The following is a 55598-nucleotide window of genomic DNA, read 5'->3' as shown; positions in this document are numbered from 1 at the left end:
GTCTTTGCCACCGTCTTCACCATCATGGCGCTGATCGGCATGGTTTACGCGCTGCATCTGCCGCGGGCAGGTCAGCATGTGGCGGCCTTCGTCTATGTCGGCAGTGCGCTCGGTGTGGTGTTTGCCGGTCACTATCTGACCCTCTACCTCTTCTGGGAGGGCATGGCGTTCGCCTCTGCCTATCTGGTCTTTGCGCAAGGGGGCGAACGCGCGATCCGTGCGGCCTTCCGCTATCTGATGGTGCACGTCACGGGCGGCGTCGCTCTGCTTGGTGGCATCGTGCTCCACGGGTTCGCCGCCGGTTCGTTGCTCTTCGGTCCGATCGCCGGAGGCGGTGCCGCGGGAGCAATGGATATTGGCGGCTATCTGATCCTTGCGGGCTTTTTGTTGAATGCCGCGGTGCCGCCGCTGAACGCCTGGCTGACGGACGCCTATCCCGAAGCGACCGTTACAGGGGCGGTGTTCATGAGCGCCTTCACCACCAAGACGGCCGTCTACGTGCTGGCGCGCGCATTCCCGGGGACCGAGCTTCTCGTCTGGCTCGGTGCTGCGATGGCACTCTACGGCGTCATCTACGCGGTGTTGGAAAACGATTGTCGGCGGCTTCTCGCCTATCACATCGTCAGCCAGGTGGGTTACATGGTGGCGGGCATCGGGATCGGCACTGAAATGGCGGTAAATGGAGCCACCAGCCATGCCTTCGCACACATCCTTTACAAGGCGCTTCTCTTCATGGGGGCAGGGGCGGTGATTGAGGTCACCGGACGGCGGAAACTGACCGAGCTCGGCGGGCTCTACAAAACCATGCCGCTGACGGTGGCGCTCTATATGGTTGGCGCCTTCGCGATCTCAGCCTTTCCGTTCTTCTCGGGTTTCGTCACCAAGTCGATGGTGATCGCCGCCGCCGGTCAGGATCACAGGGCACTCGTGGTTCTGGTACTCACGATGGCATCGGCAGGCACGTTCCTGCACACGGGCCTCAAGCTACCGTACTACATGTTTTTCGGGCCTGATCGAAAGCTGGAGGCGCGCGAGCCGCCCAGTAACATGCTGGTTGCGATGGGTATGGCGGCAGTGCTCTGCATCGCGATTGGCGTGTTCCCGGGACCGCTCTATGCGCTCCTTCCCTATCCGGTCGCCTTCGAGCCCTATACGGGCGCGCATGTCACCGAGAGCCTCGGTCTGCTGATGTTTACCGCACTGGGCTTCGTGCTCTTCCTGAAAGCGCTCGATCCGGAAAATACCATCAGCATCGATACGGACTGGTTCTACCGCAAGGGGGCGCGAGCCTTCCTGTGGCTCGCCGAGAAACCGCTGGCGCGATACGAAAAGGCAGTGAGCAATGTGTCCGACACTCTGGTCCTGCCGCTCCTGCACGGGACGGCGCGCGCCGGACTGCGGGTGGATCTAAACGGCGTCGATGCGGCGGTGAACGGGCTTGCCCGCGCCATCCTTGCTGGCGGTGGCGCGTTGCGGCGGTTGCAGACCGGCATGGTCACCCACTACGCGCTGGCGATGATCGCCGGCGTGATCGCGGCGATCACTGTTTTTGCCGTCGTGTGGCAGTAGGGGGTGTGATGGCGTTCCCGCTGCTCAGCCTGATCGTCTTCATACCTGCCGCCGGGGCGGCGGTCGTGATGCTTCTGCGCAGCGATGAGGCGGTGCGGTGGGCAGCGCTCGGCTTCACCTTGCTCGACGTGGCGCTCGCCATTGCAATGCTTTCCGGTTTTAATACCGGGAGCCCAGAGATGCAGTTCGTCGAGAAGCACCCGTGGGTGCCGGCGCTTGGCATAACCTTTGCGCTCGGCGTCGACGGGATCAGCGCGCTCTTCGTGTTCCTGACCGCGCTTTTGGGCTCTGTCTCGGTGCTCGCCTCATGGATCGCCATCGACCGCAAAGTGAAGCAGTTCATGGTCTGCCTGCTCGCCATGCAGACCCTGATGTTGGGTGTATTCACGGCGCTCGACCTGTTTCTGTTCTATGTCTGCTGGGAGGCGATGCTGATCCCGATGTATCTGATCATCGGGGTCTGGGGCGGCGATGGCCGGGTCTATGCGGCGTTCAAGTTCTTCCTCTACACCCTGGCGGGCAGCCTCCTGTTCCTGATCGGCGTCATCGTTCTTTACTTCGAAGGTGGCAGGACGTTCGACATCCTCGCCTTGATGGCACTCGACCTGCCGTTCGACATTCAATCCTGGCTGTTTTTTGCCTTCCTCGTCGCATTCGCGGTCAAGGTGCCGATGGTCCCGCTCCATACCTGGCTGCCGGACGCCCATGTGCAGGCTCCGACGGCCGGCAGCATCATCCTTGCCGGTGTACTCCTGAAGATGGGGGCCTATGGGTTCCTGAGGTTCTCGCTGCCGATGCTGCCGGAGGCTTCAGTCTATTATTCGACCTTGATGATGGCGCTCTCGGCACTCGCGATCGTTTATGGCGGGCTGCTTGCCTTGGCGCAGGACGACTTGAAGAAGCTGGTGGCCTATTCCAGCATCAGCCATATGGGCTTCGTGACGCTTGGGATTTTCGCCCTCAACCCGCTCGGGCTTCAAGGCAGCATCCTGCAGATGTTCAATCACGGCGTGACGACCGGCGCGCTCTTTCTGTTCGTCGGCCTGATCTACGAGCGCACCCACACCCGCAGCATCGCCGACTATGGCGGCTTGATGAAGGTGGCTCCCGTTTACACCGGATTTCTGGCGCTGTTCGTGCTGTCGTCGATGGCGTTGCCGGGAACGAACGCGTTCGTGGGCGAGTTGCTGGTGCTGTCGGGCGGGTTTGCGGCCAACCTCACCCTTGGCGCAGTCGCCGTATCGGGCGCATTGCTGAGCGCGGCCTATCTGCTTGGCATGTACCGGAAGGTGGCGCTCGGTCCGGCAACCGTCGGCGCGCGGTTCAAGGTTCGTGACGTCAATGGCCGCGAACTGGTGGCGATCCTGCCGCTTGCCGTCTTCGTGCTTTGGGTCGGGTTCTACCCCAAGCCCTTTCTCGCCATCATCGACAGCTCGGTCACGCATCTTTTGCAGCAGGTCCACGACAGGGGGAACGGCCCATGACCGCCGCAACGCTCCTTGCGTCGATCCTTGTAAGCCTGCCCGAAATCATCGTGATTGTCGGGTCATGCATCCTGTTGATTGGCGGACAACTCTTGCCGAAGGGAAAGGGCGCTCTTCTTGTGTGGGCGTCGGTCGCGGTCGTGCTGCTTGCCGCCCTGGCGACATTCACGCTGTCAGGAGAGGCGCAGCCGGCCTATGCGGGCATGTTCGTCGCCGACCCCTTCTCCATCTTCTTCAAATCGCTGTTCTACCTGTCGATCCTGCTCACGTTCCTGCTCTCGCGAAACTATGCCGATATCGAAGGGATCGGCGGCAGCGAATACTATGTCCTGCTGCTGCTTGCGCTTGCCGGCATGATGATCATGGCGTCTGCGACCGATCTCCTGTCGATCTATGTCGGCCTCGAACTGATGGTGCTGTGCACCTACGTGCTGACCGGCTTCCTTCGGCGTGAACAACGCTCAAACGAGGCGGCGCTCAAATACGTCATCCTCGGCGCCATCTCGACCGGGATTTTCCTTTATGGTGTTTCGCTGGTCTATGGCCTTACCGGCACGACGCAACTGGATCGGATGGCGACGGCAGTCAGCAATGATCCGCTCGATCCGGGTTTGCTTCTGGCGGTCGTGTTCATCGTCGCGGGGCTGGTCTTCAAGATTGGCGCGGTGCCGTTCCATATGTGGGTGCCGGATGTCTACGAAGGTGCCCCGACGACGATTACCGCCTTCATGTCCGTCGGGCCCAAGGCGGCAGGCTTCGCGGTGATCCTCAGGGTGTTCCTCAACCCGTTGGTCGCAAGTTCCAACGTCTGGATCATATTGGCCGTTGTCGCGGTGGTGACGATGGCGCTCGGAAGTTTCGTGGCGCTGGTGCAGGATAACTTCAAGCGCCTGCTCGCCTATTCCAGTATCGCCCATGCCGGCTTTGCCATTTTGGGCATTGTGGCCGGCGGTGCGGACGGGATCGCCAGCGTGATGCTCTACCTTCTGATTTACACTTTCATGAACCTTGGCATCTTCGGCGCGGTCATCATGATGCGCAACGGCAATTTCTCGGGCGAAGTCATTGAGGACTATTCCGGCTTCGCCAAGCTGCATCCGGGGCTGGCGCTGTTGATGTTGCTCTATCTGTTTTCGCTGGCGGGCATTCCACCGACAGCAGGCTTCTTTGCCAAGTTCTACGTGCTGATCGCGCTCGTCGAGCGTGGTTTCGTCCTTTTGGCCGTGATCGCGGTGCTCCTGAGCGCCGTCGCCGCCTATTTCTACATCCGCATCGTCATGGTGATGTTCATGCGCGAACCGGTGCGGGCGTTCGAGCCAGCCCTGACGCCCCTGGTCGGTGCCGCACTCGCCGTCACCGCCGCCGGCACGATTGGCATCGGCCTGTTTCCGGCGTGGTTTCTGAAGCTCGCCCAGCAGTCGGCCTTCGGCGGCTGAGCGATCGCATTTGCATTGGCCTATCCGACAGAATAAACTAGCAGTTTAGGAAAGGAATGCCCTTAGCCGCCTACTGGGCGGCCGCGTTACCGGCCCGAAAGAGCCGATCGCGGCTTGAGCAACGCCCCCGATGGTGACCGGGCTGCGCGATATGTCTGCAGCGGATTTCCTGCCGGTTCTTTTCATGATCGCCGGAATTGTTCTGGTGGTGGGGGCGACGCTTTTTGTTTCCTCGCTACTGCGGCCGTCCAATCCCTATCCCGAAAAGAACATGCCCTATGAATGCGGCATGGACCCGGCAGGCGAGGCAGCCGGGGGACGCTTCAGGGTGCAGTTCTTCATCCTTGCGATCCTCCTCGTCGTCTTCGATGTCGAGGCGATGTTTCTCTTCCCCTGGGCAGTCGTCCTCAAAGAGATTGGTCTCGTCGCTTATCTCGAAATGTTCGTCTTCATCGTGCTGCTTCTCGTGGGTTTTGCCTACGCCTGGCTGAAGGGAGCGCTGGAATGGGAGGAGTAGGAAACACGATCCAGGACAGTGTGCTGTTCACCACGGCCGAGAGCGTCATCAATTGGAGCCGAAGGTCGGCCCTGTGGCCCGAGACCTTCGGCATCGCCTGCTGTGCCATCGAAATGATCTCGGCGGGGTGCGCGCGCTACGACCTCGACCGGTTCGGCGTGGTGTTTCGCCCTTCGCCGCGGCAGTCCGACGTGATGATCATCGCCGGCACGGTGACCCGGAAGTTCGCGCCCGTCGTCCGGCGGCTTTACGATCAGATGCCGGAGCCGCGCTGGGTGATCGCCATGGGGACCTGCGCCATTTCGGGGGGTGTCTACAACACCTATGCCGTGGTGCAAGGGTCTGAAACCTTCGTGCCGGTCGATGTGCACGTGCCCGGCTGTCCGCCACGGCCTGAGGCGCTGATGCATGGCTTCCTGCTATTGCAAGAAAAGATCAAGAAGTCCCGCGCGCTTGCCGGAACGCCTCTCGATCGGGTGGCGGCGTCATGAGTGTCGAACCGTCTCTCAATCGCGCTTTGATCCTGGAGCGCTTCGGGGCGACGATCGAGGATCTCGGCACTGCGCATGGCATTGATGTCTTTGTGGTTCCGCCCGAAAAGATCGTCGAATTCTGCCGGTTCCTGAAGGACCAACCCGAGTTCAGGTTCAACTTCCTTTCAGACATCTGCGGCGTTGACCATTATCCCGAAACGCCGCGCTTTGAGGCGGTGTACCATCTCTATTCGCTGCCCAACCGCTGGCGTGTCCGCATCAAGTGTCGACTTGGCGATCCGCCCGAGGTTCCCTCGGTCACCGGGGTCTGGCGCACGGCCAACTGGCATGAGCGCGAAGCCTGGGACATGTATGGCATCCGGTTCCAGGGGCATCCCGACTTGCGCCGGATCTATATGTGGGAGGGCTTTGAGGGCTTTCCCCAGCGCAAGGATTTCCCGCTTAAGGGGTACAAGGACAAGCTGAACCCGTTTGGCGCGGAAGGTCCGCCGCCGACCCAGCCCGACCTCGCCACCCGGAACATTCCATAGGAGGAAAGGTGCGGGCGGTTTCCTTTCGGACCGACCCGAAATCACATGAACCAGGGAGACCGATCGATACCGGAAAGTTGAGATGACCGAAGTCACCGAGCTCACGAGGCCGGAAGGAGAAGCGCTCAACAGCAAGGAAGTGCTTCTCAATCTCGGACCCCAACACCCCAGCACCCATGGGGTCCTCCGGCTCGTGCTCGAACTGGACGGCGAGTATGTCAAGCGGGTGGACCCCCATATCGGCTACCTGCATCGCGGCACGGAAAAACTGGCAGAAAGCTTTACCTATACGCAGATTTTCCCGCTGACCGACAGGCTCGACTACCTCTGCCCGCCCTCGAACAACCTGGCTTTCGCGCTCGCGGTGGAGAAGCTGCTCGGCATCGAGGCCCCGATCCGGGCGCAATATATCCGCGTGATGATGGCGGAACTCGCGCGCATCTCCGGTCATCTTTTGATCACCGGCGCACTGCCGATGGATCTCGGCGCCATGACCGCGCTGCTTTACGTCATGCGCGAGCGCGAAATGATCATGGATCTCCTGGAAATGGTCACCGGTGCGCGCATGCACACCTCCTTCTGCCGGGTCGGTGGCGTTCGCGAGGATCTGCCTGACGGGTTCTTCGCAAAGATCAGGGAGTTCTGCGACATCTTCCCAAACCGGATCCGCGACTATGAGCGGCTGCTCGAAGACAACCGGGTGTTCCTCAAACGCACCCAAGGGATCGGCGTCATCACCGCCGAAGACGCCATCGATCTCGGGCTCAGCGGTCCGAACCTGCGTGCTTCCGGCGTCGACTGGGACATCCGTCGTGACGAGCCCTACGAGATCTACGACCGGCTCGATTTCAATGTCATCACGCGCGACGAAGGCGATTGTTATGCGCGCTGGCGATGCCGGGTCGATGAGATGCGTGAAAGCATGCGGATCATCGAACAATGCATCGACCAGATGCCCGAGGGGCCGTTCCAGGTCGACATGCCGACGATTGCCTTCCCCGTCGACAAGGAGCGTGTGCATTGCTCGATGGAGGCCCTGATCCAGCATTTCGACCTGTCGGCGTATGGCTTCAGCGTGCCGAAGGGCGAGGTCTATTCGGCAATCGAAGCGCCTAAGGGGGAGCTCGGCTTCTACATCATCAGCGACGGATCGCCGAAACCGTTCCGCATGAAGGTCAGGGCACCCTCATTCGTCAACCTTCAAGGCGTCTTCGGCGTCACGAACGCCCGCTATCTGGCGGACATGATCGCCGTGCTCGGCAGCCTCGATCCTGTGATGGCGGAGGTCGACAAGTAGCGGAGATTTGGACGTGATGGCGATGCGCGAGAAGATCGAACAGGCGGCGGCGCGGTATCCCGACCAGCGCTCGGCGATCATGCCCGCACTTTTGATCGCGCAGCGCGAACATGGCCATCTGCCCGGCCCGGTGCTGGAAGAGGTCGCCGAAATCCTCGGCGTCGAGCGGATCTGGGTCTACGAGCTCGCAACTTTCTACACGCTCTTCCATACCGAGCCGGTGGGCAAGTTCCACCTACAGCTCTGCGACAATGTCTCCTGCATGCTGCGGCGATCCGAGGATCTGCTGACGCATCTGGAGAACGTGCTCGGGATCAAGAAGGGAGGCACGACCGGGGATGGGCTGTTCACGCTCTCGACGGTCGAATGCCTAGGCGCCTGTGAAATGGCTCCGGTCATGCAGGTCGGCGACGACTATCACGGCAATCTCGACATCGAGCGGATCGACACACTCCTTGCCCGGCTGCGCGCCATGGTTCCGCACGCGGCCGGCGCCGATCTCGCGGCCGTCGAACCGCCGGGGGAATAACCATGTACGAACCGGTTCTTCTGAAGAATGTGAACGTGCAGGATGGACATCTTCTTTCGACCTATGAGGCCGGCGGCGGCTACCGAGGGCTTCACAAAGCCCTCAAGGAACATACGCCCGACGAGATCATCGATCTCATCAAGCGGTCGAACCTGCGTGGCCGCGGCGGAGCCGGGTTTCCGACCGGTATGAAGTGGAGTTTCGTCCCCAAGCGCGCCGACAAGCCGAAGTATCTCTGCTGTAACGCCGACGAAGGGGAGCCTGGCACCTTCAAGGACCGGATCGTCATGGAGCGCGACCCGCACCAGTTGGTCGAGGGCATGGCGATCAGTGCCTATGCGATCGGAGCCGAGGTCGCCTATGTCTATGTTCGCGGAGAGTATGTGCTGGCGATCAGGCGGCTGGAACAGGCGATCGCCGAGGCCAAAGCCAAAGGCTATCTTGGAACGCGGATACTCGGCTCGGACTTCAATTTCGTCGTCCACGTCCATTGCGGTGCTGGTGCCTATATCTGTGGCGAAGAGACCGCAATGCTCGACTCCCTCGAGGGGAAGAGGGCGCAGCCGCGCCTGAAACCGCCATTTCCGGCGGTTGCGGGGCTCTATGCGAGCCCAACTGTCATCAACAATGTCGAGACGCTGGTCTGCGTACCGCATATCGTGGCGCGCGGCCCTGACTGGTTCCGCGGTATTGGACCCGAAAAGAGCCCCGGCCCGAAGCTCTACTGCGTCAGCGGGCAGGTGCGCATGCCCGGGCTTTACGAACTGCCGATGGGGATCCCGCTTCGAGAACTGGTCGAGGACCATGCCGGCGGGCCGCCGGCCGGTCGCAAGATCAAGGCGGTAATACCAGGTGGTGTTTCCGCACCGGTGATCCCGGAGAAGGGGCTAGACGTCGGAATGGACTTTGACTCGCTTGCTGCTGCCGGCACGATGCTGGGTTCGGCAGGCGTGATCGTCGTCGACGACACGACCTGCATGGTCAAGGTCGCCACCCGCATCATCGAGTTCTTTCACCACGAGTCCTGCGGCAAGTGCACACCCTGCCGCGAGGGGTTGAACTGGGTTGTGAAAGTGCTGCGCCGGATCGAGGCGGGCGAGGGAGCCCCCGGCGACATGGAGCAGCTGGACATGCTCTGCAAGGGCATTTTCGGCAATACGTTTTGTGCTTTGGGTGACGGTGCTGCGATGGGGTTGCGGGCCTCGCTTGCGCATTTCCGCCAGGAGTTCGTCGCCCATATCGAGGAGCGGAAGTGTCCGTTCCACTGAGGAGCGCTCTAGCGCGGGCGAGTAAGTCATGGTGAGCGTTACGATCAACGGGCAAACACTGGAAGTTGCGGCCGGCTCGACTGTGTTGCAGGCCGCTCAGCGCTTGGGCATCGAAATTCCGACCTTCTGCTACTTGAAGCGCCTGCCGCCGCTTGCCTCCTGCCGCATGTGTCTCATCGAGATCGAGGGACTGCGGCGGCTACAGCCGTCCTGCGCCACAGCCGTCACTGAAGGCATGGTCGTGCGAACGGATACGCCACTGATTGATGAAACACGTTCGTCCATGCTGGACATGCTGCTTGCCAACCACCCGCTCGACTGTCCGATCTGCGACAAGGGTGGCGAATGCGAGCTTCAGGACATGGTGATGGCCTATGGCCCGGGGAGAAGCCGCTTTCACGATCCCAAGCGCGTCTTCCATTCTCGCGACATTCGCCTGAGCCCGGTCGTCATCATGAACGTCAACCGCTGTATCCAGTGCCAGCGCTGCGTGCGCATGTGCGAGGAGGTCGTCGGCGCGGTCGCCCTTGGGACCGTCGAGAAAGGCATGGATACGGCCGTCACCGGGTTTGAGGGCAGTCTTGCCAGTTGCGACCAGTGTGGCAACTGCATCGAAGTCTGTCCGGTCGGCGCGCTGATGAGCTTTCCCTATCGCTATAAGGCTCGGCCCTGGGATCTCGCCGAGGTCGACACGATCTGCCCGCATTGCGGCACGGGATGTCAGCTGACCGTCGGCGCGCGCAAGGGCGAATTCATGCGTGTCCGGTCCAAGGAGGAACACGGCGTCAACCGCGAAACGCTCTGCGCACGCGGCCGTTTCGGCCTTGACTTCATCGAAGGGCATGATCGGATCAAACGACCGATGATCCGCCGCGACGGCACTCTTGTGCCGGTTTCCTGGGACGAAGCAGGAGACTATCTGCGCCGGCGGCTAGCAGCGGTCGAAAGCAAGGCTTCCGGCGGACTTGTCTCGCCGCGCCTGCCCAATGAAGTGCTCTATCAGTTCCAGAAGCTCATGCGCACCGTCTTTGCGACCAACAACATCGACTGCTCGTCGCGCTGGTCCACCCCCTTCGACGCGCTTGCCCCGCTGATGGCAGGCTACAGTCGTGCACCATTGACGGACGTGATCGGCGCCGATCGCGTGCTTGTTATCGGCGGCAACGTGACCGAGGAAAACCCGGTCACCGAGTATCTGCTGCGGGATGCCGCCAGGCGGCGCGGGACTGGATTACTCATGCTCTCGACGCGACCGTCCCGCCTCGACGCCGATGCTAAGGCTGTGGTTCGTGTGCCGCCCGGCGGAGAGGTCGCGAGCCTTGCAGCCGTGGTTGCCGGACTTGCTGCGGCCGTCGGTGACAAACTGTCAGGTGACGCTCTTGCAGAGATCGGCGTGGCAGGCGGCCGCCCGGTGGCTGGCAATGGCGGCGAGGGACCGGATCGCCTGTCCGCAGCACTTAACGAAGGCGGCACTGTCACCGTGCTTGTCAGTGTCGACCTCCTGAGATCGTCCGACGCGCGGGGAGCGTTGCAGCAACTCACCAATCTCTTGCAACTGCTTCGCTTCCTCGGCAAGACCCCAGCATTGCAGTTCCTCTTCGACCGCGCCAACCAGCTGGGCGCCTTTGATATGGGGGCCCTGGCGAGCGGCTTGCCGGGGCTGCAGCCGGTTGTCGACGAGACGGCGCGCGCCGCTCTTGCCCGGAACTGGGGCGCCGAAATCCCCCATGGGCCGGGTGCTGATCTCGACGGGATGCTGGACCTCTGCGTGGCTGGGCAAATGGGCGCGCTCTACCTTGTCGGAACTGACCCCCTGGTCTCTTATCCGGACAGAGAGTTCATGGCGCGGGCCCTTGGTGCTGCTGATCTCTTGATCGTCCAGGACAGTTTCCTTAACGAGACGGCCGCACTGGCCGAGGTCGTCTTGCCAGCGGCGGGCTACGGTGAAGAGCCCGGCAGCTTTACCAACAACGAGGGGCGCATCCAGCAGGTCCGCAAATTCCGGGAACCAGTCTTTGAGGCGCGGGACAATCTCGCTATCTTCGATTTTGTCGCAGCTGAGCGCGGCCAAACATTGGAGCCTTCGACGCATGTCGAGGTTCTCGATGAGATCGCCCGGCTGATACCAGCCTATCAGGCGCTCACCTGGGCCGGACTTGGTGCCGACGGTGCCTTCACGAAAGAGGGCTCGACGCCACCGGTGGGCGCCTTCCACGCACCGCCGACCGTTTTGCAGACGCACGACGGGCTCATGCTCGTCACCGGCAACTGTCTGTTCCACAATGGCTATCTGACCGAGCGTTCGGAGATCCTGAACACGGTCGCCAACGATCCCTATGTGGCGATGAGCGCTGAGAATGCGGCCGAGCTTCGCCTTTCGGACGGCGATCAGGTGGTCGTTCGTTCAACCCGCGGTGAACTGGTAGCGCAGCTCAAGGTCGAAAGGCCGTTTCCCAAGGGGCTCGTCTTTGTTCCCGAAAACTATCGGTCTCTTCGCCTCAACAGCTTGATGAGGCGAGGTGAATACCCGTGTCCGGTTAAGGTTCACAAGGCAGAAACAGCGCACGCAATCGAGGGCACGAACCGGGTCTGGCGAGGAGCATGAGGATGTGCGCGCGAGGCCCCTGCAAGGCCCGCGTCCCGACCTCTGGGCGCAAAGCCACTCTCAGTGGTAGCCGGCCCCGGCAATGTATTCGTGCAGGTGCCGCTCCGTGCGCTGCGCCTCGTCGAGCCGGTGCTTGACCACGTCGCCGATGCTGACGACGCCGACAATGGCCTCCTCCTCAATGACCAGCACATGACGTGTCCGTCTCTGGGTCATGATCGACATCACCAGGGGCAGCCCATCGACAGCCGAACAGATCGCCACGTTGCGGTTCATGATCTCGGCGACCGGCATCAGCGCTGCCTCAGGCCCATATTCCGCAAGCGCATTGCAGCAATCCCGTTCCGAGACCGTGCCCATGTACCTTCCGGGCGCGTGGCTGACGACCACGAAGCCGATATTGTTGTCACGAAAGAGCCGCAGGATCTCCACCATCGCCTGGTCGGGAGCGACTGCGATCACTCCAGCACCCTTATCCTTCACGATTTCACCGACAAGCATCTGAGCCTCCTATCTGCGCGCCCCGGTTTGCTGCTCCTCACGTTCGCCGGATATTGCGCCACCAGTTGTATCCGCGCGGTTCGCTCGTTTCGACCAGCACGTCCTCATCCGTATTCAGGCGTGCGGCGACGACACCACCGCCGGTCATTGCCTTTCCAGGTTTTTCGAGCAGATCGTCGCGTCCGATCACGAGGTCGCGTGACGAAAAACTCGAGAATTCGTACTGCTGGCCAAGTGCGATGGCGTCCGCAGGGCAGGCGTCTTCACACAGGCCGCAGAACAGGCACCGGGCCGTGTCGATCTCGAATTTTGCTGGGTGTCGGTTGCCGTTTTCGTCCTCGTAGGGAACGACTTCGATGCAGTCGCAGGGGCAGATGCGAGCGCAAAGCTCGCACGCGACACACTTGATCTCGCCCTCTTCGTCGCGTTTGAGGAAGTGATGGCCGCGATAGCGCGAATAGGGGAGCCACTTCTCCTTGTCCGGATACTGCATGGTCACCGGCTTGGAGAACATATAGCCAAAGGTCAGCGTAAAGGCGCTCGCCAGGTCGGCAAAAAGCGCCCAGCCGATCCATGTTCCAGCTCTGTCGACTACGCGTGACATCGTCGCGCCGTTCTACAGCGGCGTGCGTCTATTCCAACGCGGGAGGGTCGCTGTAGTCCCTTCGATTGCTGCACGCATCTTCGTCAGATCGACACCGAACCTAGAAGGCGCGTGGACAAGCCGCCCTGGCTCCTAAGTGAAAGCAATACCAGTGATAATTATGTTCGCCATTGACAGAGGAAGCAAGACTTTCCATCCGATCGCCATCAGTTGGTCATAGCGATAGCGGGGCAAAGTGAAACGGAACCACATAAAAACATAAATGAAGAATGCCACCTTGAGCGCAAACCAGAGAAGCGGCGGCAGCGGAATGAGAATACCGTTCCAGCCGCCAAAAAACAGGATGACGGAGAGGACCGATACCAGGAGCACGATGACGTATTCGCTGACCATGAAGAGCGCGAAACGAATACCGCTGTACTCGGTATGGAACCCTGCGCCGAGATCCCCTTCCGCTTCGGCCAGGTCGAAGGGAATGCGCTGCGCTTCGGCCAATCCCGCAACAAAGAAGACGAAGAACCCGATCGGCTGATAGACGATGTTCCAGAGATCACTCTGGGCGCGCACGATGTCCACCAGGCTCATCGACCGTGCGAGCATCACGACGCCGACGACCGCGAAACCCATCGGGATTTCGTAGCTGATCATCTGTGCGCAGGTCCTGAGGCTACCGAGAACGGCGTATTTGCTGTTGGCGGCCCAGCCGCCGAAGATGACGCCATAGACCTCCAGACCGATGACCGCGAAGACGAAGAGCAGAGCCACATTGAGGTTGGAAACGTAGAGCGTGATCTCTGCATTGAGCACTGAGACGGTCTCGCCGAAGGGGATTGCGACAAAAACCACAAAGGGCGGAGCGAGCGCCAGGATCGGCGCCAGCTTGAATAGGAAGCGATCTGCCTCGGCAGGGATATGATCCTCTTTCGTCAGGAGCTTGATACCGTCAGCCACCGGCTGCAGCAGGCCGTGCCACCCCACGCGCATCGGACCCATGCGCTGCTGCATGTGACCGGCAATCTTTCGCTCCAGCCAGGTCAGCGGCAAAGGCAAGAGTAGAAGCATTGCGATGAGCAATGCGATCTTGAGGGCGATAAGGCCAAGGGCGACGAGAAGTTCCATGATCCGCGGCCATCTATTCGACAGGCAGAAACGTGACTGGGCCCGACCCGGCTTACCCGTTGAGCGGGTCCTTCCAGTTTTCTCCATTTTCTCACGAAACGGCGGCCGTGGACAGGCTGCCGTTTCCTATTCTGGGACGGTCAGGAGGTTGCCGTCGGTTTCTTTCCTAGTCACCGTCGATCGGCCTAATCATGAGGCAAACCGGCTTGGCAGGTTCGAATCCGTTCACATCAGGATCTTTGTCAATTGGTCATTCGAGTGGCATCGAATTTCTCCGTTTTGGCGGATCCACGGTCTGAGCCCATAGTCTTACCGGCCCGTTCGCGGGCCTGTACAACCTCACATTCGGTCGCCGTCCGTAGCGGCTGCACCACTATCCCGTTTTCGACGGGCACGGGCTCAGGAGAACGGGACCAAACTCAAGATCGGCGTTTGAGAGCCAAAAGGATTCCCGGTCCGTCCACCTGGATCCGTCAGGACTGATCAGGCCCTGAGGATGAGTGTGCTGACGATAGTGTCTGCGTTTGCGTTCAGGCGCTTTTCATGATCGCGCCCTCTATTACGACACCGGAACTCACGTACTTCCACAGAGCAACCAGCAACTTGCGAGCCAGTGCTACAATCATCGGCGTTTTAAGGCGGCCGCTGTTGCGTGTGATGCGCTCTTTGAACCATATCGTTAGCGCCGACTTTGGTTGATGCCGCAGCCATAGCCAGGCGAGCTCGACCATTGTCGCTCGCAATCGCGGATTTCCCGCTGAGTGTCGGAACAGGCCTTCCGTGTAGAGTATCGTAGCGAACTCTGGACCAATTCCTCTGATGCCCAAAAGAGCGGTCGCTCCTGCCGGCGTTTCCGGCGTCTCGTGGCCCGCTTACTGACCAGAAATTAGATACAAAATTTGGTCAGCGACGATTGGAATCGGAACCACCGTGTCTTCCTACTTGATGAGTGCATTCTAAAGAATAACTCGCTTCAGGCGGGTAGCTGCACTATCATTGTGTCATCTCGGGGGACTCTCCATGACTGTGATCTATGTTCATGGTGTGAAGGTGCGTGACGAGAAGCAAGGCGTTGAACTTGGGAAACCGTTCAGGCGCTGGCTTAATGGAAAGCTGGCTGTAAATGGCGCCGACATTGGCTACGAGCCCGTTTACTGGGGGAACGTTGCCGCCCACTTTCCGCTGGGACCTGGGCTCGCGCCCGAAACAAAGCTCCTGGGTATGGGAGGCTCGCCTGGATTTGCCGGGTTAGGGTCCCTGCGGAACTCTGGCGCCTCGTATATTGGACCGACCGAAAGCACCCAGTGGCGGCAGCCCAGTCCTGGGTGGGCCACCCGCCGGCCAAACGGCATCCGCACCACCAATATCGTCAATACCCAAAGATAAACGCGCTGATTTTCTAGCGGACCTCTTTCTCGTCCTCTATCCGAAAAAGAAAGAAGGCAATGCCCCCTTGCGGACGATACGTCCATTGCCGCTCTTGCGGATGCAGCTGTCGCTTGGCAGTTAATCGCGAGAATGCGCCCCTTGGGCAGGTGATGGCACTCAATTTGAGATTTCTGGGTGCGATTTTCGGCCGTTGACGCCGCGCGATCCGGCCAGAACCTTCTGTTATATTCGGGGTCTTCTGATGAGGCTTGGCCTGGGGCAGCCATGGTTTCCACGGTGGCGATTCTCACATTAAGTGCCAAAATCGAAGCCAGGTTCTCAAATTAGGTGCCCAATCGCAATTTACGTGCCGCGCAAAGGCATCGAAGCTGCTGACGCGAAGCTCAACGTCTCGATCCTGAGGCCTATCTTCGCGAGATCCTCACGCGCGTCGCAAACCATCCGATCAACAGGGTTGAGAAATTGCCGCCCTGGAATTGCTCATTGCCAGCCGCGTGATTGCCACGCAAACAGTCTGCAGAGTTTTAATCTGGAAAAAGCTCGTTACAACGGCGGGCGAAATTGACCAGGACGTCGGCGTCCTTCTCGGCTATGGCTGCTAAGGAATCGACATGCTTTTGCATGTATGCCTCTGCGTCGGCCTTCGTTCGGTTTAACTTCTCAAAATCCGCTTCCGCTTTCAAAGCAAGTTTTTCGAACTTGGCCTTGTAAACTGCCGATTTGCTGATCTCACCGGCGTCCTCATACACTTTAGCCACGATCGCAAACATCGCTCCGCATTGAAACGGATACTCATTGCGTTTGGTATTCTCCCCAGCTTGGCCTTGGCCAAAACTCGGGCATGCGGCAACGATAAATAAAAGCGGTAATAAAATAGACCGACGCAAAGCCGCTCCTTTCCCAAAACAACATTGTCATCGCAGCACTGTAACCAAAAGCAAGTCGACCGCCATCACCGGACGCTTACGGACGCCCGATGAGAACCACTCGTTCGTTGTCCTCACTCGTCGTCGTTTTCGTGAGGCCGAGACGGATTGAGAGGCAGGGAAGGTGAGGGAGCCGGCATCGGCGGGGTCGGCTCCTCGTCGGGCTGGTCCTCGACATGTAGCGCCGCCACTTCGGAGCGGCGTCGGCCGCCGGGGGTGAAAGCGGTCACAAGCAGCGCCTGATCGCGCAGATCGGCTGACCGCTCGACGGCGCAGACCGAGAGGAGTTCTGCCACCGCCTTCTTGCTCTTTCGTTGCCCGCGGTCGGGACGCTCGCGCGACCGCAAACCGCAGCGCCGACTTGAACGAGGAGTCGCCGAAAGCCCCTGTGAGACCGCGCCAGCGGGTCAGGATCGACCAACTCGTCAGTCGGCGTCGCAAGGTTGCGAAGGCATGCGGCCCGTCGGCGCGCAAGAGCCGCCCGGTCCCCAAGCTAGTCACAACCTCGACCGGCATGCCGTGGCTTGGAGCTTCCGCGCGCCGGCCAGGGTCCCAGAGATGGTGGACGACGAATTTCAGCAGCAGGCGAGGGGAGCCAGTGGTGAGCCGGCACCAGGCCGCAAGATGCCCGTGGTCGGAGGCGAGCGCCCTCAGCGTGTTATCGCCCATGCCTTCGCCCGCGAGATGCTCGAGCGTCGGGGCTTCATCGTCCCTCAGCAGCGCGGCGAGCTGATTGTGGCGATCAAACGGCACGATGGCGTCTAGGGCGTTGAACTCTTCGGCGCGACGGTGGGCTTCGGTGGCAACGGTCGCGTCCTAGTACGGCCTTTGCGCCAGTCACAAAATGTTCTGCACACCCGTTTAAGTAGTCACTAATTCAAGTTATGATTGATTCATTGCTTACGGAGGTGCGCACTTTGAGCGGGCTAGAAATCAGGACCAAACTTATGCCCGGGGAACGCGTTCTTTGGGAAGGTTCTCCGGCGCAGGGGATACTATTCACGAGTCGCGACGCTCTCCTCATTCCGTTTAGCACGGTCTGGCTGTCCTTCACCCTCTTCTGGCTATGGACTGCCATTTCCAATGGTGCTCCGGTTTTTTTTCGCCTTTGGGGCACAATGTTCCTTGCTATAGGGCTTTTCATATTTGCCGGGCGCTTCGCCGTGGATGCTTGGCTCAGGAAGCGGACTGTTTATGCCGTGACCGATCAGCGGGTCCTGATCGTCCGAAAAGGACCGTTCGCGAGCTTCACGTCCATCGGACTGGACCGTCTACCTGAAATAAACTTGATTGGTGACGGAGGGGCGCGTGGTGATATTCGCTTTGGGCCAACCGCAAGTCTTTCTGGCGATCGGGCGATGTCGGCTTGGGTTCCCTCCCTCGATCAGACGCCCCAGTTTCTGGGCATCGCGGCTCCTTCAAGTGTCTTCGATGTGCTCATGCAGGCTAGCCGCACGATGCGAACAAGAACGAACGCAGAGTCAAGCTAGGTCCGCCCTGCGCGCCAAAGCTCCGTAGCGGGCGCGATGCCACCCGGGCGTTTCCGAGGTAAGTTGCATGAGACGACCTCCACAGCGAATTCATGGTCGACCAGGCGGAGCTTCATGTCCCGAACAAGTTCTGAAATTTCTGTGAAATCGAGAAAACCTCTGCTCCGAGAAGAAGCATGATGGGAGGAGATGCTCTTGGCCTTCAGGGAACGGCTTGGCGAAATCGGTCATGGCGCTCCATGAAGGCAAGACGCGGCCAATGGAATTTGGCTGGTTCGCCGCATTATCGCGACAACGGCGTTGTGAGCGAAAACCAGAGACCTTCGCCTTCCCGGGTTTGATACGATTGACTCCTGACACGGTGCAACATTGCTTGACCTTGGTGAAAAACCGCTCGATCATTCACGCCTCGACCCACCTCAAAATGGTGGGGTCGCTTGTTGATTTGGCAGACTACGCTCCTGGAGCAAGGCGATGACAAGCTTCGATTCGCGACGCATTTCCAGTATCCATCACGAGCTGCATCAGCACTTGCCTTCCGAGTCCGTGCTGAGAACCAGAGCACTCGAAAGCCTTCTAGTCGAAAAGGGGCTGATTGATCCTGCGGCTATGGACGCCTGGATCGAAATGTACCGCGACGAGATCGGACCTAAGCGCGGGGCGAGGGTCGTGGCTCGGGCCTGGAGAGAACCGTCGTTCAAAAGGGCTCTTCTCGAAAATGCGACCGCTGCAATCGAGCAGTTCGGATTTGCTGGGCACGGAACGGGTCACCTGCAGGCGGTTGAGAATACATCAGAGATACACAATCTCGTCGTCTGCACCCTTTGTTCCTGCTACCCATTCTCGATTCTGGGGATTCCGCCTGCGTGGTACAAGTCGAACGAATACAGGGCGCGCGCTGTGCGCGAACCGCGCGCGGTTTTGGCGGAGTTTGGCGTGGAAATTCCCCCGACTGTCGAGGTGCGGGTCTGGGACTCGACGTCCGAGAGACGATATCTGGTGATACCGCAGCAGCCCAATGGTGTGGAATCCTGGAGCGAAGAGCAGCTCGCGGAGCTGGTCTCGCGTAATTCTATGATCGGAACGCAGAGGGATCTTTCTCCAACCAAGAGGGAAGCCTGATGGACGGCGTTCACGATCTTGGCGGGCGCGAAGGATTTGGCCCCATTCTAGGCAGGGATGACGAGCGTCCCTTCCGTTCGGATTGGGAAATGCGGGCTTTCGGTCTCGCCCAGGCTGCCGCTGGCGATGCGGACTGGTCGATTGATTGGTTCAGGCATTGCCGCGAGTTGATCGTTCCGGCCGAATATTTGACGCGGCCATACTTCGATCAATGGGTGCTGACGATTGCAGCCCAGATGATTGATGCCGGCTATCTTGCATTGGAAGAACTCGATGTTGGCCGGTCGTCATTTGCACGCCAGCCTGGCTATCCGCCCGAAAGAGCGCACGAGGCGCGCGCCTACGTCAAGTCCGTGCGCAGCTACGCTCTTGATTCCGGGGCGCCGCCGTTGTTCGTCGTGGGCGACGTGGTGCGCGGCAAATCCATGGGACATTCCGGACATACGCGCTTGCCGTCCTATGTGCGGGGGAGGCGTGGAAGCGTGATCGCACATCACGGCGCCCATGTACTGCCGGACGCGTCAGCCGCCGGAACGCCCAGAGGCGAGCACCTCTACACGGTTGGCTTTGCCGCGTCCGAGTTGTGGCCGGAAGCCCACGACAGCCGCGATCAAGTTTTCGTCGATCTCTGGGAGAGCTATCTTGAGCGGATCTGAACCCGGGACGGCCCACCTGACGCAAAGGGACAGCGAACCGGCTTTCGCCGAGCCGTGGCATGCTCAGGCTTCCGCGATGGCAAATTTGTTGGTTGCTTCGGGCGTAATATCAGGAGCGCATTGGGCTGAAACCCTGGGAGCGAAGTTGTGCGAGGCGCATCTCGCCGGACAGTCGGACGACACCGAGACCTATTATCGCGCCGTGTTGTCCGCACTCGAAAGCCTCCTCGATCAAGCACACGCGATTTCCGGCAAGGAATTAATCCAGCGGCGAGATGCCTGGGAGCGCGCATATTTGCGGACGCCGCACGGACGGCCCGTCGTGCTGAATGGGGACTTATGACCAAGCGTTCCCGCTCCTGACGAGTTTTCCGAGCTGTCGTGCCAAGAGACCTGGGATGTGATCCTATTGGCCCGCACACGACACTGCCGGAGGCCTTAGAACATAAATGAGGGATATGGTGGGCCCGGCCCGACTCGAATCTGAAAGAACGAATTCGATCGTCCGGGGTTGAACGATTCGGGTCGTAATCGAGCGCATCAACGACGTTGCTCGCCTGGTCGAACGGGGTAATGGGGCGAGCTTAGCCGGAATCCCTTACGCCGCCACTTCGCCGATCAGTGAACCAGCCGGGATGTTCCATTCTTTGCTGAGCTTTCTAATCTGATCCAGATTAATTTCCCGTTTTCCGTTCAGAAGATCGGCCGCCCGTGCTTTCGAGCCAATAACCGCCACGAGATCGGCGCGCGTGTAATTATTCGCAGCCATCACCGATTTCACCACCTCAACCGGGCTCGCCGTCGGGATCGGATAGTGCTTGCCCTCGTACTGTTCGATCAGAAGGACGAGCGCGTCAAAGTGCGCAGCTTCCTCAGAGCCTTCTTCGGGTTCGTCTTCGAAATATGGCCGAACTTCCTTCAGTGCGGCGTTGTACTCGGCCTCACTCTGAAGCGTCCGAAACCCTTTCAAATCCAACATGTCGACTTCCTTTCACGTCAGAGTTCTTTGACGTCGATCGCATCGTACTGGGCGTGCGTCCCGACAAACAGGACGAAAATCCGCTTGGACCGAAATGCGACCAGTCCCACAATGCGGTACTTGTTGCCGCCGACGTCGAAGATAACCTTGTTGCCGGCCACCAGATCAGCTGAGTTAAATGTCTTCTTTAACTCGCTAAAATTACTCCAGCTCGCCTTCGATGCGGTAGTATACCATTCCGTCATTGCGGCTCGGGCGGCCTCTCGTGGGACGCCTTTCGGCAAGCTATTCCAAAAGCTGACCAGCGCAGATTTAGCGATAACGTTCACTTGAGCCCCTATTTAACGAATTCCCAATTTGGAAACAAGCACAAAGTTTCCAATTTGGGAATTTTGTTGCGAGTCATTCTTTGATAAGATCCAGTCAACGCTGAATGCAAATCTCGGGCAGCACTGTCTGACATACCTTCGAGCGCGGGTCCAACTTGGAAAACCCGCCATCCCTTTGGCCGCCAGCGATCAAGTTCACTTATGGGGCTTGGTCGCCTTCACCATCTTTGGTACCTTCCGCGAAACCTCCTCAAGCGTCGTCATAACCCGGTTCACCTGCGAGAGCGTGGACGTCAGCTCAGGAGCATATCGGACAATGAGATACTCTTGAGCTGAGGAGAGCGTTGCCACGTGCGCCAGCGTGCGCTTGCGCAAGACAAGTCCTGCGGCCCCCGCTCTTCGGGCCGGCTCGCCAAGGTCATGTTGGAAGTTGTGGATCGGCTCGTCATCGAGGCCTTTCGCCTGAAGAAGAGCATCGAGATAAAGCTCGATGGCATGAAGAGCCAGCAGCCTTTGCGGAAGATGGTTAGGACCGGATGGGTTCTCACCCAGCTTGACGGCGGCGGCTTTGTATTGCGTCGCCAGGTCCAAAACGTCTCGCATGCCCGTTGATTTGCCGAGGTCCATGTTGCTAGATCTCCCCCTCAGAGTGAAACTGCGGGCGGGTTCCGACCGCGTCGGCAGTCGTTCGTGACGGTACTGATCGTCTCGCGCACCGTTGATCCGGATGAGGTCCTTCAACAGGGTTCGCAGCTCTGGCCAGGGGGCTTCCTCGAGTTTGAGGTCCGGGTCATGCGTAACGATCAGGCAGTGAAGCTTTGCGGCGACTTCGATCACCGAGGAGACCGGTGCAATCAACAGCACCCGCCCCACTCCCGATCACGCATTCGCCACCCTCCGCCCGGCCGATGCCGTCGAGATCCCGCCGGCGACAAAGCTCGCTAGGGCCGGATGACGAGCGCTCCTGGATTGTTTTGACGGGAAGTAACCGCTTTGCCCCGCCAGACCCGGACGTCCGGCCGCTCGACACCGATAGCGGCTACCACGGCCCGTTGCCTCCACCCCTATTCGAAGAGGTGAAGCGTCGCTTTGCCGGGCTCGCGCGCAGCCAAAGACATCAGGCGACCCCGCGTGGTTCCTAAATGCGATTTGTTCCTGCAAGCAAAATGGCGCATCGCATGGCGTTCCGGAAAAGACGGGAACCCATCCGGCAACCATCGGTTCGACCGCGCCTTGCGCCGGAATATTGATGCCGTAGAAATGACCGACTTTCTAGACCGCCGTAGCTAACTTCAATCCTGTAAGGCCCAGTCGGCCACCTCCCAGCGCATCTGGCCACGGTCGGCGACGACACGGCCGAGCCCTGGGAAGGGCATGTGCGTGGCGGCGATGAGTGCGCCCTCCGAAGCGGCGCGAGGGAAAAAGCGGTCGCGCATTGCCTTGGCCGCTGCCCGGTCCTGCTCGAACAGGAAGAACACGTCGGTCGCCCCCGGATGCACGACCGGAAAGATCATGTCCGAGACCATGATGAGGCTCTTTCCGTCATCTTCGACCCGCACGCCGATATGGCCGGGTGTATGGCCGGTCAGGTCGACAATTGAGACGCCGCGCACAATTTCGCGTTCTCCGTCAATCGCCTGGAGTTTCGGGTAGAGGCGCACCACCTCCTCCGCCATCTTAAAGCTGGTTTGCAGATAGTCGGGCGCGCCGCTGCGCTTGGCCGGGTCGGTCCAATGGGTGACGTCGCGACGATCGATGTAGAGCTCCGCCTTTGGGTAGTTGTTCTTGCCTCCGGCGATCAGACCGCCCATGTGGTCCTGATGCATATGCGTTACGATCACCGCGTCGATCTGGTCAAGCTGCAGGCCAAGCGCACCAAGCGCCTGCGGCAGTTTGCCGGTCTGACCAATCGAGCCCGCTGCACCGGCATCGATCAGGATGCGGCGCTCGCCATCATCGATGAGATACTGGTTGAAGAGGAACCGCACCCCGCTCGGCCGGGCGGTGAACTGAGCGACTGCCGCCTCCTCCACCTGGGCCGGCGCGCGTCCCGGAAAATAGTCGAAGGGCATATCGGCGTACCCGTCTGTCAGCGCCGTCACCGTGAAGCGACCGATGCGGATCTGCGCCAGCGGCGTAATGCTGACCGGCGTGTTGGGGGTATTCTGCGCGGCGGCAGGGGCCAGTGCGCCACTGATCAGTCCTCCCCCGAGGAGGCCGAGAGGAAGAGCGCTTGCAAAGGCACGACGTGAAAGTTGAGGCATGACGTCTTTCTCCTGATCATTGGCAATACGGGGAGCCGGCCGGCGTCCCCTGGATCGACGCAAAAGCTAGGATATCCGAAAGCAATAGGGTATCCTGCCATTTCTGGAACTTTCCTCTCAGTTTCCGGAAGGATACGATGGATCGGTTTGAAGCGATGTCGGTGCTGCTGGCGGTGGTGGACGCCGGCAGCCTCTCGGCTGGATCGCGGCGATTGCATGCACCGCTCGCCACGGTCAGCCGCAGGGTCGCGGATCTTGAGAAACACCTTGGCGTGCGCCTGGTCGTGCGCACCCGCCGCGGCCTCTCCTTGACGGATGAGGGGCGCAGCTTCGTCGCCGCGTCACGTCGTATTCTGGAGGAGCTGGACGCGGCGGAGCGGCAGGCCAGCGGCGATTATGGCGCGCTGCGTGGAGGGCTGCACGTGACCGCACCGATTGCCTTCGGCGAGCGCCATCTGCTGCCAATAGCTCTGGAGTTCCTGAAGGAGCAACCCGATATCAACCTGCGTCTGACCCTCGCCGATCGTCAGCTAAGTCTGGCGGACGAGCACGTCGATGTGGCCCTGCGGATCGGACACTTGGCGGACAGCGCGCTTATCGCAACGCGCGTCGGCGCCGTCCGACGGGTGATCTGCGCGAGCCCCGACTATCTTGCCCGCCGAGGCGCTCCGCTTCAGCCGGAAGACCTCAGCCACCATGATGGCATAAGCTTTCAGGGCTTTGCGACCGCGCCGGAATGGCGCTACCGCCGGGACGGCGCGGCCTTTGCCATCGAGCCGCGCCCCAAATTCGCGGTCAATACGACGGAGGCTGCCATTCAGGCTGCAATAGCCGGTATCGGCATTATCCGCGTGCTGTCTTACCAGATCTCCGATCAGTTGCGCTCCGGCGCTCTGCACGAATTGCTGACGGACTTTGCACCGGAACCGCTACCTGTGAACGTTATCCATGGACCAGCCGATCCCCTGCCGCTGAAGGTGCGGTGCTTCCTCGACTGGATCGTCCCAAGCCTACGTGCTCAGCTGGCTTACTAGCGTCCCGCTTCAGGCGCACCCCGTTGATAGCAGTGAGGCGCACCGGTGCGAATGTTGCAAGATGCGGCTGTCCTTCCCTAAGTGCCTAACATGTCTATGCTCCGCAGCGCATCCTCAATATCTCCTTCGGCCTAGGTTAGGCCGCTTGGAAAACGTATGTGAGCGCTGAGAGGGGCCGTCATTTCTTTGGCGAAGACGTCTGGCGTGTGATCGTTCGGTCAAAAGCTCACGCGCGCGCCAATCTCCCGCCGCCCGAGCGCGAACCATCGCCCTCGACGTTAAACAGCAGTGAGAAGTCGATATTCCAGTTGTTGGTTGGAGAGAGTGAGCCCGGCGGAGATCCTCCCGAACAGGCCTTCGCCATCAAGCGAGGCAAAGCCGATATCCGCGCCGATCGACGGTGATAGCGTTAGTCCGTTTTCGAGCCCCAGCGTTCTCTCGACATCGAACCCGACGCTGAAGCGGGCTTGTTCCTCTATGAAGCCCTTGAGATCGATTGTTTCGCCAAGGGAATTGGAGACGGAATAGTCCTCTGTCTGCAAGACACGCTCCGCCGAAGGCGGACGCTCTTTCTGGCGACGCGCCCCGATCCAATCTTCGATTACGGTTTCAAGGCGGCCAGGAGGGCTTTTGCCGTTTCGCCAGATGAGGCGGGATTCTGGCCGGTGATGAGCCGGCCATCGACGACCGTGTGGACGCCCCAGTCTTTAACCTTCGAGAAAACGGCGCCGAGACCGAGCAACTCATCTTCTACCAGGAAGGGCACGACCTCCGTCAAACCGACGGCCGCTTCCTCGGAATTCGTAAAGCCCGTGACCTTTCGCCCATTTACGAAAGGTGTGCCGTCCGGGTTCTTGACGCGGTGCAGAACGCCGGGTGCGTGGCATACAAGGGCAATCGTCTTGCCCGCCGCAATGAAGGCTTCGAGCAGCTTGATCGAGTTTCCGTCCTCGGCGAGATCCCACATCGGACCGTGACCGCCGGGATAGAAGACGGTGTCGAAGTCCCCTTGGTTGACGCTGTCGAGGCGAACCGTCTCGGCGAGCTGGGCCTTGGCTTCCCGGTCTGCCTTGAAACGCCGAGTGAGGTCGGTCTCAAACATCGGTTCATCGCTCTTCGGGTCGAGCGGCGGTTGGCCGCCCTTGGGTGATGCAAGGGTGATTTCGGCTCCGGCATCCCTAAAGACGTAATAGGGAGCCGCCAGCTCTTCGAGCCAGAACCCTGTCTTCTTGCCGGTGTTGCCGAGGGTGTCGTGCGAAGTGAGGACCATTAGGACTTTCATGGATCATATCCTTTACACTGGAGGCGTAGATTTGAAGTCCGATCAGCCGCGTCGGCTTCTCGATGCACTGATATTGGCGTCGCAATGATATTTGGGAGATCTAGGTCTCACAATCCAGCTTTCCATCTCGATGATGGACGAAGGAGCGAGAACTTCAGCTCGCTCTCGGGCGGCGATTGATCGCCGCCCGGGTGGCCGAAAAGGCTGGTGCGCCCTTCAGGTCTGACCGTTGCGGGCGTCGACCGGCAGGCTGGCTGCAGTGCCATCCGCGCGCGCCAGGACGAAATTGTCGAAGTTGGCGATCGAGGCGCAGGAGTGGTTGGGGAACACGCGCACGCGACTGCCGAGCGGCAGGGCGCGCCCGGAATGGGGGACGAACCCGTGTTCCTCGGACAGTCGCTCGAGCGTCCACCGGCCGGTTTCGCCATCGCCTTCGGCGCTGACGACCGTGCCGAACCCTGCGCCACCCATGCCATGTGCGCCGCGATCGGAGCTCATGGACTTCGAACCAGCGTCGATGATGAAGTGCGCCTCGTTCGACGCAACGACGCGGGCGACGACTGAAAGCGCGAGGTCGTCGGCGGTACAAATGCCAAGCCGAAGGGCGGTGCCGTCCAGAAAGACGTAGTTTCCGGGACGGATGCAATCGACTTCCCGGGGCAGCGGTGCACCGAGGCAAGTCGGCGTTGCGCCGACGGAAATGCAATCGACGGCAATTCCGCGTTGCCGAAGCCGCTCGGCGAGGCCGGCGAGGGCCTCGGCCTCGTCGTGGGCGATCTTGGCCAGGGCATGGGGCTCAGGAGCCGCGTAGGCATGTCCGGCGTGCGAAAGCAGTCCGGAAAATCGCAAACCGGGGGCGCCGGCGATGCTTGCGCACAGTTCAGGCGCTGCCGGGTCATCGGGTTTGAGGCCGACGCGGCCGAGGCCAACGTCGACCTTGAGGAACACGCCGATCTCGATGCCGTGCCGGCTGGCGGCCTGCGACAGCGCATCGACACCTGTTTGGCTCGCCGCAATCGCGCGCAGTTCCACGCCCCGCGCCTTGACCGCAGGCAGAAGGCCATCGAGCGACGCCGCGTGGACGATGGGATAGGCCAGGATGATCGACGGAATCTCGGCTTCGGCAAAGACCAGCGCTTCGCTGGGCTTGGAGACGGTGATACCGCGCGCACCTGCGGCAAGCTGCTGCCGGGCGATGTGGAGGCTCTTGTGCGTCTTCACATGCGGAAACATCACCACGCCGGCTGCATCGGCGCGTTGCTGCATGGCCTTGATATTGCGGGTGAGCCGTTTGTCGTCGACCTCGATATAGGGTGTCGGTCGCTCGGCGGCCGCTGGACGCAGGAACATTGCGGCCGTGGTCCCGCTTGCGCTGTCGCGGATATCTGTCGACGCCATGCCGGCAGCGCTCGCAGCCGGTTGCGTCACTTCGAAAGTGCTCATGTTGGGATACTCTGATCTGGAACGGGGTATAGCGGCTACTGTCAGGCGGTTGCGACCTGGCGCACGTAGTGGGTCGATGAGATCTGCCGCATCGGCAGTTCGCGAGGCACGAAGTCCGGCGCACGCACCGCACTCGGAATTTCGTCGGACATCGGCTGGCGCCCTTCCGGACGGCGCGTCGGATCGGCAATCGGCACGGTCGATAGCAGCTTGCGGGTATAGGGGTGCTGCGGATTGCTAAACACCGAGCGGCGATCGCCGATCTCGACGATTTCGCCGAGATACATGACCGCAACGCGGTGAGCGATGCGCTCCACCACCGCCATATCGTGGCTGATGAACAGAAGAGCGATCTGCATCTCGCGCTGCAGGTCCATGAGTAGGTTGATCACCTGCGCCTGGATCGTCACGTCGAGCGAAGCGACTGCTTCGTCGGCGACGATGAGACGCGGGTTGAGCGCAAGCGCCCGGGCGATACAGATGCGCTGGCGCTGCCCGCCGGAAAATGCATGCGGATAGCGCTCGAGATGCTCAGGCGAAAGCTCGACCTTTGCCAGAAGTTCGGCAGCGCGGGCGCGCATGTCCCCGGTCGAACCAAGCTTGTGGACCCGCATCGGATCCATCAGCGATTGCTCGATCGTCATGCGCGGGTTGAGCGAAGAAAACGGATCCTGGAAGACCATCTGCGCTTCGCGCCGAAATCGCGCGAGGACAGGGCGCGGCGCGCCGATCAGTTCGGTTCCATCAAAGCGGATGGAGCCAGAGCGCGGTCGATCGAGCTGCATGAGCGAGCGGGCGACCGTCGACTTGCCGCAGCCGGATTCACCGACCAGCGCCAGGGTCTCACCGGGAAAAATGTCGAAGGAGACGTTCTCCACCGCATGTACCCGGCCGGAGACGTGGCCGAACAGCCCGGCCTTGAGATCGAAGCGCGTCACCAGGTTTCGCACCTCGACGAGTGGGCGAGGAGATTGCGTCATATGAGCCGGCGCGTTCATTCTGTCGCCTCCGCGGGCTGCCGCTCCGGTTCGAACACCAGCAGCGGAAATTTCTCCGGCGCATCCTTGTCGGCCATGCTGCCGAGGCGCGGCACGGCGGAAATCAGGGCGCGCGTGTAGGCATGCTTCGGCTTGGCGAAGATGTCGTAAACCGACCCCGTCTCGACGATTTCACCCTTGAGCATCACGCAGACCCGGTCTGCGACTTCCGCAACGACGCCCATGTCGTGGGTAATGAACAGCACCGACATGCCGATTTCGTGCTGCAGGGCGCGAACCAGATCGAGGATCTGCGCCTGAATGGTCACGTCGAGCGCGGTCGTCGGCTCGTCGAGGATCATCAGCGACGGGCGGCAGGCGAGCGCAATAGCGATCATGACGCGCTGGCGCATGCCGCCGGAGAGCTGGTGAGGATACTGGTCGAGCCTGCGTTCCGCATCGGGCACACGTACCAGCTTGAGGGTGTTGAGCGCGATCTGGCGCGCTTCCTCGGGTGTCTTGTGCTGGTGATGGATCACCGCTTCGGCAATCTGGTCGCCGACGGTAAAGACCGGGTTCAGGCTCGACATCGGGTCCTGGAAAACGATCGAGATGTCTGCGCCACGAAGGGCTTCGACCCGCTTTTCCGACAATGTCGCGAGATCGGCGACCTTGCCGTCCTTCAAGCGCATCAGCACTCGCCCGCCGGTAATCGCCGCGCCGTCATACTCGGTCAAACGCATGATCGTCATGGCGGTCACCGATTTGCCGGATCCGGACTCGCCGACCAGCGCAACTGTCTCGCCGCGCGCGATGCGGAAGGAGACGCCTCGCACCGCGCGCAGCTGTGAGCGGGTGCCGGCCGCGAAGGAAACCTCAAGGTCTTCCACGGATAGGATGACATCCTCGGGCAGTTCAGGGGGCGCGGATTTAGACAGGAACATCAGCACATGGACCCGATTTCGAGGGGACGTTGCCCTATCAGGTCTCGCAACGGGGTTGCCTCCTGTCAATATGCTCGGGTGGCGGAGAACTCCCCGCGAGGCAGGCCGTCAGTGCCCGGGCGGCACGCAACCGGCTTTTGTCCGTGCCGCAAAACCGAGTGAAATCAATGTGTCACGAATGTGGCAATCGAAACTATGCGCTTTCTGCATCGTGTCGCCTGTCTTCGCATATGGCCTCGGTCAGGCGATTTGGGTCATCACCGTGCCTCAGGCGGCGTCGATGCCGGCATCGAATCCGTTCTTGTACTGTGGCAATGCCGCACACTGCTTGAGATGCTGCCACAACCCATCGCTGTCGGCGCTACCAGGGCCGGCGCGCCTGAAGATACGGATCTCCATTTCGAGCGACATCTGTGGTCCGCCGATCTGGACGAGGCGGCCTTGGCGCAGGGCTTCCGCCACACAGATCTGCGGCAGCCAGGCGACGCCACGCCCGGCGACGGCCATGTGCTTCAGGCCATCGGCGAGGCCCGACTGATAGACGATGCTGAGATTGAGCGGCCGGCGCCAGCGCGACTGGATCAAGGTCGCCAGCTTGCCGATGTAGCCGTCGCTCCAGGAATAGGCGAGATAAGGGATCTCCGTGCTTTCGGGCCCGTCGATGTCGAACAGGGGTCGGCCGCTCTCGTCGGCTCCCGACACCAGGATCAGCCTGTCCTTGCCGATCTGCAGGGATTCGAACGGGCCGCCTTCCAGCACCGGCGGGCCATCGGGATGCACATAGGTGATGGCAAAATCGCACTGGCCCGAACACAGATGATCGATGCTTTCAAGGAAGTCGGCGGCATGCATGCTGGTGCGAAGCGGTATCCGCGATATCAGCGGCGAGCCGATCCATCTCGGGAAGAAGTACATCGCCAGCGTATGTAGCGAGGTAAATGTCAGCATGGCCGAGCTTTCGCCGGCGACATTGCGGCAATCGGTGCGCAGCCTGTAGGCCTCACGCACGAGACGCTGGCAACCCGGAAGGAACATCGTTCCCGCCCGTGTCAGTTGCACGGGATAGGTGCTGCGGTCGATCAAGTCCGCGCCGATCCAGTTCTCAAGCGATTTGATGCGGCGACTGAAGGCCGGCTGCGAAATGTTGCGCGCAGTCGCCGCCGTCGAAAAGTTCCGCGTGGCGGCGATTTCGAGAAAATCTTCAAGCCATTGCAGTTCCATGCCGGCCCTCATGCGTGATTTGCATAGTCTATCCTAATTACACATTGGACAGACCTGCAAGCGCTCTTCTAGCCTCCCCTATAACGAGAAGAAAACTTCCGCCTCCACCAAATGGGAACAACGATGAAACGCACCTTAGCCCTAGCTCTGTGCCTGGGGCTCGGCATCGCGGCTGCGCCCGCTATGGCCGAGACCAAGAACCCCGGCACTTTCGTCTTCATGTGGACCGACGACATCCAATCGTTCGATCCGGCCTATATCGCCAACACGCCGAGCTCTTACGGCGCTCTCAACATCTACAGTCGGTTGTTGAACTTCAACGGCTCGAAGATCTCCGAGTTCGTGCCGTCGCTCTCGACCGAAGTACCTTCGCTCGAAAACGGCCTCATCAAGCAGGCGGCCGATGGCTCGGTGAGCTATACCTTCCCGATCCGCAAAGGCGTTTCAGCCCACAAGGTCGGGATCAAGGGCGCCGACGGCAAAGTCACCTGGGAATACTACGACAAGCTGACTGACGCCCAGAAGGCGACGATCGAGCCGGGTTACGGCCAGATCACGCCCGAAGACGTACGCTATTCGTTGCTGCGTGCCATTCTTCAAGGCCAGTCCTGGATGTCGAACGCGATCACCGAGGTGATCACAGCCGGCAAATATACCGACATCGCCAAGTGGGTTGAGGCCGAAGGCGAGGTGAAATCCATCAACGACGCCAGCCCCGAGATCCTGCGCAAGGTCTATGACCAACTCGCGTCGCAGATCGTCGTCGATGGCGATAATGTCACGCTCAAGCTGCCCAAGTCGTTTCCGGCCACGCTTGGGGTGATCGCGCTGCCCTTCGGCACTTCGGTCGTCGACAAAGAATGGGTTGCATCGGTCGGCGGCTGGGATGGCTCGGGCGACACCTGGAAGGCCCACTACCGTCCGGAACTCGGCGCCAATCCGCTGTTTGCGGAAGAAAATGGCACCGGGCCGTTCATGCTCGAGGAGTGGGACCGGACCGACCGGCGCATCACCTTGAAGCGGTTCGACAACTACTTCATGGGCCCCGCCAAGCTTGAGCGGGTGGTCATGCGCACGGTGCCGGAATGGACGACGCGGCGCCTGCAGCTTCTGTCCGGTGACGCCGATTTCGTCACGGCACCCGTCGAGTTCATCGACGAACTCAGCAAGACCGAAGGCGTCAAGGTCATTGACGGCCTGCAGAAAGTGTTCTCGCGCGGCATCTTCTTCGCCTGGCCGCTCGACGACAACGACAATCCGGCGATCGGCAGCGGCAAGCTCGACGGCGCCGGTATTCCGCCGGACTTCTTCGCCGACATCGACGTGCGCAAGGGTTTCAACTACGCCCAGAATTACGACGCGCTCCTCACCCAGGTGCTGCTCAACAAGACCGTGCAGTCTCGTGGGCCGACGGTTCGCGGCATCATGGGTTACCGCCCGGATTCACCTGTCTACAGCTACGATCCCGCCAAGGCCGAAGAACACTTCAAGAAGGCATTTGACGGCAAGCTCTGGGATACCGGCTTTGCCTTCACCGCCTATGTGACCGAAGGCAACCCGCAGCTGACGGCGGCACTCTCGGCGCTGCAGCAGGGCCTGTCGCGCATCAATCCGAAGTTCAAGATGCAGATCCAGGCTCTGCCGTGGGCATCCGTTTCGGACAAGCTCAACAACCGCGAAAAGCCGGCAGCACCCTTGACGGTGATGGGTTGGGGTCCTGACTATTCCGATCCGGGTGGTCCGCTCGGTGCCGCCAGCTATTACCTCTCGCCCACGGGTCTCGTCGGCGGCATGGTCGGCCAAGGTTATCGCGACCTGATGGCGGAGAAGTTCAAGCCGCTCCTGGATGAAGCCTGGGCATCGGTCGATCCGGCGGTTCGCGAGCCGATCTACGCCAAGCTGCAGGAGATGTCGTACGAATACGCCACGACCCAGTTCCTCTGGGAAGATTTCGGCTACGTCGTCACACGCAGCAATATCGATGGTTATGTCGACAACATGATCCTCTACGGTGCGTGGGACTTCTACCCGGTCACCAAGGCCAACGATTGATTGGCCAGGGCTGCCGGGTGGCGATCCCGCCCGGCAGCCCTTGTTTCATTTTCCCTGAAATCGGAACGTGTGAACCGTGCTGAACTACGCACTCAGACGATTGATGATGCTGCCGATCGTCCTCTTCGCGCTGTCGTTGATGATCTTCGCGCTGCAGATGTCGCTTTCGCCGACACAGAGACTGGCGGCCTATGCGCCGTCGCCGGATTATCTCAAGGGTGGTCAGGAGAGCATCCGCCGGATGATCGAGCAGTACGGGCTCAACGATCCCTTCTACATTCAGTACGGCCGCTGGATCGGCGGCGTTCTCAGCGGCAATCTCGGCTGGTCCGAGACCGCCCGCCAGCCGGTGTCGACGGCGCTGATGTCGCTGTTTCCGGCGACGCTGGAGCTGGTCGTGCTGGCCTTCGTGCCCTGTCTGCTACTCGCCGTCTACCTCGGCTCGCGCGCCGGCATCTATCTCAACCGCTGGCCCGACCACGTCATCCGCATCTTCACCATTCTCGGCTGGTCTTTTCCGGTTTACGTCTTCGGCCTCTTAATGCTGCTGATCTTCTATTCGGCGCTTGACTGGTTTCCGCCCGGCCGGCTCAGCCAGTGGGCGCAAACCGTGGTCAGCTCCGGCGATTTCGTGCGCTACACCGGCGCCAATACTATCGACGCGCTGCTCAACGGCAACCTGGCGATCTTCGGCGATGCACTTCGTCACCTTGCGGCTCCCGTCATCACGCTGACCTATGTCAACGTCGCCAGCATGACGCGGGTGATGCGCACCTCGATGCTGGAAACGCTGCGCCAGGACTACGTACGCACCGCCCGCGCCAAGGGCCTGCCGCGCCGCGTCGTCGAATTGCATCACGCCAGGCGCAACGCGCTTCTGCCGCTTGCAACCATCGCCGGCATGGAACTCGCCGTGATGATGGGTGGCGTGGTCATCACCGAGACCATCTTTGACTACGCCGGGCTCGGCCAGTTCGCCGCCAAGACCGCTGCCAATCTCGACTTTCCCGCAGTTCTCGGCTTCGGCCTCTATTTCGCGGTCGTCCTGGTGCTGATGAACCTGGTCGTCGATCTCATCTATCCGTTGCTTGACCCGAGGGTGAAGACGCAATGAAGTTTCTTCGTTACCTCGCACGAAATCCGGTGTCGCTGTTTGGTGTCGTGATCCTCCTCGCCTTCGTGCTGATCGCCGTCTTCGCGCCCGTTCTGGCGCCGCCGCAAAGCTTCCAGCTTTCGCCCTACGACACGCCGCGCGCGGGTTTCCTGGCAACGCCGCAACCGCCTTCGCCGGAGGCGGTGTTTGGCACGACCCAGGGCCAGTACGACATCTTCTATGGCGTCGTCTGGGGTACGCGCACGGCATTCAAGATCGGGCTCGGGGTCGTGGCGATCTCAGTGCTGATCGGCACGGTCGTCGGCGCTGTCGCGGCCTATTACGGCGGCGTCGTCGAGGAAGTGCTGATGCGCATCGTCGACGTGTTCATGGCCGTGCCCTTCCTGATCGCCGCCATGGTGCTGACGGCTTTGCTCGGCAAAGGCATCGTGCCCATCACGATCGCGCTGACGACGTTCGGCTGGATGAGTTATGCCCGCATCGTTCGAAGCGAGATCCTGAGGATCCGCGAGATGGATTACATCCACGCAGCCAGGAGCTACGGCGCCAGCGATCTCAGGCTGATCGTCCTGCATATCCTGCCCAACGCCATGTTCCCGGTGCTGGTTCTCGCGACGATGGCGACCGGTTCCATGGTGCTGTCCGCCTCAGCGCTCAGCTTCCTCGGCGTTGGCACCGAAGAAGGTTATGCCGACTGGGGCCAGTTCATCGCCTATTCGCGCAACTGGATCGTCGGTCAGCCCGGCAATCCCTTCCAGTTCTGGTACACGCTGGCCTTCCCCGGCGCGGCCGTCTTCCTCTTCGTACTGTCGTGGAACCTCGTCGGCGATGCGCTGCGCGACATGCTCGACCCACGCCACGCCCATTGAGACCCAATCCCTTACGACCAAGGAGCATTTTCCATGTCCTCTCTGTCTGCTGCTTCCATCGAGCTGTTCGAGGATCTGATCCGGTACGAGGTCGAGGACAAGGCGATCCCGTCGATCTCCTACGCCCTCGTCGACCGAGACGGTGTGCTTGCCGAAGGCCATGTCCAGCGCCATGACCGCCATTTCGACATGGGCAAGGACACGTGCTTCCGTATCGGCTCGATCACCAAGACCTTCACCTCGCTGGCGATCATGCAACTGGTCGAAAAGGGCCTTGTCGATATCGATGTCGACGTCTCGACCTACCTGCCCGGATTCAAGCCGGTGAACCCGTTCGCCGGCGCTGAAGGCGGGCCCTACGGCTCGGTCATCAGCCTGCGCAAGCTGATGACCCATACGGCCGGGCTCGTGCGCGAACCCAAGAGTGGCCACTATCTCGACGCGACCCGTCCTCCGCTGGAGGACACGGTCGACGAGCTTGCCAGCTCGACCTTGAAGCAGGATCCGAGCCTCGGGGTGATGCATTACTCCAACGCCGGTATCGCCGTCGTCGGTCGGGTGATCGAGATCGTCACTGGCCAGAGCTATTCCGACTATGTCGCTACCAACATTCTGAAGCCGCTCGGCATGGACAGTTCCTCCTGCGGCATGGCGCCGGGCATTCGCGAGCGGCTTGCGCCGGCCGACATGTGGACGCTCGACGGCGATACGCCGGCGCCGGTGTTCAGCCTTGGCGGCTCGCCGGCCGGCAACATCTTTTCCACCACCGGCGATATGGCACGCTACGCCCAGTGCCTGCTGCGCGGCGGCTTTGACGCTGCCGGCAATTCGATCATCTCGCCGGCGTCGCTGCGCGAGATGTGGACACCGTTCGGCAAACGTCCGGCCGGCCACGACAAGACGCTCAATGGGTATGGCCTGTGCTTTGGTTCCGGTGACGTCGACGGCTGGACCTCGGTCGGCCATGGTGGCGCTGTCTATGGTTATGCTTCGCAGATGATGCTTTTGCCTGCCGCCGGCGTCGGCGTGCTTATTTTTGCGACCCTTGATTTCGCCAACCAGATTGCCTCCCGGCTTGGGGTCGACGGCGTGCGCATCGTTCTTGCCGAGCGCAAGATGGGCACGATGCCGGAGCGGACACAGCGTCCGCCGGAGATCTCCGAAGCGCAGTTCAAGGCCTTGCCGGGCTATTACCGCGACGACGCCACGCAGGAGATCGTCGAGGTCAAATCCAAGGACGGCAAGGTCTACCTGATGGGCGAGGGCGTTCCGCACCGGATCCGTCCGGTGGCGGGCAACGATTTCGTCATCGACGGTCGCATCTACGGGCGCGGCGCGGACTATGCCCATATGAACCTCTCCTTCCCGGCAGCCGGCAAGCTCGCCTGGCGGGATACAAGCTGGACACGCATAGAGACGCCTGAGGACGAGACTGTGCCCGACGCCATTGCGCCGCATCTCGGCGAATATGGACCGGACTTCAACATCACCTACCTGACCTACAGCCATGGCGGCCTGAAGTGCCTGATCGAGTACTTCTGCACGCACACATGCGAACCGGTCGAGGAGGGACGCTTCCGCATGCATGGGCGGCTTTACGAAGACGAGATCCTCGAACTTGATGCCGTCGACGACAACGGCAAGCGCGGCATCCGCGTCGGGCCGATGTTCCTGGCGCGACGCAGCCCGTCCCAGGCCGAAGCGGCGTGACCATGACCGCTCCAATCAAGATGGAGTCACCTCTTGGCGCCCGCATGTCCATCGGCGGGCGCGAGGTCGACTATTATTGCGGCACGTCGTACTTCTGCCTGCATGGCCACTCCGAGGTGATCGAGGCAGCCTGCGAAGCGACCAGGCGCTACGGCATGGGGCCGGGGACGCTCGCCCATATGCAGGTCTATGCCGATTTGCAGGAGCGGTTGCGCGACTGGTTCGGCACAGACGAGGTCGTCTACATGATTTCCGGCTACACCAGCCCCATGGTGTTGCTGCAGGGGCTGCGCGACGAATTCGATGTCATCTTCATGGATTACGCAACGCATTACAGCACCCGTGACGCGATCCCGACGCTCGGCAAGCGGGTTCACGAATTTCGGCATGCCGATCCGGAGGATCTTGCTGCGCAACTGTCGTTGCATGTGAAGGCGGGCGAGCGGCCGGCGGTGCTGACCGACGGCGTCTTTCCGTCATCCGGACGGTTGGCGCCACTTGGGGATTACCGGCAGGCCATGGCCCCCTATGATGGTGCGCTGCTCTGCATCGACGATTCCCACGGTGTCGGCGTCCTTGGTGAGACCGGCCGCGGATCGCTGCAGCACGCGGGGCTCGAAGGCGAGGGCAACTATCTCGCCGGCACGATGAGCAAGGCGTTCGGCGCGCTCGGCGGCATCGTTCCCGGTAGTGCGGATCTGGCCGCCAAGATCGCGGGCAATGCGATGATCATGCGTGGTGCCTCGCCGGCGCCACCGGGTCTTGCAGCCGCTGCAGCCGCATCGTTGCGCGTTCTGCAGGCGACACCGGAAAAGCGCGCCAACCTCGTTCGCAACGTCAAGCACATGCGCAGCGGGTTGCGGACCCTCGGGTTCGACGTTGCCGACACGCCGGTACCGATCGTCACCATCAAGGGCGTCACCGACCTCGAACAGCTGCGCGATCGTCTGGCGGAGCGCGACATCATCGTCAGGGTGCAGCAGCCTGGTGGTTATTCCGACGCGTCAGATGTTGCGACCATGCGGCTTGCGGTGTTTTCCGAGCACACGACCGATCAGATCGATCGGCTCCTGCAGTCGATGGGCGAACTTCTCTAGACCTGCGTGTGGAGTTCTCACCGACTTTGAGCGTCGGCGAGAACTCCGCGCTAGCGACCGTGCACGCACGCATGATCGTGAGGGAGTTATCCATAACCGATTGAAATCTCGGGAGTTAGGCGATTCTTGCATGGAGTTTTGCCCAAATTGAATTGGCCTGTGGCGGCGAGCTGCACCAATGTTCCGTTAAACGACATGCAAATCGCCGATCACCGGTCAGACGTGCCTCGCCGATAACCAAGTCTGCCAAAGTGGCCGCTGAAGCCCCCGCGGTTGGCGGCGCCCATCGCGTTGGTTGGCCTTCGCGATGCCTGCCTGAAACGACCGCATCTATCCCGCTCTTCCCGATTTGACCGATAGAGGAACCCGCCCATGAAAGTTTTCATCTCCGCTGACATCGAAGGCACCGCAGGCATCGCGCAATGGGACGAAGCCGAGCGCACCCATCCCGACTGGACCGAATTTCGCGCCCTGATGACCGCCGAGGTGGTCGCTGCCTGCGAGGGCGCGCGTGCCGCCGGTGCGACGGAAGTCGTGGTGAAAGACGCCCATGACAGCGGTCGCAACCTCATCCTCGACCGCCTGCCGGACTATGTCCGCATTGTGCGCGGCTGGTCCGGCCATCCGGATGCGATGATGTTCGGCCTCGATGCCGGCTTCGCGGCCGCGCTCTATACGGGCTATCACTCCAAAGCGGGCAGCGAGGCAAATCCGCTCGCCCATACCTCCACGATGCGCATCTCGCGCCTGCTTTTGAACGGAGAGGTCGCCTCGGAATTTACCGTCAACGCGCTCTGTGCCGCCGGTTACGGTGTACCGTCGGTCTTCCTTGCCGGCGATGCCGGTATTTGCTCTGAGGCGCGGGCGATGGTGCCGGGGCTGAAGTCCGTGGAAACACTGGAGGGTAAAGGTCGTTCGACGACGTCGATCTCGCCTGCTTGGTCGCGCCGGCTTATTCGTGAAGGCGTGGCAGAAGCGCTGTCCGGCGATTTCGCTCAGGTGCTGCCGTCCAGGGCCGAGCGCTACGAAGTGGTGATCGAGTTCAACAATCCGACAGATGCCTATCGTGCCGGCTGGTATCCCGGTGCATATGCGCACGGTCCTCGCGCCGTCGCCTTCAAGCATGCGGATTTTGCGGAGATCCTGCGAGCGCTGGTCTTCCTGAAAGCCTGATCAAGGGCGGGCTCCCGTGCCTGGACGTCGCGGGATAGAGCCACTGGCCTTGATAGGTAGCAACGCGCCAAAACGGGCGCTTTTCGACCGTCACGCCGCCCTCGCTGGACGAAGCTGGCTCAACCTTGTTGCCTGGCTAGCAGCGCGTTGCCTCCAACAAAGGTGGACGCACGGCCGGGGTTGACGGGATGACGGTGGGACGTATCCGAAACAGGAGTGAACATCGCTTCCTGCTCGATCTTCAAGCTGATCTGCGCAGTGGTGCATATCGGCCAAGTCCGGCCAGGCGCAAGCTCATTCCAAAGGCCGGGAAACCGGGGCAATTCCGACCCTTGGGCATCCCCACCATCAGAGACCGCGTCGTACAAGGCGCGGCCAGAATCCTTTTGGAGCGGATCTTCGAGGCGCAATTCTGGCATGTCTCTTATGGGTTTCGACCCGGCAGAAACACCCACGGCGCCTTGGAGTACATTCGTCGGGCAGCCTTGCCGCAGAAGCGGGACAAGGACACTCGGCGAAACCGGTTGCCATATCCTTGGGTTATTGAGGGGGACATCAAAGGATGCTTCGACAATATCAATCATCATCACCTGCTCGAGCGGATGCGCAAGCGCATCGGTGATCGACGAGTGGTGAGATTGGTCGGATTATTCCTCAAGGCCGGTGTTTTGACTGAGGATCAGTTCCTCCGGACGGACGCCGGTATCCCTCAGGGGGGGATCATCTCACCTTTGCTCGCAAACATCGCCCTTAGCGCGATCGAGGAGCGATATGAAAGGTGGACCTATCACCGCAAAAAGACCCAAGCCCGTCGCAAAAGCAACGGGGTGGCGGCAGCGGCGAGCGCCCGGGACAGCGGTCGATTTGATAACTGAGTTCAGCAACAGATCTTCACCAAACACCTGCCGCAGCCGGACCTTCAGGTAGGTGGGATGAGTAGGCGAGTGGTGGTCCGATCGATGCTGGGCGTCAGTCCAAGCGCCTACCAGGACGCCTGCGAGGCGATGGGGCCGGAAAATGCGGCTGCGACAATGGCCTGTATTCTCGAAAGGGCAGGGCACATCAACTCGGCCGGCGGATATCTGCGCAATCTGACGGACAAGGCGCGGCGAGGGGAGTTTTCGCTCGGGCCGGTGTTGATGGCTCTGTTGCGGGCGAATCCAGTGGTTGCTCGAAGCGCCTAGCGAACGGCTCTTTGGGGGTGGCAGTGGCTTGAAACTTCTCGCTACCCCGGCGAATGTCGTAGTCGCTTGCGTTACCGTCAATAGAGTCATATATTTCGCACAATAAATGAGTTGCTGGATATGGCGGAATGATCATGTCTCAGGTTCTGAAATCTTTAGAGCACAGCGGTCCCTTGGTGCTGTCCTATATGGATCGCTCGGGAAAGATCGCTGTGGAACGGGTCGCAACCGGCTTCGGCATGTCTAAGAGCCAGTTGGCCGAGACGGCGGGGCTAGCCCGCGAAACACTGTATAGAAGTGAACGTAGCCTGGGCGCGAAAACGCAGAGCCGTCTTCGGGAAATGCTGGAGATTATCAGTCGTGTCTCAGATTGGGCCGGTGGTAAGGAGCAGGCAATGGCTTGGTACCGGGCCCAACCTCTACCAGCTTTTGGCGGGCGTACGCCCGAGGCTCTCGTAAAAGACGGCAAGGCCGCGGCGGTGCGAGATTACCTCGATCATATGGCCCTAGGGGGCTTCGCTTGAGGTTTGTGGGCAATTGTTACCGTGCGCACGATCCACGCTGGGCTTTCAAACCGGTTTCAGGAGATGGCGCGGCTATAAGAGGCGCGCGGTTCAACCCAAAAGTCGTGCCAGCTCTCTATCTCGCCCTCAGTGTGATGACGGCGGTAAAGGAAGCCAATCAAGGGTTTGCCCATCGCATCGACCCTTGTGTACTTTGTTCCTACGATGTCGACTGTGATGACATTGCGGATCTTACTTCTGAAGTTGGTCGGGCCTCGAATTCCGTTTCGGTGGAGGAAATAGCCTGCAGTTGGGCCACCACGCTTTCCGAAGGAAGGAGACCCCCATCCTGGTCGATATACGATCGACTCAAGGCGAGGGGCACGGCAGGCATCATAGTACCCAGCTTTGCGCCCGGCGCCGAAGAGGGAGATCGAAATCTGGTGCTTTGGAACTGGGGCCCCAACCTGCCGCATAAAGTGCAGGTACACGACCCAAGTGGTCGGCTTCCGAAGGATCAACTGTCCTGGGATTAGGCGCAGCTCGCATGCTTTTCGTTGACGCCGGAACCGTCTACTAATGTGAGCGTACCAGTATCATTCGAGCCTATCGGTCCGACACGACGATGATCAAAGGAGGATACTTTGGCAACCGGTACAGTAAAATGGTTCAACACAACAAAAGGCTTCGGTTTCATCCAGCCGGATGACGGAACTGCCGATGTGTTCGTCCACATTTCCGCGGTAGAGCGAGCTGGTCTACGCGGACTCAACGACGGCCAGAAGGTTACCTATGAGCTGGTGAAAGACCGCAAGTCCGGCAAGATGTCGGCGGACAACCTCCAGGCCTGAGCGCATTGCGATTCTGCAGCTTACTGCATGCAGTGTTTGCTCTGCTCCAGCGGTGCCTCTTGGCCGGAACCCGCCGGTATGACCGGCGCTTTCAGGTGATCAGCCGGGCCGCGCGACCTTGTTTTCGCTCAAATCGGTCGGCGTATGGTCGATCTGGCAGACGTCGAGTGGGTGCGGTGCGTGGATATAGCCTGGTCGCGGTTTTAACCGCAGCAGGTGCTTTGGATTGGCCGACCGCTTTCTGGCGATCTCTTCAGGCGAAAACAGCGCCGGGATGCGCCGGGCAATGGTGACATAGGACGGCAGGGCAAGACCAGCCTCTTCACAGCGCGCACGGATTTCGGCGACGACCGGTGCGAGAGGAGGCGCCTCGAGCGTCAGCCATTGCTCGCGCAGTGTCTTGCTGATGATTGCCTTGATGCCTTCTGACGCCATCGTCCGCCTCGTCGGCGCGATCCTGCTCGAGCAGAACGACGAATGGGCTGTCCAACGCGCCAGATACATGACGCTGGAAACCATCAGCCAGATGAGCGATGATCCGCTCATCAGCCTGCCAGCCGTGGCGCGCTGATCATCCCGGCCCATGCCGGAGAACGCGGCGACCAAAGCCGCCACTTACACCACTCCCTGGGACATGATCCCGAACGCAGCACCGACGACCTTTGTAAGTCCGCAATCCTTGATTTCAGTTATTTCAGCTATAAGGTGGAGGCATTGCCCAAAGGGGATTACAGGCCAATGCTCCCAGAGAAGAAGGACCGTTCGCCTGTTGCGCTGGAACAGCGCGACGTCAGCGCCGACCAGCGCATGTTCTCACCTTCCGCTGCGCGAAATTCGGCGCCGATCCTCGCGGTCCTACAACGTGTCCTTCCAACACGTGGCACCGTGCTGGAGATTGGATGCGGGACCGGTGAGCACGCCGTGTGTTTTGCGGGGGCAATGCCAGACATCACCTGGCAGCCGAGCGATCCGGATGCCGACGCCCGCGCCAGTACGTCTAGCTGGATCAAATTCTCAAGGCTGAAGAATGTGCTGGCACCGCGGGATATTGATGTGTGCTCAGGACAATGGATCGTCGAACAAACGGGGCATTTTGACGCCATCTTATCGATCAATATGATCCACATCGCGCCATGGACGGCAAGCTCAGGATTGTTCGAAGGAGCTGGCCGTTTGCTTCACGATGGTGGGCTTCTCCTTCTCTACGGTCCCTTTATGCGCGACGGCGTACACAACGCCCCCTCGAATGCTGCTTTCGACGCCGCTCTAAAGGAGCGCAACCCATCTTGGGGTGTGCGTGATATCGCTGACCTTGAACAAATGGGTGAGGCCGCTGGACTTGTTCTCCGCGAGACGATCGAGATGCCTGCCAACAACATGTTGCTGGTCTTCTGCAGAGGTACTGTCTCAACGACAAGCCGGCGCGAAAGAGAGATGTGACCATGCAGTAAGCTGCCGTCCGAGGTCGATGCTCGAAACGTGCGGTATAGGCGAGAATGCGGCCGAAGGCGGAACGCGACAGGCGCACTGCGCGGGGTGTGATCTAACCGGAACCCGCGGGGATGGATACCGAGGTTGTGCTTTTGGAAGGAGAGACGAGAACGATGCCGACACCAGAGCAACCCAGCCTGATAGTTCGACAAAAATCCCCACAGAATACCGAGTTTCCATTTGCGTCGCTCTCCGATTTGCTGATCCCAACCGAGCTGTTCTTCGTGCGAAACCATTTCCCATCGCCGGACCTCGATGCGCGAGACTGGAGATTGCGCGTTGACGGGGCGGTGGCGCGGCCGCTCGAACTTGACCTCGACAGCATCAAGGCGATGCGGAGCACGACCTTGACTGCCGTCGTCGAATGCGCCGGGAATGGCCGCGTCTACTATGTGCCACCGAAGGAGGGGTTGCAGTGGCAGAACGGAGCCGTCGGCAATGCTGCGTGGACAGGAGTTCTTCTCAGCGAGATATTGGAAATGGCGGGCGTTAAGCCTAACGCGCGTGAGGTCCTGCTTGTGGGCGCAGACAGCGGCGTCGTCGACACGAACAAAAAAACGGCTTCTCCTGGCCCCATCGCTTTTGCGCGCAGTCTACCGCTGGAGAAGGCCATGGCGCACAGCACGATCCTTGCCCATTCGATGAACGAGGAGCCGTTGACGCGCGATCACGGCTACCCGCTGCGCGCGGTTGTGGGTGGCTGGTTCGGCATGGCTTGGGTCAAGTGGATCACCCATATCACGGTTTTGGAACAACCATTCCTTGGCTACTGGCAAGCGCGTGAGTACTTCCGTTGGGAGCGCAACCTCGGGGAACCGAGCCTAGTCCCCCTCACGGAGATGGAGGTCAAAGCGCAGATCGCGCGACCCGTGCAGGGCGCGCGTCTCATCGCCGGCCAACCCTATCGAATTTTTGGAGCCGCCTGGGGCGGCGAGGCTGCTATCCGGCAGGTTCAGGTCTGCACCGAAGATGGTAGTGGCTGGCGCGAGGCAAGCCTCCTCGAGAAAGAACGTCCCTTTGCATGGCGCTTGTGGGAGTACATGTGGACCCCTGAAAAGGTGGGGCAATACAAACTGCGATGTCGCGCGATCGATGCGGCGGGGCGCGTGCAGCCCGACCAGCAGCGTTCCGACTTCGAGAGCTACGCGGCCAATTGGATCGTACCGGTGGAGGTTACGGTCGTTCCCGAGCCGCAGACCTATGAGGAGGAATTCGTGATCTAATCAACCGCATGGGGCGAAATGGCGGCGAGTGTCACCTGTTAGCGGTTGTTGATCCGCTCGAACACTCTGTCGAGCACTCGCGTCAGCGCTAGGGTTCCGCACCTTTCGTCGAAGTCCCGGAACACCTGTTCGTTGAGGCCGCTCTTGGTGGCAAACTCGCGGCTCATCTCGACGAAATCGACATCCTTGCCTTGCGTGAAGTGCCGCTTCGGAACGACCGGCAAACAGGGGCACGGGATAGGCGCGGCCCTTTTCTTCCGGCAGGCCATTTTGGGCGAGCCATTCTGTCGTGCGTGCATGATGTCGAAATAGGCGGCCATCAAGGCGCTGGCTTTGGCGAGAAGGTCATATTCCACCTTGCTCTCGCATTCGACGGCGTTGCCGAGCACGTCGAAGATCGCCGCCGTCGCTTGGTCCCCAGGGAAGATGGCCGTGACGCCTTGGCCACGGGCAACGAAGGGCAGACGGGTCGCTTGGGTCAGATGGACGCCTGCAACGAACCAGCGGTTTGTCGGCGAAGTCACAAGGACCCGTCGGCTGCGCTTGACAAAAGACCGTGGTTTAAACTATAGGGTAATCGATAACCCAACGGAGTTCAGGAGCATCGTGGCAATCTCGCTTTCTGACATTGCGGAGCGTGCAGGCGTCTCGGTGAAGACGGTCTCCGGCGCATTGCACGGCGGCTCCGCGCGCATGTCGGACGATACCCGCCAGAAGGTGAAGGCGATCGCGGAGGAACTGGGTTACGTGACCAATCTCGCCGCGCGCGGTGTGCGTCAGGGATGGCTACCGCTGGTCGGCGTCGTTTCTGATGGCCTCATCACTTCGCCGTTCGCCACCGAAATCGTGCGCGGGCTCGATGGTGCTGCGCGCAGTGCAGGCATGGCAGTGTTTGCCGTCAACCACAGCAGCGGACAGTCAATCGGCTCGGTGGTCGACGAGGTGCAGCAGTTCCGGCCGCGTGCCGTTGCCTATGCCGCCATGTACCACAAGGACGTCGATCTGCCGCCGGCACTCGCGGGCTCCGTCGGCGTGATGATCAATTGCCGCGAGGCCTCCGGGCGCGTCACGTCACTGGTCCCCGACGAAGAAGGTGGGGCGCGCGAGATCGTGCGTTACCTGCTCGCCTCTGGCCGCCGCCGCATCGCCTTCATCAACCTGCCGGGTATCCTTGCCGGGGCGCTACGAGAGAAGGGTTTTCGCGCAGCCCTTGAAGAGGCCGGCCTCGAACCGATTGGTGTGCTTCCGGCCGTGCGCCGCAGCGTTTATAGCGACCGCGCTCCGAGCCTCGTCGCGTCGCATGTCGAGACATTGCTGGCCACCGGTCAGCGGCCGGACGCGATCCTGTGCGGCAACGACCGTGTCGCAATGGAAGTCTATGCGGCCCTTGCGCGCGCCGGCCTTAAAATCCCGGACGACATTGCGGTGGCCAGCTTCGACAACCAGGTCGAGCTCGCCTCGCGGCTGGATCCGCCGTTGACGACGATGGCCCTGCCGCACCGCGCGATGGGCCGCCTGGCCATGGAGATACTGCTCGCCGGGGAACCTCAGCCGCCGCATCTGCGCAAGCTGCCGTTTCATCTCGTGGAGCGGGCATCGGTCTAGCAACCAGCATTCTTGTCGAACTGAATAGGAGGAGAAGATCAATGACAACTTATCTGGGTAATCGTTTACTTAGCGCGCTTTTCGCGTCTTCCGCACTCTTGTGGACCGCCGGTTCTGCAGAGGCAAAATCCGTCATCCATGTGATGCACCAGGGCGATCCGGGTTGGGTGAAGGCCTATGGCGACGTCGCCAAGCGCTTCGAGGAAGCCAATCCCGACATCGACGTCGAGATGATCTACGCGCCGCACGACGCCTATAACGAGAAGTTCAGCGCCGCCGTCATGGCAAAGCAGTTGCCCGACGTGATGGAACTCGACGCGCCGTTTCTCGCTAACTACGTCTGGTCGGGCTACCTGCAGCCCATCAAGCCACTCGTCGACAAGGATGTCCTCGACGACATGACCGGCTCGAACATCGCTCAGGGAACCTACCCGATCGACAAGGACCTCTATGCAATCGGCCTTACCGACTCCTCGGTCGTTCTCTACGGCAACAAAAAGTATCTCGAAGCCATCGGCGCACGCATTCCGAAATCCGTCGACGATGCCTGGACGCGCGAGGAATTCGAAGGCTATCTCGAAAAGCTCTCCAAACTCGAAGGCGTGAAGTGGCCGATCGACACGTTCCGCGGTTACGGGATCAAGACCGAGTGGATCACCTATGCCTACGGCCCGCTGCTCGAAAGTGCGGGCTGCGACCTGATCGATCGCAAGGCTTGGAAGGCGAGCGGCACGCTCGACAGCCAAGCCTGCGTCAAGGCGCTGACGATGATGCAGACCTGGGTGAAAAACGGCTGGGTTGTTCCGACCTCGTCCGGCACCAACCAGTTCTATGCAGAGGGGCAGCCGGCAGCGCTTGCCATGGGTGGGCACTGGTTCTACGCCGAAGCTGCCGCTGCGATGAAGGACAACATCGTCGTCATGCCGCTGCCGAAGATCGGCGAAAAGGGCGTCAGCCCGAACGGCACCTGGATCTGGGGTATCTCGGCGAGCTCCGAAAACCCTGAGGCCGCCGGAAAATTCCTGAGCTTCCTTCTGAAGGACAAGGACTATCGCGACTATGCAAAGACCCAGTCGGCCTATCCGGGCCTGAAGAGCTTTGCCGCAGAATCCCCGCTCTACGCTGAAGGCGGGCCGCTTGCCGTCGCCTTCGAGCAGGCCTCGAAAACCGCCGTCGCCCGTCCGCCGCACCCGGCCTATCCGACGATCACCTCGGCCTTCATGCAGGCGGTCGACAAGATCTTCAATGGCGGTGATGCGCAGGAGGCACTGACGGCTGCGGCCAAGAAGATCGATCAGGACATCGAGGACAACGCCGGCTACCCGCCCTTCGACGAGCAGCAATAGGGCGAATTTTGCAGGGCCTTCCCGCTGGCCGGCCCTGCGCGATTTCGGGAGGATGAGCGATGAGGAGGAGACCATGACCTTGCAACAGACGTCTACGGCCGCGCTGCCACGCCCCGCCAGGCGGCGCGACCGGCAGCGGTTCTGGCAGGAGGTCGCGATGATCGCACCGGCCGTGCTGCTGCTCGCCGTCTTCCTGATCACGCCGTTTCTTCTATCCTTCTGGACGGCGATGACCAATCAGCCGCTGGTGCCGCGTCCGACGCCGGTGCGTTTCGTCGGCCTCCTGAATTTCCAGCGGGTGTTCGCCGATCCGCTGTTCTGGACGTCGCTCTGGAATGTCACCCGCTTCACCGCTTGGGTGCTGCCGGTTCAGTGCGGTCTTGCCTTCCTGACGGCGCTGCTGCTGCACCAGAAGCTGCCGATGCAGAACCTTCTGCGCGGAATGTTCTTTCTGCCGGCGATTACATCCATGGTGGTCGTCTGCGTGATCTGGGGCACGTTGTTCCAATATCCGAGCGGTCCCCTCAACCAGATCGTCGGTTTCCTGTCCGGCGGCATGATCCAGCCGATCGACTGGCTCGGCGACCCGAACTGGGCGATGTTCTCGATCGTGCTGCTCTCGGCCTGGCAGGCCTATGGCTTCCAGATGATCATTTACCTCGCCGGCCTGCAGGGCATTCCGGACGAACTTTACGATGCCGCCCGCATCGACGGCGCCAGCGCGTTTCGCCGCTTCTGGCACGTCACCATGCCGGGCCTGCGTCCGACCCACGTCTTCGTGCTGGTCATCACTACGATCCAGGCCTTCAAGCTCTACACGCAGGTTGCGATCCTGACCCAGGGCGGACCGAAGGAAAGCACGGAGACCGTCGTGCACTACATGGTGCGTGCCGGCTTCGAGGAACAGAAGCTCGGATACGCATCCGCCGTCTCCGTCATTCTCTTCGTCATCGTTCTTCTGATCGCGCTTCTCCAGCGCAAACTCCTGAGGCGCTTCGATGTCTGATCTCGTGCTCAGCCAGCCAGCCCCGCTGGCGATCCCCCGCGGCAACAGCAAGACGGGCCTGCGTGTCGTCCAGACCGTCTGCATCTTCATCATCGCTCTGGTGATGATTTCGCCGCTCTTCATGCTGCTGATCGCCAGCCTCAAGGATGACCGTTTCCGCATCCTTGCGGACATGGGCAGCTTCCGCGCCTTCTGGGTCAGCGATCCGACCCTGTCGAACTACCGCGAGATCGCCAATTTCTCCGGCGAACTTGCCTATGGTCGCTACCTCGTCAACTCGCTGGTGATCCTCGTCGTCACCGTCGTGTCCGGGCTGATCATCAATTCCATGGCGGGCTTCGTTCTCGCCTGGGGGTCGCTTCGCGGCAAGGCGATCCTGCTTGCCCTCGTGGTCGCGCTCTACGTCATCCCGCAGGAAAGCATCATCATGCCGCTGGTCGTGATGATGTCGCGGGTGGGCCTGACGGATACGTTTGCCGTGCAGATCCTGCCCTGGGTGGCAAGCCCGCTCTATGTCTTCCTGTTCTACCAGTTCTTCGCCCAGCTACCGAAGGAACTCTACGAAGCTGCGGAGATGGATGGAGCGTCGGCGTTTCGCATCTACCGGTCGATCTACATGCCGCTCAGCCTGCCGGCGCTTGCGACGGTCTCGATCCTGATGGGGATCGAGAGCTGGAACCAGTATCTGTGGCCGACGCTGGTCACCCAGACCGACTATGCCCGGCCGATCTCCGTCGCGATCGCCACCTTCTTCGGACAGGACAGCATTTACTGGGACCGCGCCATGGCCGCGTCCGTGCTGATGATGATCCCTGTCCTCATCCTTTACCTCGCCTTCCAGCGCTGGTTCGTAAGTTCGTTCGTCGGCTCCGCCGTGAAAGGTTGATTATGACTTCGCAGACAAAACCCGCGAGCCCCGTGCTTGAAATCGTCGAGGCCGAACTCCCGGCCGGGACCGTGCTGCATCTCTGGCTGAAGGCGCGCAAAATTGGCGACGAGGCAATACTGTCCGTCACCTTAGACCGCAGTGAGATTGCCGGTCCGTCCACGCGCCGCGCCGGGGAGTTCGAATTCTTCGCGGTGACGCTCGGGACGACTGGCCGCACGGTGCTTGCCTATGAAGCGGAAACAACTGCGCTCTCCGTCGCCTATGCGTTCCACCCGCAGACGGTGCTGGAGGAGGGGATCCGCGTCCTCCATCACGACGTCCGCACGGCGCCGCCTGAGGTTCCCGGCAGCTACCATTTCCGACCGCCCTTCGGCTGGATGAACGACCCGAACGGCTTCGGCCGGTTCAAGGGTCTCGGCCATCTCTTCTACCAGCACTATCCGCATGGCTTGCGTTGGAACACCATGCACTGGGGCCATGCGGTCTCGAAAGATTTGATCCGCTGGACGCACCTGCCGATGTTCCTGTTTCCGGCGGACCACCTGTCGGAAAAGGACGATGGCCGTGGCGGCGCCTTTTCCGGCTCGGCCGTCCCCGTCTCCGGGCCGGACGGGGACGACATCCGGGTCTTCTACACCGAACACGTTCGCGACCGGGAGCCGGAGGAGCAGATCCAGCTCTCGGCCGTCAGCCGAGACGGCATCGTTGCCGGCCCGTCCGAGGTGATCCTGCCTATCCGTCCGGAGGGTCTGAACCTCACGACTGATTTCCGCGATCCCTATGTGTTCAAGGGCCCGGACGGCCGCTGGAAGATGCTGCTTGGCAGTCGCGACCGATCGGGCGGTGTCGTCCTGCTTTACGAGACGGCGGATCTGCAGGGTGCCACGGGCTGGACCTTCCTCGACATCATCCATCGCGAGGACGGTTTCGGCATGACCGCAGCGGAGTGCCCTTGCATGCTGCCGGTCGGCGGCATGGCGGATGATCCGGAGACCCGCTGGGCGCTGATCTTTGGCCTGCTCACAAGCCGTGACCCGGCCACCGGCCGGCGCAACCTCACATCCGTCACCGTCGGCCGCTTCGACGGCCGGTCGTTCACGGCCGAATTCGAACAGGAACTGGATTTCGGCTCCGACGCCTACGCCTTCCAGGCCTTCGTCGACGGCGACGAACCGGTCGGCATCGCCTGGCTTGCCAACTGGACAGACTTTTCCAAGAAGGACGATTTCCCGACGGCGATGACCTTGCCGCGTCGCGTGCTTCTCGATGGGGGTGCCGTGTTGACGCCGCCGGTCGCGGCAGTCGAAAACCTGCGCCACAGGCTGCTCGATGAAACAGCCCTTGCTGCGGGCGAAACGGTTCCACTCGAAAGCGGTGCGGTCGAGATCGTGCTTGCACTGCCCGAGGCCGGCGCGGCTTTCGAGCTCGTCCTCGATCACCCGGATGTCGCGCTTGGCGTCAGGCTCGATGACGAGGGCCTTGCAATCCTCTTCGATGCCGGTACCGGCAAGCCGCCACCGCGATATCTGGCGTCAGGCGCCAGACCTTCGCAGCTGCGCATCTTCCTCGATGCGGGCTCGATCGAGGTCTTTGCCGACAACGGCCGCTGGACAGGCACCAAGCGCATTCCGGGATTTGCCGCCGCGCGATCGGCAAGGCTGACGGGCGCCGTCACCGGCGCGAAAATCTGGCAACTCAAGCTTTGAGGGAGGAAGAAAAATGGCATCGGTAGCGATCGACCGCGTTCTGAAACAGTATGGCGCAGCCTCCGTCATCCACGGCGTTTCCGTGGACATTGAGGATGGAGAATTCGTCACGCTCGTCGGACCGTCCGGCTGCGGCAAGTCCACGCTCCTGCGCATGCTTGCGGGGCTCGAGGACATCAGCGGCGGCGAAATCCGCATCGATGGGCGCGTCGTCAACGACGTCGCACCCAAGGAGCGCGACATCGCCATGGTGTTCCAGAGCTACGCACTCTATCCGCACATGACGGTCAAGGAGAACATGGGCTTCTCCCTGAAGCTCCAGGGTCGAGACAAGGCGACGATCGATAAGCTGGTGAAGGAGGCCGCCGGAATTCTCGCGCTTGAGCCGCTGCTCGACCGTCTGCCCAAGCAACTCTCCGGCGGCCAGCGCCAACGTGTCGCCATGGGCCGCGCCATTGTTCGTCACCCCAAGGTATTCCTCTTCGACGAGCCGCTGTCCAATCTCGATGCTAAGCTGCGCGTGACCATGCGCAGCGAGATCAAGGAATTGCACCAGCGGCTCGGCACGACCATCGTCTACGTTACCCACGACCAGATCGAAGCCATGACCATGGCCGACAAGATCGTCGTCATGCGCGCCGGCCGTATCGAACAGATGGGCAAGCCGCTCGACCTCTATGATCGCCCGGACAATACCTTCGTCGCCACCTTCATCGGCTCGCCGTCGATGAACCTCTTTGAGGGCAACGTCGGTGATGGCGGCTTTTTCATTGACGGCGGTGTTTCCCTGCCGCTGCCGACGTCGCTGGGTCACGGTGAAGCACGCACCTACGGCATCCGCCCGGAAGATCTGGAGCTCTCCGAAACCGGCATACCGGCAACCGTGCTGACGGTCGAGCCGACCGGCGCCGAAACTCACCTTCTGGTGCGCGTCGGCACACAGACGGCGGGGATCGTGTTGCATCGCCGCGTGGACCTGAAACCTGAGGAGCAGATTTATCTCCAGCCGAAGAACCAGAAGATCCATCTGTTCTGCGCCGAAGGAGCCCGGGTCAACTGATCCTTTGGCCCCCAATTGAGCGTCGACAAACCGGGGAACGTGATTGCTTCGCGTCAGTCTATGCCGCTTCGAGCTTCTTCGCGCAGCGAAGCAGCATGCCGTAGAGTCACGCGGTTCGTCGGGATCAGCGAGGAGGTCGAGTTCTGTGAACATGGCACCCCCGGCATCAATCGGCCAATCGGCAGGTCGCTGGTAACTCGAACGGCAACTACGTCGAGCGTCGCGCCCCGTTCGTCGAGGCGAACTCTGTCGGCAACACTTCGGTTGCCTTTGGCTTGAGTGGAGGGAAGCTCACCGTTGCGCCTCGGACTTTCGCGCCGCGCGCGTCCAAATTCGTCGTCAGCTTTCGACCGCAACAGCCGGCTGACCGGGATCGCTGGCGGGCGGCGGCACCGACAAATCGGCAATCGGCAAGGAGTCTTTACCTAACACGCCTTTTGCCGACTAACAGATGCCATCCGGCTGCGGATCAGTTGCTCGGTTAGAAATGCTAGGGATGTTCGATTGGGCTTCGAAAGATAAGATGGGCTCCTGCCTACCAGCGCGCCCGAACGCCACTCGTCGAAGAAAGGCCCAGGTATAGGCCGATGCAAAATCCGATAAGCGCGGCCGTACTGACGATTGTCGTTGCTGTTCCGGGATTCTCCCGCGCGGCCTCTATTGCGCCCTGTCCTTGCTGTCGGACCGTCTGGGCTGCGTTCCTAGCTATTCCAGAGGCGCCTTCAGCCGCAGAATTGATCCCCTCACTCACAGCTTGCTTCACCTCCGCGATCTGCGATCGCAATTCGGCGATTTGATCTTCAATCGATTGCTGGTTCACACCAATCATCTTCCACCTCCTGGTTTGTGAACGCAAAACCGTTGAGCTGCGACAATGTTCCAGCAAAGGGGAGTGGGGTCGCCGCCTGTTTCTGACTCCCTGCTGAAGTGCGCCAACGCACAGTATTCCACCCGCGTTTGCGCAACGCGCATCTTCCGGTTTTGTGCATTTTGGATCGCATAACGTATCGACGGGAACTGAGCCTCCCATGAGCAGCTTCATCAGGTCGGCAAGTTCGGCGCAATCAGCGTCAACGTTGGGAAATAGGTGCGATAACGGCCGACGTCGCGTGTGAGCAGCGAATATCCGCTAACCGCTGCGTGCGCACCGATGAAGAAATCAGGGAGCACCCCTGTCCGCGTTCCGCCTGCTTTGCGATATCGTGTGAAAACCTTGCTTGCCAGAAAGAGGGCCTCACGGGGTACCGCCGCCAGCTTCTACCCCGCTTGATCAAGCAAGCCGTCAACGTCTTCGATCCGATCGTAGCGGACGGCGAGTTCGGCGTAGACGATGTCGTTGATCCAGATTGCTCCCCCGAGGCTTGCGGCTTCCAGCTGCGCTATCGACCAATCGGCCCAAGTTGGATCATCGGTAACGACGTCGAGAAGGACTTTCGTGTCTACGAGTATCACGGTTCGCCACGCGTAAGCGCCATGATCGCGTCAGTGTCGAGGCCCTTGCCCGAATGCCCTCGTAGTTTCGCGAAGCGGCTGGGCGGCTGCTTTTTCGCAGCATGGACGAGGACAACGCTTCCATCTGAAGTGCGTCGGAAGTCTATCTTGCTTCCAGGTACGATACCCAAGAGATCGCGCACAGGCTTGGGAATTGTAATTTGACCCTTGGATGTAACTGTCGTCGTCATGGCCGGACCTGTGTAAGGAGTGATTTATCCGAGGTATTACTTTTTGTCGCGGTTTCAAGGAATTGGGTAGTAAGTTCGATTCCCATCAAGGCGCTCAATTGGCCTCTATCAGGCTGCTTGGCGACTGACGCCCAGCGTTCCCCGGTTTGACCGTCGACAAACCGGGGAACGTGATTACTTCGCGTCAGTCTATGCCGCTTCGAGTTTCTTCTCACAGCGCAGAAGCATGCCGTAGAGGTCACGTGGCTCGTCGGGATCTGCGAGGAGGTCGAGTTCTGTGAACATACCGTGTTCGGCAATCTGGTCCCGGACGTAGCGAAGGGCGGAGAAGTCCTCGATCGCAAAACCGACACTGTCGAAGAGCGTGATCTGATCCGGGCTCTTACGGCCCCCTGTCTCGCCGGTCATGACCTGCCAGAGTTCGATGACGGGGTGCTCGGCCGGCAGCTGCTGGATTTCGCCTTCGATGCGTGTCTGCGGCGGATATTCGACGAAGATGTCCGAGCGCAGGAGAATGTCCTTGCTGAGTTCGGTCTTGCCGGGGCAGTCACCGCCCACTGCGTTGATGTGGACACCGGGACCGACATGGTTGTCCGATAGGATCGTCGCGTACTGCTTGTCGGCGGTGACCGTGGTGATGATGTCTGCGCCTTCGACCGCCTCTTCGACCGACGTGCATTCTTCAATGGTGAAGCCGAGGCCTGCGAGGTTGCGTGCGCATTTCCGGGTGGCGGAGGCGTCGATATCGTAGAGGCGAAGCTTGTCGATGCCGAGCAGCGACTTGAAGGCGCGAGCCTGGAATTCGCTCTGCGCACCATTGCCGATGATGGCCATGGTCCGGGCATTCGGCCGGGCGAGGTACTTCGCCGCGACCGCGGACGTTGCCGCAGTGCGTAGCGCGGTCAGGATCGTCATTTCGGTCAGCAGCATCGGGTAGCCGTTGCCGACATCCGAGAGCACGCCGAAGGCCGTCACGGTCTGGCGGCCATCGCGCGTGTTCTTCGGGTGACCATTGACGTATTTGAAGCCGTAAAGCGTTCCGTCGCTGGTGGGCATCAGCTCGATGACGCCTTCCTGCGAATGGGAAGCGACGCGCGGGGTCTTGTCGAAGACCGGCCAGCGGCGGAAGTCCTCCTCGATTGTGGCCGCCAGGTCCGTCAGGAACCGGTCGATGCCGACCTTCAGAACCAGTTTCATCATGTGGTCGACGCTTACGAACGGAACCACGTTCAGTTTCGGATCAGTATTCATTTTCCCTCCACCAAAGAACATTTGAAATCAGCCAGTGACAGTCGGGCGATCCATCACCCGCTTGCCCATCAGGCTGGCGACGAGATCGACGAGCAGCCGAGCGGTCTTGCCGCGCTCGTCGAGGAACGGATTGAGTTCGACAATGTCGAGGCTGGTCACCAGCCCGCTGTCATGCAGCATTTCCATGATCAGGTGCGCCTCGCGGAAAGTTGCTCCTCCCGGTACCGTGGTGCCAACGGCCGGCGCGATGTCCGGCTCGAGGAAGTCGACATCGAAGCTGACATGCAGGAGGCCGTTTGCGGCCCGGACCCGTTCGATGAAATTGCGGACGAGGACGGCCACGCCATGCTCATCGATTACGCGCATGTCGTGCACCGTGATGCCGGTGGTGCGAATGGCGGCCTTTTCGGCGGCGTCAACGCTGCGGATGCCGATCATGCAGACGTTTTGTGCGGCAACGGGATGGGCAAGCGCAGGGAAGAAGCCATCGAAACCGGTCTGGCCGGTATAGTAAGCGACGGGCGTGCCGTGCAGGTTGCCGCTGACCGTCGTTTCGAGAGTATGGAAGTCGGTATGGGCGTCCAGCCAGAGCACGAACAGCGGCCGCCCGAGTTCGGCGGCTCGGCGTGCGAGACCCGGAACGGTACCCGCGGAGATGGCGTGGTCGCCGCCGAGGAAGATGGGCATGCCTGCCTTGCTGTGTTCGTAGGCAGCAGCAGACAGCGCTTCGACCCAGGCGACCGTTTCGCCGAGGTGATGGACGGCCTTGTTCGGATGGGGCATCTCGTCGAACGCACGCGGGCTGAGATTGCCATTGTCCTTGACCGAATGGCCCAGTTCTTCCAGTGCCGTACGAAGGCCAGCGATGCGCAGGGCGCTCGGCCCCATCTCGCAGCCAAGCTGCCCTGCCCCGATTTGCAGGGGCGCGCCGATGAGCGTGCAGTCCATAGTGTACTCCCGTTTGTTTTCATGATTATAAAAGTCATCGATGGCGGATTGAACATTGAATTTTGGCATATCGAGATGCTAGTTTGACCAAATTGATAAGAACGGAATCCAAATCGGCATGGATGCTCTCGACCAGAAGATCGTGATGCTGTTGCGCGGCAATGGGCGTCGAAGTGTCTCGGATCTCGCGCTGGAAACGGGCGCCTCGCGGGCGACCGTGCGGGCGCGCATCGAGCGGATGGAGCAGGACGGGACCATCCTCGGCTATACGGTGATGCTGCGTGCCGATGCGCTTGAAGATGTCGTTCGTGGGGTGATGATGGTTGAGATCGAGGGCCATGTGACCGATCGGGTGATCCGCACGCTCGGCGGCTTTCCTGAAATCTCGCAGATTCACACGACGAACGGCCGGTGGGATTTGCTGGTGGAACTCAGCGCATCGAGCCTGGCCAACTTCGATGCCGTGCTGCGCAAGATCCGTCTCGTGCCCGGCATTATGGGCAGCGAGACGAGCCTTCTTTTGTCCACGCCGCGGTCGACGAGGGCGAAGCTCTAACCTGACGAGCGTCTACCTGGAAACTCACGTCGACGGGTGTCGCTGCGGCTGGCGCGCCGCGTTTTCCTGCAATGGGTTGGCGCACCGGCGGCACAAGCGCCGGCGACAATCATCGAGCGCTTTGCCACCTTGAGGATTGCGACGGCTTTGTCGATAGCCATCCGGTCGCGGCCGGGCCCCGGCCGACGAATGATCGGCCGGGGTAATTATGACATCGAGCGGGGCTCGACAAGAACGGGCGCGGACGCGCGGAATGGTGCAATGCCGTCGGTC

Annotated in this window: 52 protein-coding genes and 10 pseudogenes (1 of these 62 running past the window's edge); 40 read left to right on the top strand and 22 right to left on the bottom strand. The window is 60.9% G+C overall.

All coding sequences use genetic code 11. The annotated features are described in order from the left end of the window. From ASE71_RS24305 to nuoG, 10 genes are all read left to right on the top strand, one after another. A protein-coding gene (locus ASE71_RS24305; RefSeq protein WP_060517308.1) for a Na(+)/H(+) antiporter subunit D crosses the window boundary here: on the top strand, positions 1-1569 show its 3' portion. Its footprint begins 207 nt before the window's first position; 1569 of the gene's 1776 nt are visible here — the last part of the coding sequence; its start codon lies off the left edge, out of view; its stop codon occupies positions 1567-1569. Positions 1570-1577: 8 nt separating this feature from the next. Further along, positions 1578-3053, top strand: coding sequence for an NADH-quinone oxidoreductase subunit M (locus ASE71_RS24300; RefSeq protein ID WP_060517305.1), 1476 nt, complete (start codon positions 1578-1580; stop codon positions 3051-3053). After that, on the top strand, positions 3050-4489 hold the full coding sequence (locus tag ASE71_RS24295) for an NADH-quinone oxidoreductase subunit N (RefSeq protein ID WP_060517304.1): 1440 nt from the start codon (positions 3050-3052) through the stop codon (positions 4487-4489). The genes ASE71_RS24300 and ASE71_RS24295 overlap by 4 nt, the downstream gene beginning before the upstream one ends. Positions 4490-4640: 151 nt before the next feature. After that, the gene (locus ASE71_RS24290) at positions 4641-5006 is read left to right on the top strand and encodes an NADH-quinone oxidoreductase subunit A (protein ID WP_029742550.1); all 366 of its coding nucleotides are present in this window, start codon (positions 4641-4643) and stop codon (positions 5004-5006) included. Continuing rightward, positions 4994-5497, top strand: coding sequence for a NuoB/complex I 20 kDa subunit family protein (locus ASE71_RS24285; protein WP_060517302.1), 504 nt, complete (start codon positions 4994-4996; stop codon positions 5495-5497). Before ASE71_RS24290 ends, ASE71_RS24285 begins: the two co-directional genes overlap by 13 nt. Further along, positions 5494-6030: an NADH-quinone oxidoreductase subunit C gene (locus ASE71_RS24280; RefSeq protein WP_060517299.1), complete on the top strand. Its 537-nt coding sequence runs from the start codon at positions 5494-5496 to the stop codon at positions 6028-6030. Before ASE71_RS24285 ends, ASE71_RS24280 begins: the two co-directional genes overlap by 4 nt. An 82-nt stretch (positions 6031-6112) precedes the next feature. Further along, complete coding sequence (gene nuoD / locus ASE71_RS24275) at positions 6113-7327, top strand: NADH dehydrogenase (quinone) subunit D (RefSeq protein WP_060517298.1); 1215 nt, start codon at positions 6113-6115, stop codon at positions 7325-7327. 16 nt (positions 7328-7343) lie between these two features. After that, positions 7344-7856, top strand: a complete 513-nt coding sequence (gene nuoE / locus ASE71_RS24270) for an NADH-quinone oxidoreductase subunit NuoE (protein ID WP_060517296.1) — start codon at positions 7344-7346, stop codon at positions 7854-7856. 2 nt (positions 7857-7858) lie between these two features. Further along, complete coding sequence (gene nuoF, locus ASE71_RS24265) at positions 7859-9124, top strand: NADH-quinone oxidoreductase subunit NuoF (RefSeq protein WP_060517294.1); 1266 nt, start codon at positions 7859-7861, stop codon at positions 9122-9124. A 28-nt stretch (positions 9125-9152) separates the two neighbouring features. Beyond that, positions 9153-11729, top strand: coding sequence for an NADH-quinone oxidoreductase subunit NuoG (gene nuoG, locus ASE71_RS24260; RefSeq protein WP_060517292.1), 2577 nt, complete (start codon positions 9153-9155; stop codon positions 11727-11729). Positions 11730-11789: 60 nt separating this feature from the next. Here the strand turns inward: nuoG and ASE71_RS24255 are convergent, their stop codons facing one another. The 4 genes and pseudogenes from ASE71_RS24255 to ASE71_RS35235 form a co-directional block, all read right to left on the bottom strand. Continuing rightward, complete coding sequence (locus ASE71_RS24255) at positions 11790-12230, bottom strand: CBS domain-containing protein (protein WP_029742557.1); 441 nt, start codon at positions 12228-12230, stop codon at positions 11790-11792. Positions 12231-12267: 37 nt separating this feature from the next. Continuing rightward, entirely contained in the window at positions 12268-12834 is a 567-nt protein-coding gene (locus tag ASE71_RS24250) for an NADH-quinone oxidoreductase subunit I (RefSeq protein ID WP_060517290.1), read from the bottom strand. 132 nt (positions 12835-12966) lie between these two features. Further along, on the bottom strand, positions 12967-13953 hold the full coding sequence (nuoH, locus tag ASE71_RS24245; protein WP_060517288.1) for an NADH-quinone oxidoreductase subunit NuoH: 987 nt from the start codon (positions 13951-13953) through the stop codon (positions 12967-12969). Positions 13954-14483: 530 nt separating this feature from the next. Beyond that, a pseudogene (locus ASE71_RS35235) lies at positions 14484-14807 on the bottom strand (IS110 family transposase); the annotation flags it as partial. A gap of 166 nt (positions 14808-14973) precedes the next feature. Here ASE71_RS35235 and ASE71_RS35950 point away from each other — a divergent pair. Together ASE71_RS35950 and ASE71_RS35230 are read left to right on the top strand one after the other, a co-directional pair. Next, on the top strand, positions 14974-15339 hold the full coding sequence (locus tag ASE71_RS35950; protein ID WP_060517286.1) for a hypothetical protein: 366 nt from the start codon (positions 14974-14976) through the stop codon (positions 15337-15339). A 393-nt stretch (positions 15340-15732) separates the two neighbouring features. Further along, positions 15733-15840, top strand: a pseudogene (locus ASE71_RS35230) (transposase domain-containing protein); the annotation flags it as partial. Positions 15841-15866: 26 nt separating this feature from the next. On the opposite strand, the gene ASE71_RS24235 reads toward ASE71_RS35230, so the two are convergent. Then, the gene (locus ASE71_RS24235) at positions 15867-16229 is read right to left on the bottom strand and encodes a hypothetical protein (RefSeq protein WP_156400718.1); all 363 of its coding nucleotides are present in this window, start codon (positions 16227-16229) and stop codon (positions 15867-15869) included. 79 nt (positions 16230-16308) lie between these two features. Beyond that, a pseudogene (locus ASE71_RS37080) lies at positions 16309-17024 on the bottom strand (integrase); the annotation flags it as partial. A 161-nt stretch (positions 17025-17185) separates the two neighbouring features. Between ASE71_RS37080 and ASE71_RS24220 the strand changes: the two are divergent. From ASE71_RS24220 to ASE71_RS24205, 4 genes are all read left to right on the top strand, one after another. Next, positions 17186-17758 (top strand): hypothetical protein, encoded by a 573-nt coding sequence (locus ASE71_RS24220; protein WP_063891176.1) that lies wholly within the window; start codon positions 17186-17188, stop codon positions 17756-17758. A 474-nt stretch (positions 17759-18232) separates the two neighbouring features. Then, entirely contained in the window at positions 18233-18880 is a 648-nt protein-coding gene (gene nthA, locus ASE71_RS24215) for a nitrile hydratase subunit alpha (RefSeq protein WP_060517276.1), read from the top strand. Beyond that, positions 18880-19536 (top strand): nitrile hydratase subunit beta, encoded by a 657-nt coding sequence (gene nthB / locus ASE71_RS24210; RefSeq protein WP_060517274.1) that lies wholly within the window; start codon positions 18880-18882, stop codon positions 19534-19536. Before nthA ends, nthB begins: the two co-directional genes overlap by 1 nt. After that, positions 19523-19879 carry a nitrile hydratase accessory protein gene (locus tag ASE71_RS24205; protein WP_060539250.1) on the top strand — a complete coding sequence of 119 codons (357 nt, stop codon included), beginning with the start codon at positions 19523-19525 and terminating at the stop codon, positions 19877-19879. Before nthB ends, ASE71_RS24205 begins: the two co-directional genes overlap by 14 nt. Positions 19880-20134: 255 nt before the next feature. On the opposite strand, the gene ASE71_RS24200 is transcribed toward ASE71_RS24205, so the two are convergent. The 3 genes from ASE71_RS24200 to ASE71_RS37075 all read right to left on the bottom strand — a co-directional run bounded on the left by ASE71_RS24200 (position 20135) and on the right by ASE71_RS37075 (position 21708). Next, positions 20135-20515, bottom strand: a complete 381-nt coding sequence (locus ASE71_RS24200; protein ID WP_029742565.1) for a helix-turn-helix domain-containing protein — start codon at positions 20513-20515, stop codon at positions 20135-20137. 17 nt (positions 20516-20532) lie between these two features. Beyond that, complete coding sequence (locus ASE71_RS24195; protein ID WP_060517270.1) at positions 20533-20844, bottom strand: type II toxin-antitoxin system HigB family toxin; 312 nt, start codon at positions 20842-20844, stop codon at positions 20533-20535. 195 nt (positions 20845-21039) lie between these two features. Next, positions 21040-21708, bottom strand: coding sequence for a hypothetical protein (locus tag ASE71_RS37075; protein ID WP_244496865.1), 669 nt, complete (start codon positions 21706-21708; stop codon positions 21040-21042). A gap of 8 nt (positions 21709-21716) precedes the next feature. On the opposite strand from ASE71_RS37075, the pseudogene ASE71_RS37645 reads away from it, so the two are divergent. Beyond that, positions 21717-21986: pseudogene (locus ASE71_RS37645) on the top strand (plasmid maintenance toxin (PemK-like)); the annotation flags it as partial. A gap of 150 nt (positions 21987-22136) precedes the next feature. Here ASE71_RS37645 and ASE71_RS24185 read toward each other — a convergent pair. Beyond that, complete coding sequence (locus tag ASE71_RS24185; RefSeq protein WP_060517268.1) at positions 22137-23108, bottom strand: MBL fold metallo-hydrolase; 972 nt, start codon at positions 23106-23108, stop codon at positions 22137-22139. A gap of 137 nt (positions 23109-23245) precedes the next feature. Between ASE71_RS24185 and ASE71_RS24180 the strand changes: the two genes are divergently transcribed. After that, positions 23246-24142 carry a LysR family transcriptional regulator gene (locus tag ASE71_RS24180; RefSeq protein ID WP_060517266.1) on the top strand — a complete coding sequence of 299 codons (897 nt, stop codon included), beginning with the start codon at positions 23246-23248 and terminating at the stop codon, positions 24140-24142. Positions 24143-24420: 278 nt separating this feature from the next. Here the strand turns inward: ASE71_RS24180 and ASE71_RS24175 are convergent, their stop codons facing one another. From ASE71_RS24175 to ASE71_RS24155, 5 genes and pseudogenes are all read right to left on the bottom strand, one after another. Next, positions 24421-24684 carry a hypothetical protein gene (locus ASE71_RS24175; RefSeq protein WP_060517264.1) on the bottom strand — a complete coding sequence of 88 codons (264 nt, stop codon included), beginning with the start codon at positions 24682-24684 and terminating at the stop codon, positions 24421-24423. Positions 24685-24743: 59 nt separating this feature from the next. Next, on the bottom strand, positions 24744-25424 hold the full coding sequence (locus ASE71_RS24170; protein WP_029742572.1) for a type 1 glutamine amidotransferase domain-containing protein: 681 nt from the start codon (positions 25422-25424) through the stop codon (positions 24744-24746). A gap of 216 nt (positions 25425-25640) precedes the next feature. Further along, positions 25641-26867 (bottom strand): alanine racemase, encoded by a 1227-nt coding sequence (locus ASE71_RS24165; RefSeq protein ID WP_082566351.1) that lies wholly within the window; start codon positions 26865-26867, stop codon positions 25641-25643. A gap of 41 nt (positions 26868-26908) precedes the next feature. Further along, positions 26909-28788: pseudogene (locus tag ASE71_RS37640) on the bottom strand (ABC transporter ATP-binding protein). A gap of 267 nt (positions 28789-29055) precedes the next feature. Beyond that, positions 29056-30009 carry a LysR family transcriptional regulator gene (locus ASE71_RS24155; protein ID WP_029742574.1) on the bottom strand — a complete coding sequence of 318 codons (954 nt, stop codon included), beginning with the start codon at positions 30007-30009 and terminating at the stop codon, positions 29056-29058. A gap of 123 nt (positions 30010-30132) precedes the next feature. On the opposite strand from ASE71_RS24155, the gene ASE71_RS24150 reads away from it, so the two are divergent. From ASE71_RS24150 to ASE71_RS24105, 11 genes and pseudogenes are all read left to right on the top strand, one after another. Further along, on the top strand, positions 30133-32061 hold the full coding sequence (locus ASE71_RS24150) for an ABC transporter substrate-binding protein (RefSeq protein ID WP_029742575.1): 1929 nt from the start codon (positions 30133-30135) through the stop codon (positions 32059-32061). Positions 32062-32137: 76 nt separating this feature from the next. Further along, positions 32138-33175 (top strand): ABC transporter permease, encoded by a 1038-nt coding sequence (locus tag ASE71_RS24145; RefSeq protein WP_029742576.1) that lies wholly within the window; start codon positions 32138-32140, stop codon positions 33173-33175. Next, positions 33172-34044 (top strand): ABC transporter permease, encoded by an 873-nt coding sequence (locus tag ASE71_RS24140; RefSeq protein ID WP_029742577.1) that lies wholly within the window; start codon positions 33172-33174, stop codon positions 34042-34044. The genes ASE71_RS24145 and ASE71_RS24140 overlap by 4 nt, the downstream gene beginning before the upstream one ends. A gap of 33 nt (positions 34045-34077) precedes the next feature. Then, the gene (locus ASE71_RS24135) at positions 34078-35754 is read left to right on the top strand and encodes a serine hydrolase domain-containing protein (protein WP_060517262.1); all 1677 of its coding nucleotides are present in this window, start codon (positions 34078-34080) and stop codon (positions 35752-35754) included. Between the two features lie 2 nt (positions 35755-35756). Further along, on the top strand, positions 35757-36851 hold the full coding sequence (locus tag ASE71_RS24130; protein ID WP_060517260.1) for an aminotransferase class I/II-fold pyridoxal phosphate-dependent enzyme: 1095 nt from the start codon (positions 35757-35759) through the stop codon (positions 36849-36851). A gap of 372 nt (positions 36852-37223) precedes the next feature. Further along, positions 37224-38024 (top strand): M55 family metallopeptidase, encoded by an 801-nt coding sequence (locus tag ASE71_RS24125; RefSeq protein ID WP_029742580.1) that lies wholly within the window; start codon positions 37224-37226, stop codon positions 38022-38024. Positions 38025-38212: 188 nt separating this feature from the next. Further along, the gene (locus ASE71_RS24120) at positions 38213-38899 is read left to right on the top strand and encodes a reverse transcriptase domain-containing protein (protein WP_244496867.1); all 687 of its coding nucleotides are present in this window, start codon (positions 38213-38215) and stop codon (positions 38897-38899) included. Positions 38900-38956: 57 nt separating this feature from the next. Continuing rightward, positions 38957-39208 (top strand): annotated as a pseudogene (gene repC, locus ASE71_RS24115) (replication initiation protein RepC); the annotation flags it as partial. Between the two features lie 134 nt (positions 39209-39342). Beyond that, positions 39343-39732, top strand: coding sequence for an antitoxin Xre/MbcA/ParS toxin-binding domain-containing protein (locus ASE71_RS24110; RefSeq protein ID WP_060517432.1), 390 nt, complete (start codon positions 39343-39345; stop codon positions 39730-39732). Next, the gene (locus ASE71_RS35210; protein WP_082566354.1) at positions 39729-40247 is read left to right on the top strand and encodes an RES family NAD+ phosphorylase; all 519 of its coding nucleotides are present in this window, start codon (positions 39729-39731) and stop codon (positions 40245-40247) included. The genes ASE71_RS24110 and ASE71_RS35210 overlap by 4 nt, the downstream gene beginning before the upstream one ends. Before the next feature lie 108 nt (positions 40248-40355). After that, positions 40356-40562, top strand: a complete 207-nt coding sequence (locus tag ASE71_RS24105; RefSeq protein WP_060517255.1) for a cold-shock protein — start codon at positions 40356-40358, stop codon at positions 40560-40562. 126 nt (positions 40563-40688) lie between these two features. Here the strand turns inward: ASE71_RS24105 and ASE71_RS35205 are convergent. Further along, positions 40689-40973: pseudogene (locus tag ASE71_RS35205) on the bottom strand (transposase); the annotation flags it as partial. A gap of 16 nt (positions 40974-40989) precedes the next feature. Between ASE71_RS35205 and ASE71_RS35940 the strand changes: the two are divergent. The 3 genes and pseudogenes from ASE71_RS35940 to ASE71_RS24090 all read left to right on the top strand — a co-directional run. After that, positions 40990-41133, top strand: a pseudogene (locus ASE71_RS35940) (IS256 family transposase); the annotation flags it as partial. Between the two features lie 167 nt (positions 41134-41300). Further along, entirely contained in the window at positions 41301-42002 is a 702-nt protein-coding gene (locus tag ASE71_RS24095) for a DUF938 domain-containing protein (RefSeq protein ID WP_060517245.1), read from the top strand. A 122-nt stretch (positions 42003-42124) separates the two neighbouring features. After that, the gene (locus ASE71_RS24090) at positions 42125-43276 is read left to right on the top strand and encodes a sulfite oxidase (RefSeq protein WP_060517243.1); all 1152 of its coding nucleotides are present in this window, start codon (positions 42125-42127) and stop codon (positions 43274-43276) included. A 38-nt stretch (positions 43277-43314) separates the two neighbouring features. On the opposite strand, the pseudogene ASE71_RS24085 reads toward ASE71_RS24090, so the two are convergent. Further along, a pseudogene (locus tag ASE71_RS24085) lies at positions 43315-43773 on the bottom strand (pyrroline-5-carboxylate reductase); the annotation flags it as partial. Positions 43774-43882: 109 nt separating this feature from the next. Between ASE71_RS24085 and ASE71_RS24080 the strand changes: the two are divergent. The 6 genes from ASE71_RS24080 to ASE71_RS24055 all read left to right on the top strand — a co-directional run bounded on the left by ASE71_RS24080 (position 43883) and on the right by ASE71_RS24055 (position 50888). Continuing rightward, positions 43883-44881: a LacI family DNA-binding transcriptional regulator gene (locus ASE71_RS24080; protein ID WP_060517241.1), complete on the top strand. Its 999-nt coding sequence runs from the start codon at positions 43883-43885 to the stop codon at positions 44879-44881. 41 nt (positions 44882-44922) lie between these two features. Then, positions 44923-46227, top strand: coding sequence for an ABC transporter substrate-binding protein (locus ASE71_RS24075; RefSeq protein WP_113544670.1), 1305 nt, complete (start codon positions 44923-44925; stop codon positions 46225-46227). Positions 46228-46300: 73 nt separating this feature from the next. Beyond that, entirely contained in the window at positions 46301-47233 is a 933-nt protein-coding gene (locus ASE71_RS24070; RefSeq protein WP_060517238.1) for a carbohydrate ABC transporter permease, read from the top strand. After that, positions 47226-48119, top strand: a complete 894-nt coding sequence (locus ASE71_RS24065; protein ID WP_034800691.1) for a carbohydrate ABC transporter permease — start codon at positions 47226-47228, stop codon at positions 48117-48119. The genes ASE71_RS24070 and ASE71_RS24065 overlap by 8 nt, the downstream gene beginning before the upstream one ends. 2 nt (positions 48120-48121) lie before the next feature. Continuing rightward, positions 48122-49828: a GH32 C-terminal domain-containing protein gene (locus ASE71_RS24060; protein ID WP_060517236.1), complete on the top strand. Its 1707-nt coding sequence runs from the start codon at positions 48122-48124 to the stop codon at positions 49826-49828. 13 nt (positions 49829-49841) lie between these two features. Then, positions 49842-50888, top strand: coding sequence for an ABC transporter ATP-binding protein (locus ASE71_RS24055; protein WP_060517233.1), 1047 nt, complete (start codon positions 49842-49844; stop codon positions 50886-50888). 535 nt (positions 50889-51423) lie between these two features. On the opposite strand, the gene ASE71_RS24050 is transcribed toward ASE71_RS24055, so the two are convergent. The 5 genes and pseudogenes from ASE71_RS24050 to rocF all read right to left on the bottom strand — a co-directional run bounded on the left by ASE71_RS24050 (position 51424) and on the right by rocF (position 54769). After that, positions 51424-51717 (bottom strand): hypothetical protein, encoded by a 294-nt coding sequence (locus ASE71_RS24050; RefSeq protein ID WP_060517231.1) that lies wholly within the window; start codon positions 51715-51717, stop codon positions 51424-51426. Between the two features lie 212 nt (positions 51718-51929). Then, positions 51930-52340 (bottom strand): annotated as a pseudogene (locus tag ASE71_RS24045) (type II toxin-antitoxin system VapC family toxin). Next, positions 52337-52570, bottom strand: a complete 234-nt coding sequence (locus ASE71_RS35200) for an AbrB/MazE/SpoVT family DNA-binding domain-containing protein (RefSeq protein ID WP_082566355.1) — start codon at positions 52568-52570, stop codon at positions 52337-52339. The pseudogene ASE71_RS24045 and the gene ASE71_RS35200 overlap by 4 nt, the downstream one beginning before the upstream one ends. Before the next feature lie 189 nt (positions 52571-52759). Next, positions 52760-53821 (bottom strand): ornithine cyclodeaminase, encoded by a 1062-nt coding sequence (gene ocd / locus ASE71_RS24040; RefSeq protein ID WP_060517228.1) that lies wholly within the window; start codon positions 53819-53821, stop codon positions 52760-52762. Positions 53822-53848: 27 nt separating this feature from the next. Beyond that, entirely contained in the window at positions 53849-54769 is a 921-nt protein-coding gene (rocF, locus tag ASE71_RS24035; protein ID WP_060517226.1) for an arginase, read from the bottom strand. 118 nt (positions 54770-54887) lie between these two features. Between rocF and ASE71_RS24030 the strand changes: the two genes are divergently transcribed. Further along, complete coding sequence (locus ASE71_RS24030; protein WP_060517223.1) at positions 54888-55325, top strand: Lrp/AsnC family transcriptional regulator; 438 nt, start codon at positions 54888-54890, stop codon at positions 55323-55325. Between the two features lie 36 nt (positions 55326-55361). Beyond that, on the top strand, positions 55362-55598 hold a 237-nt coding region (locus ASE71_RS36635; protein WP_210178863.1), incomplete at its 3' end, for a hypothetical protein.

The organism is Ensifer sp. Root954 (assembly GCF_001429005.1).
GTDB classification, from domain to species: Bacteria; Pseudomonadota; Alphaproteobacteria; order Rhizobiales; family Rhizobiaceae; genus Ensifer; species Ensifer adhaerens.
This window is presented reverse-complemented; position numbering and strand designations above follow the sequence as displayed.

What these genes read in the sequence shown, in the direction of transcription:
- ASE71_RS24300 (WP_060517305.1), top strand. Translation starts at nt 1,578, where the DNA reads ATGGCGTTCCCGCTGCTCAGCCTGATCGTCTTCATACCTGCCGCCGGG.
- ASE71_RS24295 (WP_060517304.1), top strand. Translation starts at nt 3,050, where the DNA reads ATGACCGCCGCAACGCTCCTTGCGTCGATCCTTGTAAGCCTGCCCGAA.
- ASE71_RS24290 (WP_029742550.1), top strand. Translation starts at nt 4,641, where the DNA reads ATGTCTGCAGCGGATTTCCTGCCGGTTCTTTTCATGATCGCCGGAATT.
- ASE71_RS24285 (WP_060517302.1), top strand. Translation starts at nt 4,994, where the DNA reads ATGGGAGGAGTAGGAAACACGATCCAGGACAGTGTGCTGTTCACCACG.
- ASE71_RS24280 (WP_060517299.1), top strand. Translation starts at nt 5,494, where the DNA reads ATGAGTGTCGAACCGTCTCTCAATCGCGCTTTGATCCTGGAGCGCTTC.
- nuoD (WP_060517298.1), top strand. Translation starts at nt 6,113, where the DNA reads ATGACCGAAGTCACCGAGCTCACGAGGCCGGAAGGAGAAGCGCTCAAC.
- nuoE (WP_060517296.1), top strand. Translation starts at nt 7,344, where the DNA reads ATGGCGATGCGCGAGAAGATCGAACAGGCGGCGGCGCGGTATCCCGAC.
- nuoF (WP_060517294.1), top strand. Translation starts at nt 7,859, where the DNA reads ATGTACGAACCGGTTCTTCTGAAGAATGTGAACGTGCAGGATGGACAT.
- nuoG (WP_060517292.1), top strand. Translation starts at nt 9,153, where the DNA reads ATGGTGAGCGTTACGATCAACGGGCAAACACTGGAAGTTGCGGCCGGC.
- ASE71_RS24255 (WP_029742557.1), bottom strand. Translation starts at nt 12,230, where the DNA reads ATGCTTGTCGGTGAAATCGTGAAGGATAAGGGTGCTGGAGTGATCGCA.
- ASE71_RS24250 (WP_060517290.1), bottom strand. Translation starts at nt 12,834, where the DNA reads ATGTCACGCGTAGTCGACAGAGCTGGAACATGGATCGGCTGGGCGCTT.
- nuoH (WP_060517288.1), bottom strand. Translation starts at nt 13,953, where the DNA reads ATGGAACTTCTCGTCGCCCTTGGCCTTATCGCCCTCAAGATCGCATTG.
- ASE71_RS35950 (WP_060517286.1), top strand. Translation starts at nt 14,974, where the DNA reads ATGACTGTGATCTATGTTCATGGTGTGAAGGTGCGTGACGAGAAGCAA.
- nthA (WP_060517276.1), top strand. Translation starts at nt 18,233, where the DNA reads ATGACAAGCTTCGATTCGCGACGCATTTCCAGTATCCATCACGAGCTG.
- nthB (WP_060517274.1), top strand. Translation starts at nt 18,880, where the DNA reads ATGGACGGCGTTCACGATCTTGGCGGGCGCGAAGGATTTGGCCCCATT.
- ASE71_RS24200 (WP_029742565.1), bottom strand. Translation starts at nt 20,515, where the DNA reads ATGTTGGATTTGAAAGGGTTTCGGACGCTTCAGAGTGAGGCCGAGTAC.
- ASE71_RS24185 (WP_060517268.1), bottom strand. Translation starts at nt 23,108, where the DNA reads ATGCCTCAACTTTCACGTCGTGCCTTTGCAAGCGCTCTTCCTCTCGGC.
- ASE71_RS24180 (WP_060517266.1), top strand. Translation starts at nt 23,246, where the DNA reads ATGGATCGGTTTGAAGCGATGTCGGTGCTGCTGGCGGTGGTGGACGCC.
- ASE71_RS24170 (WP_029742572.1), bottom strand. Translation starts at nt 25,424, where the DNA reads ATGAAAGTCCTAATGGTCCTCACTTCGCACGACACCCTCGGCAACACC.
- ASE71_RS24165 (WP_082566351.1), bottom strand. Translation starts at nt 26,867, where the DNA reads ATGAGCACTTTCGAAGTGACGCAACCGGCTGCGAGCGCTGCCGGCATG.
- ASE71_RS24155 (WP_029742574.1), bottom strand. Translation starts at nt 30,009, where the DNA reads ATGGAACTGCAATGGCTTGAAGATTTTCTCGAAATCGCCGCCACGCGG.
- ASE71_RS24150 (WP_029742575.1), top strand. Translation starts at nt 30,133, where the DNA reads ATGAAACGCACCTTAGCCCTAGCTCTGTGCCTGGGGCTCGGCATCGCG.
- ASE71_RS24140 (WP_029742577.1), top strand. Translation starts at nt 33,172, where the DNA reads ATGAAGTTTCTTCGTTACCTCGCACGAAATCCGGTGTCGCTGTTTGGT.
- ASE71_RS24135 (WP_060517262.1), top strand. Translation starts at nt 34,078, where the DNA reads ATGTCCTCTCTGTCTGCTGCTTCCATCGAGCTGTTCGAGGATCTGATC.
- ASE71_RS24130 (WP_060517260.1), top strand. Translation starts at nt 35,757, where the DNA reads ATGACCGCTCCAATCAAGATGGAGTCACCTCTTGGCGCCCGCATGTCC.
- ASE71_RS24125 (WP_029742580.1), top strand. Translation starts at nt 37,224, where the DNA reads ATGAAAGTTTTCATCTCCGCTGACATCGAAGGCACCGCAGGCATCGCG.
- ASE71_RS24120 (WP_244496867.1), top strand. Translation starts at nt 38,213, where the DNA reads ATGACGGTGGGACGTATCCGAAACAGGAGTGAACATCGCTTCCTGCTC.
- ASE71_RS24110 (WP_060517432.1), top strand. Translation starts at nt 39,343, where the DNA reads ATGTCTCAGGTTCTGAAATCTTTAGAGCACAGCGGTCCCTTGGTGCTG.
- ASE71_RS24095 (WP_060517245.1), top strand. Translation starts at nt 41,301, where the DNA reads ATGCTCCCAGAGAAGAAGGACCGTTCGCCTGTTGCGCTGGAACAGCGC.
- ASE71_RS24090 (WP_060517243.1), top strand. Translation starts at nt 42,125, where the DNA reads ATGGATACCGAGGTTGTGCTTTTGGAAGGAGAGACGAGAACGATGCCG.
- ASE71_RS24075 (WP_113544670.1), top strand. Translation starts at nt 44,923, where the DNA reads ATGACAACTTATCTGGGTAATCGTTTACTTAGCGCGCTTTTCGCGTCT.
- ASE71_RS24070 (WP_060517238.1), top strand. Translation starts at nt 46,301, where the DNA reads ATGACCTTGCAACAGACGTCTACGGCCGCGCTGCCACGCCCCGCCAGG.
- ASE71_RS24065 (WP_034800691.1), top strand. Translation starts at nt 47,226, where the DNA reads ATGTCTGATCTCGTGCTCAGCCAGCCAGCCCCGCTGGCGATCCCCCGC.
- ASE71_RS24060 (WP_060517236.1), top strand. Translation starts at nt 48,122, where the DNA reads ATGACTTCGCAGACAAAACCCGCGAGCCCCGTGCTTGAAATCGTCGAG.
- ASE71_RS24055 (WP_060517233.1), top strand. Translation starts at nt 49,842, where the DNA reads ATGGCATCGGTAGCGATCGACCGCGTTCTGAAACAGTATGGCGCAGCC.
- ASE71_RS24050 (WP_060517231.1), bottom strand. Translation starts at nt 51,717, where the DNA reads ATGATTGGTGTGAACCAGCAATCGATTGAAGATCAAATCGCCGAATTG.
- ASE71_RS35200 (WP_082566355.1), bottom strand. Translation starts at nt 52,570, where the DNA reads ATGACGACGACAGTTACATCCAAGGGTCAAATTACAATTCCCAAGCCT.
- ocd (WP_060517228.1), bottom strand. Translation starts at nt 53,821, where the DNA reads ATGAATACTGATCCGAAACTGAACGTGGTTCCGTTCGTAAGCGTCGAC.
- rocF (WP_060517226.1), bottom strand. Translation starts at nt 54,769, where the DNA reads ATGGACTGCACGCTCATCGGCGCGCCCCTGCAAATCGGGGCAGGGCAG.
- ASE71_RS24030 (WP_060517223.1), top strand. Translation starts at nt 54,888, where the DNA reads ATGGATGCTCTCGACCAGAAGATCGTGATGCTGTTGCGCGGCAATGGG.